General features: G+C 67.6%; 47 protein-coding genes and 9 pseudogenes (1 of these 56 running past the window's edge). 25 read left to right on the top strand and 31 right to left on the bottom strand.

Translation table 11 applies throughout. The features are described from left to right. Positions 1 to 385: 385 nt before the first annotated feature. The 4 genes and pseudogenes from ABD932_RS43455 to ABD932_RS43470 all read right to left on the bottom strand — a co-directional run bounded on the left by ABD932_RS43455 (position 386) and on the right by ABD932_RS43470 (position 3,233). Positions 386 to 829 (bottom strand): HIT family protein, encoded by a 444-nt coding sequence (locus tag ABD932_RS43455; protein ID WP_345022062.1) that lies wholly within the window; start codon positions 827 to 829, stop codon positions 386 to 388. A 130-nt stretch (positions 830 to 959) separates the two neighbouring features. After that, positions 960 to 1,109: pseudogene (locus tag ABD932_RS43460) on the bottom strand (ATP-binding protein); the annotation flags it as partial. A 191-nt stretch (positions 1,110 to 1,300) separates the two neighbouring features. After that, the gene (locus tag ABD932_RS43465; RefSeq protein WP_345022064.1) at positions 1,301 to 2,392 is read right to left on the bottom strand and encodes a DUF5919 domain-containing protein; all 1,092 of its coding nucleotides are present in this window, start codon (positions 2,390 to 2,392) and stop codon (positions 1,301 to 1,303) included. After that, positions 2,370 to 3,233, bottom strand: coding sequence for an RNA polymerase sigma factor (locus ABD932_RS43470; protein WP_345022066.1), 864 nt, complete (start codon positions 3,231 to 3,233; stop codon positions 2,370 to 2,372). The genes ABD932_RS43465 and ABD932_RS43470 overlap by 23 nt, the downstream gene beginning before the upstream one ends. Before the next feature lie 212 nt (positions 3,234 to 3,445). On the opposite strand from ABD932_RS43470, the gene ABD932_RS43475 reads away from it, so the two are divergent. Continuing rightward, on the top strand, positions 3,446 to 3,667 hold the full coding sequence (locus ABD932_RS43475; protein ID WP_345022068.1) for a hypothetical protein: 222 nt from the start codon (positions 3,446 to 3,448) through the stop codon (positions 3,665 to 3,667). A 442-nt stretch (positions 3,668 to 4,109) separates the two neighbouring features. Here the strand turns inward: ABD932_RS43475 and ABD932_RS43480 are convergent, their stop codons facing one another. Together ABD932_RS43480 and ABD932_RS43485 are read right to left on the bottom strand one after the other, a co-directional pair. Continuing rightward, positions 4,110 to 4,439, bottom strand: coding sequence for a hypothetical protein (locus tag ABD932_RS43480; RefSeq protein ID WP_345022069.1), 330 nt, complete (start codon positions 4,437 to 4,439; stop codon positions 4,110 to 4,112). A gap of 387 nt (positions 4,440 to 4,826) precedes the next feature. Further along, positions 4,827 to 5,450, bottom strand: coding sequence for a hypothetical protein (locus ABD932_RS43485; RefSeq protein ID WP_345022071.1), 624 nt, complete (start codon positions 5,448 to 5,450; stop codon positions 4,827 to 4,829). Positions 5,451 to 6,047: 597 nt separating this feature from the next. Between ABD932_RS43485 and ABD932_RS43490 the strand changes: the two are divergent. Both ABD932_RS43490 and ABD932_RS43495 read left to right on the top strand, forming a co-directional pair. Then, positions 6,048 to 6,583, top strand: a pseudogene (locus ABD932_RS43490) (hypothetical protein). A 490-nt stretch (positions 6,584 to 7,073) separates the two neighbouring features. Then, positions 7,074 to 7,598 carry an NUDIX domain-containing protein gene (locus ABD932_RS43495; RefSeq protein ID WP_345022073.1) on the top strand — a complete coding sequence of 175 codons (525 nt, stop codon included), beginning with the start codon at positions 7,074 to 7,076 and terminating at the stop codon, positions 7,596 to 7,598. A 426-nt stretch (positions 7,599 to 8,024) separates the two neighbouring features. Here the strand turns inward: ABD932_RS43495 and ABD932_RS43500 are convergent, their stop codons facing one another. Together ABD932_RS43500 and ABD932_RS43505 are read right to left on the bottom strand one after the other, a co-directional pair. Next, the gene (locus ABD932_RS43500; protein WP_345022074.1) at positions 8,025 to 8,603 is read right to left on the bottom strand and encodes a hypothetical protein; all 579 of its coding nucleotides are present in this window, start codon (positions 8,601 to 8,603) and stop codon (positions 8,025 to 8,027) included. A gap of 555 nt (positions 8,604 to 9,158) precedes the next feature. Further along, positions 9,159 to 9,824, bottom strand: coding sequence for a TetR/AcrR family transcriptional regulator (locus ABD932_RS43505; protein ID WP_345022076.1), 666 nt, complete (start codon positions 9,822 to 9,824; stop codon positions 9,159 to 9,161). Positions 9,825 to 9,953: 129 nt separating this feature from the next. Here ABD932_RS43505 and ABD932_RS43510 point away from each other — a divergent pair, with 129 nt between their 5' ends. From ABD932_RS43510 to ABD932_RS43520, 3 genes and pseudogenes are all read left to right on the top strand, one after another. Beyond that, positions 9,954 to 11,030 carry an NAD(P)-dependent alcohol dehydrogenase gene (locus ABD932_RS43510; protein WP_345022078.1) on the top strand — a complete coding sequence of 359 codons (1,077 nt, stop codon included), beginning with the start codon at positions 9,954 to 9,956 and terminating at the stop codon, positions 11,028 to 11,030. Positions 11,031 to 11,474: 444 nt separating this feature from the next. Further along, positions 11,475 to 12,092, top strand: a complete 618-nt coding sequence (locus tag ABD932_RS43515; protein WP_345022080.1) for a DnaB-like helicase N-terminal domain-containing protein — start codon at positions 11,475 to 11,477, stop codon at positions 12,090 to 12,092. A gap of 294 nt (positions 12,093 to 12,386) precedes the next feature. Beyond that, positions 12,387 to 13,115, top strand: a pseudogene (locus tag ABD932_RS43520) (DUF5655 domain-containing protein); the annotation flags it as partial. Positions 13,116 to 13,143: 28 nt separating this feature from the next. On the opposite strand, the gene ABD932_RS43525 reads toward ABD932_RS43520, so the two are convergent. Continuing rightward, positions 13,144 to 13,491 (bottom strand): hypothetical protein, encoded by a 348-nt coding sequence (locus tag ABD932_RS43525; RefSeq protein WP_345022081.1) that lies wholly within the window; start codon positions 13,489 to 13,491, stop codon positions 13,144 to 13,146. Positions 13,492 to 13,673: 182 nt separating this feature from the next. On the opposite strand from ABD932_RS43525, the gene ABD932_RS43530 reads away from it, so the two are divergent. After that, complete coding sequence (locus tag ABD932_RS43530; RefSeq protein WP_345022083.1) at positions 13,674 to 16,682, top strand: caspase, EACC1-associated type; 3,009 nt, start codon at positions 13,674 to 13,676, stop codon at positions 16,680 to 16,682. On the opposite strand, the gene ABD932_RS43535 is transcribed toward ABD932_RS43530, so the two are convergent. From ABD932_RS43535 to ABD932_RS43560, 6 genes are all read right to left on the bottom strand, one after another. After that, entirely contained in the window at positions 16,666 to 17,061 is a 396-nt protein-coding gene (locus tag ABD932_RS43535) for a cupin domain-containing protein (RefSeq protein ID WP_345022085.1), read from the bottom strand. The two genes, ABD932_RS43530 and ABD932_RS43535, sit on opposite strands and share 17 nt — an antisense overlap. 248 nt (positions 17,062 to 17,309) lie before the next feature. After that, positions 17,310 to 18,629 (bottom strand): M20/M25/M40 family metallo-hydrolase, encoded by a 1,320-nt coding sequence (locus ABD932_RS43540; RefSeq protein ID WP_345022087.1) that lies wholly within the window; start codon positions 18,627 to 18,629, stop codon positions 17,310 to 17,312. Positions 18,630 to 18,934: 305 nt separating this feature from the next. After that, positions 18,935 to 19,429 (bottom strand): hypothetical protein, encoded by a 495-nt coding sequence (locus ABD932_RS43545; protein WP_345022089.1) that lies wholly within the window; start codon positions 19,427 to 19,429, stop codon positions 18,935 to 18,937. A gap of 431 nt (positions 19,430 to 19,860) precedes the next feature. Beyond that, on the bottom strand, positions 19,861 to 20,361 hold the full coding sequence (locus ABD932_RS43550) for an ATP-binding protein (protein WP_345022090.1): 501 nt from the start codon (positions 20,359 to 20,361) through the stop codon (positions 19,861 to 19,863). 78 nt (positions 20,362 to 20,439) lie between these two features. Further along, positions 20,440 to 20,859: a hypothetical protein gene (locus ABD932_RS43555; protein ID WP_345022092.1), complete on the bottom strand. Its 420-nt coding sequence runs from the start codon at positions 20,857 to 20,859 to the stop codon at positions 20,440 to 20,442. 2,291 nt (positions 20,860 to 23,150) lie between these two features. Beyond that, on the bottom strand, positions 23,151 to 23,615 hold the full coding sequence (locus ABD932_RS43560; RefSeq protein ID WP_345022094.1) for a hypothetical protein: 465 nt from the start codon (positions 23,613 to 23,615) through the stop codon (positions 23,151 to 23,153). 1,776 nt (positions 23,616 to 25,391) lie between these two features. Between ABD932_RS43560 and ABD932_RS43565 the strand changes: the two genes are divergently transcribed. Further along, a complete protein-coding gene (locus ABD932_RS43565) occupies positions 25,392 to 25,790 on the top strand; it encodes an ACT domain-containing protein (RefSeq protein WP_345022096.1) in 399 nt (132 codons plus the stop codon). A gap of 689 nt (positions 25,791 to 26,479) precedes the next feature. Here ABD932_RS43565 and ABD932_RS43570 read toward each other — a convergent pair. Then, complete coding sequence (locus ABD932_RS43570; RefSeq protein WP_345022098.1) at positions 26,480 to 27,106, bottom strand: histidine phosphatase family protein; 627 nt, start codon at positions 27,104 to 27,106, stop codon at positions 26,480 to 26,482. A gap of 46 nt (positions 27,107 to 27,152) precedes the next feature. Next, entirely contained in the window at positions 27,153 to 27,329 is a 177-nt protein-coding gene (locus tag ABD932_RS43575; protein WP_345022100.1) for a hypothetical protein, read from the bottom strand. 638 nt (positions 27,330 to 27,967) lie between these two features. Here ABD932_RS43575 and ABD932_RS43580 point away from each other — a divergent pair. Together ABD932_RS43580 and ABD932_RS43585 are read left to right on the top strand one after the other, a co-directional pair. Then, positions 27,968 to 28,177: pseudogene (locus ABD932_RS43580) on the top strand (cation transporter); the annotation flags it as partial. Between the two features lie 76 nt (positions 28,178 to 28,253). Then, the gene (locus ABD932_RS43585; RefSeq protein ID WP_345022102.1) at positions 28,254 to 29,039 is read left to right on the top strand and encodes a TSUP family transporter; all 786 of its coding nucleotides are present in this window, start codon (positions 28,254 to 28,256) and stop codon (positions 29,037 to 29,039) included. A gap of 283 nt (positions 29,040 to 29,322) precedes the next feature. On the opposite strand, the gene ABD932_RS43590 is transcribed toward ABD932_RS43585, so the two are convergent. Together ABD932_RS43590 and ABD932_RS43595 are read right to left on the bottom strand one after the other, a co-directional pair. Then, positions 29,323 to 30,441 (bottom strand): fatty acid desaturase family protein, encoded by a 1,119-nt coding sequence (locus ABD932_RS43590; protein ID WP_345022104.1) that lies wholly within the window; start codon positions 30,439 to 30,441, stop codon positions 29,323 to 29,325. A gap of 7 nt (positions 30,442 to 30,448) precedes the next feature. Further along, the gene (locus ABD932_RS43595; protein ID WP_345022106.1) at positions 30,449 to 31,504 is read right to left on the bottom strand and encodes a ferredoxin reductase; all 1,056 of its coding nucleotides are present in this window, start codon (positions 31,502 to 31,504) and stop codon (positions 30,449 to 30,451) included. An 86-nt stretch (positions 31,505 to 31,590) separates the two neighbouring features. On the opposite strand from ABD932_RS43595, the gene ABD932_RS43600 reads away from it, so the two are divergent. The 8 genes and pseudogenes from ABD932_RS43600 to ABD932_RS43635 all read left to right on the top strand — a co-directional run. Beyond that, positions 31,591 to 32,730, top strand: coding sequence for a PucR family transcriptional regulator (locus ABD932_RS43600; protein WP_345022108.1), 1,140 nt, complete (start codon positions 31,591 to 31,593; stop codon positions 32,728 to 32,730). 561 nt (positions 32,731 to 33,291) lie between these two features. Beyond that, positions 33,292 to 33,630 (top strand): thioredoxin family protein, encoded by a 339-nt coding sequence (locus tag ABD932_RS43605; protein WP_345022110.1) that lies wholly within the window; start codon positions 33,292 to 33,294, stop codon positions 33,628 to 33,630. Positions 33,631 to 33,779: 149 nt separating this feature from the next. Then, positions 33,780 to 34,112: pseudogene (locus ABD932_RS43610) on the top strand (transposase); the annotation flags it as partial. An 801-nt stretch (positions 34,113 to 34,913) separates the two neighbouring features. Next, positions 34,914 to 35,690, top strand: a complete 777-nt coding sequence (locus ABD932_RS43615) for a calcium-binding protein (RefSeq protein WP_345022112.1) — start codon at positions 34,914 to 34,916, stop codon at positions 35,688 to 35,690. Between the two features lie 68 nt (positions 35,691 to 35,758). Beyond that, a pseudogene (locus ABD932_RS43620) lies at positions 35,759 to 35,914 on the top strand (response regulator transcription factor); the annotation flags it as partial. A 501-nt stretch (positions 35,915 to 36,415) separates the two neighbouring features. Beyond that, positions 36,416 to 37,228 (top strand): methyltransferase, encoded by an 813-nt coding sequence (locus tag ABD932_RS43625; RefSeq protein ID WP_345022114.1) that lies wholly within the window; start codon positions 36,416 to 36,418, stop codon positions 37,226 to 37,228. Continuing rightward, on the top strand, positions 37,225 to 38,505 hold the full coding sequence (locus tag ABD932_RS43630) for a salicylate synthase (protein ID WP_345022116.1): 1,281 nt from the start codon (positions 37,225 to 37,227) through the stop codon (positions 38,503 to 38,505). The genes ABD932_RS43625 and ABD932_RS43630 overlap by 4 nt, the downstream gene beginning before the upstream one ends. 91 nt (positions 38,506 to 38,596) lie before the next feature. Further along, positions 38,597 to 38,758, top strand: a pseudogene (locus ABD932_RS43635) (transposase); the annotation flags it as partial. A 146-nt stretch (positions 38,759 to 38,904) separates the two neighbouring features. On the opposite strand, the gene ABD932_RS43640 reads toward ABD932_RS43635, so the two are convergent. After that, complete coding sequence (locus ABD932_RS43640; protein WP_345022118.1) at positions 38,905 to 39,459, bottom strand: SMI1/KNR4 family protein; 555 nt, start codon at positions 39,457 to 39,459, stop codon at positions 38,905 to 38,907. Positions 39,460 to 39,631: 172 nt separating this feature from the next. Then, positions 39,632 to 40,288 carry a TetR/AcrR family transcriptional regulator gene (locus tag ABD932_RS43645; RefSeq protein ID WP_345022120.1) on the bottom strand — a complete coding sequence of 219 codons (657 nt, stop codon included), beginning with the start codon at positions 40,286 to 40,288 and terminating at the stop codon, positions 39,632 to 39,634. Positions 40,289 to 40,420: 132 nt separating this feature from the next. On the opposite strand from ABD932_RS43645, the gene ABD932_RS43650 reads away from it, so the two are divergent. The 3 genes from ABD932_RS43650 (at position 40,421) to ABD932_RS43660 (ending at position 43,446) form a co-directional block, all read left to right on the top strand. Continuing rightward, the gene (locus ABD932_RS43650) at positions 40,421 to 41,431 is read left to right on the top strand and encodes a glycoside hydrolase family 113 protein (protein ID WP_345022154.1); all 1,011 of its coding nucleotides are present in this window, start codon (positions 40,421 to 40,423) and stop codon (positions 41,429 to 41,431) included. 189 nt (positions 41,432 to 41,620) lie between these two features. Then, entirely contained in the window at positions 41,621 to 42,313 is a 693-nt protein-coding gene (locus tag ABD932_RS43655) for a hypothetical protein (protein ID WP_345022122.1), read from the top strand. Between the two features lie 149 nt (positions 42,314 to 42,462). After that, positions 42,463 to 43,446 carry a hypothetical protein gene (locus tag ABD932_RS43660; protein ID WP_345022123.1) on the top strand — a complete coding sequence of 328 codons (984 nt, stop codon included), beginning with the start codon at positions 42,463 to 42,465 and terminating at the stop codon, positions 43,444 to 43,446. 88 nt (positions 43,447 to 43,534) lie between these two features. On the opposite strand, the pseudogene ABD932_RS43665 reads toward ABD932_RS43660, so the two are convergent. Further along, positions 43,535 to 44,447: pseudogene (locus tag ABD932_RS43665) on the bottom strand (IS5 family transposase). A gap of 651 nt (positions 44,448 to 45,098) precedes the next feature. Here ABD932_RS43665 and ABD932_RS43670 point away from each other — a divergent pair. Beyond that, the gene (locus ABD932_RS43670) at positions 45,099 to 45,428 is read left to right on the top strand and encodes a hypothetical protein (RefSeq protein ID WP_345022126.1); all 330 of its coding nucleotides are present in this window, start codon (positions 45,099 to 45,101) and stop codon (positions 45,426 to 45,428) included. Positions 45,429 to 46,061: 633 nt separating this feature from the next. Here ABD932_RS43670 and ABD932_RS43675 read toward each other — a convergent pair. Together ABD932_RS43675 and ABD932_RS43680 are read right to left on the bottom strand one after the other, a co-directional pair. Next, positions 46,062 to 46,826, bottom strand: coding sequence for an HD domain-containing protein (locus ABD932_RS43675; protein WP_345022128.1), 765 nt, complete (start codon positions 46,824 to 46,826; stop codon positions 46,062 to 46,064). A 71-nt stretch (positions 46,827 to 46,897) separates the two neighbouring features. Further along, entirely contained in the window at positions 46,898 to 47,242 is a 345-nt protein-coding gene (locus ABD932_RS43680; RefSeq protein WP_345022130.1) for a PadR family transcriptional regulator, read from the bottom strand. A gap of 680 nt (positions 47,243 to 47,922) precedes the next feature. Here ABD932_RS43680 and ABD932_RS43685 point away from each other — a divergent pair. Both ABD932_RS43685 and ABD932_RS43690 read left to right on the top strand, forming a co-directional pair. Beyond that, positions 47,923 to 48,045, top strand: a complete 123-nt coding sequence (locus ABD932_RS43685; protein ID WP_345022132.1) for a hypothetical protein — start codon at positions 47,923 to 47,925, stop codon at positions 48,043 to 48,045. 277 nt (positions 48,046 to 48,322) lie between these two features. Continuing rightward, complete coding sequence (locus ABD932_RS43690) at positions 48,323 to 50,347, top strand: hypothetical protein (protein WP_345022134.1); 2,025 nt, start codon at positions 48,323 to 48,325, stop codon at positions 50,345 to 50,347. 376 nt (positions 50,348 to 50,723) lie between these two features. Here ABD932_RS43690 and ABD932_RS43695 read toward each other — a convergent pair whose 3' ends face one another. Beyond that, a complete protein-coding gene (locus tag ABD932_RS43695) occupies positions 50,724 to 51,842 on the bottom strand; it encodes an AI-2E family transporter (protein ID WP_345022136.1) in 1,119 nt (372 codons plus the stop codon). A 431-nt stretch (positions 51,843 to 52,273) separates the two neighbouring features. Between ABD932_RS43695 and ABD932_RS43700 the strand changes: the two genes are divergently transcribed. Next, positions 52,274 to 53,917, top strand: coding sequence for a serine/threonine-protein kinase (locus tag ABD932_RS43700; RefSeq protein WP_345022138.1), 1,644 nt, complete (start codon positions 52,274 to 52,276; stop codon positions 53,915 to 53,917). 170 nt (positions 53,918 to 54,087) lie between these two features. On the opposite strand, the gene ABD932_RS43705 is transcribed toward ABD932_RS43700, so the two are convergent. From ABD932_RS43705 to ABD932_RS43730, 6 genes and pseudogenes are all read right to left on the bottom strand, one after another. Next, positions 54,088 to 54,627: a GNAT family N-acetyltransferase gene (locus ABD932_RS43705; protein WP_345022140.1), complete on the bottom strand. Its 540-nt coding sequence runs from the start codon at positions 54,625 to 54,627 to the stop codon at positions 54,088 to 54,090. Positions 54,628 to 54,647: 20 nt separating this feature from the next. Further along, positions 54,648 to 54,884: pseudogene (locus ABD932_RS43710) on the bottom strand (ATP-binding protein); the annotation flags it as partial. Positions 54,885 to 55,334: 450 nt separating this feature from the next. Beyond that, positions 55,335 to 56,102 carry a class I SAM-dependent methyltransferase gene (locus ABD932_RS43715; RefSeq protein WP_345022142.1) on the bottom strand — a complete coding sequence of 256 codons (768 nt, stop codon included), beginning with the start codon at positions 56,100 to 56,102 and terminating at the stop codon, positions 55,335 to 55,337. A 185-nt stretch (positions 56,103 to 56,287) separates the two neighbouring features. Further along, positions 56,288 to 56,425 (bottom strand): hypothetical protein, encoded by a 138-nt coding sequence (locus tag ABD932_RS43720; protein ID WP_345022144.1) that lies wholly within the window; start codon positions 56,423 to 56,425, stop codon positions 56,288 to 56,290. Between the two features lie 132 nt (positions 56,426 to 56,557). Beyond that, positions 56,558 to 57,394 (bottom strand): alpha/beta fold hydrolase, encoded by an 837-nt coding sequence (locus ABD932_RS43725; protein ID WP_345022146.1) that lies wholly within the window; start codon positions 57,392 to 57,394, stop codon positions 56,558 to 56,560. A 161-nt stretch (positions 57,395 to 57,555) separates the two neighbouring features. Beyond that, positions 57,556 to 57,671, bottom strand: the 3' portion of a protein-coding gene (locus tag ABD932_RS43730) for a DUF4097 family beta strand repeat-containing protein (protein ID WP_345022148.1). Its footprint extends 550 nt past the window's final position; the window shows 116 of its 666 coding nt (coding positions 551–666); the start codon falls outside the window, past its right edge; its stop codon occupies positions 57,556 to 57,558.

Here is a 57,671-nt window from a genome sequence, read left to right on the forward strand (position 1 = left end):
TCCCGCTGCTGAAGACCACGGACGCGGTCGCCGAGAACACCGGACGCCACAACGGGCACCGACGGTGGACCCGCCGACGCATCCTCCAGCACGCCACCCCACAGTCGAAGAAGTAGTACCCGGCGGGGCGGCTTCCTGTGGTGAGTGCGAGACGCAGGGCGGGAAGCCCGGCCGGCCAGCGCAGGGCGAGGAACTGCGGACACGCTGGCTGTGACGTCGTTCGGCGGCCCCGGCATGTTGGCTCCAAACGGCCCCGGGTTGGTGAAGATCCTTTGTCGTCGGGACGTCTTGAAGTGGCCCCGGGAATTGGTGTCTGTAGGGGCCACTCGATAAACTTCCTTGACCTCAGGCCGAAGACCGTGTCCGGCCCGGAGAGCGATGGTCGTCAGCGCTGCCCGGCGCCGAGGGCGGCGAGGCCGCCACGGACGGCAGCAGCCGTCTTGTCGAGTTGGTCCCGTTCCTGGATGCGCCAGTCCGCGTCAATGCGAAATGGGTCACCTGTGAAGCGGGGAAAGACATGCAGGTGAACGTGGAAAACCTCTTGGAAGGCTGCTTCGCCGTCAGCAAGGAACAAGTTGACGCCCTCACATCGCAAGCCTGATCGGCGCAGTGCGCGTCCGAGCTGATGCGCAACTTTCCAGACCTGGACGCCGGCGTCCTCCTGGAAATCTTCCAGTCCCACCGCGTGTGCCTTGGGGATGACCAGCAAGTGGCCCGGGGTGACGGGCTGGAGATCCATAAAGGCGATCACCGACTCGTCTTCGTGGACGATGCTGGCGTCCGCCTGACCTCTCGCTATTGCACAAAAGATGCATCCGTCGTCCGTCACAGCCTGTCCCCTCAAGACCCGATTACCTCGTGCCGATCACAACATCAGAAGCGGCGCCCAAGCGCGAGCGACTTTCACCCTGCATCTGGCAACTCCCCTGGGACCACTTGGGGCATCGTGCCGCGGTGGTCTACCTCGCCTTGCCGTTCTGCTTGGCTTTGGAGCGGGCCAGGCGATATGACTCGGTGCCGGTTTCGATGAGGGTGGCGTTGAAGGTGAGCCGGCCCACGATCGCCGCGCAAAGTCGGGGATCGGTGAAGGTCCGGCTCCAGCCCGTGAAAAGCCTCACGGCCGGGCAAGCATCGGCGGCCGCGCCGTGTGTTCACGGCCGGTGGCCGAGGACTGGGCGGAGGCCCGCCCGCCGCCTGGTCCCTATCCATCGAGCACGCCGACCTTCCTCGCCCTCCGTCACGGCGGCTGGTCTGTTCACGCGAGCCCGCGCCGGTCCAGGCTGCCGGCCCACAACTGCGCTCAGGTCACCGGTCGCGATTCCGCCCACATGAGATCGAACTCCTCGCGGTACGCGGGGAAGAGCCCGCTTTCGCCGACCTCGTTTCCCCGGGCCGTGCCGGTGTCGTTCCGCAGCACCAGGACCGGTGTCTGCGGTCCCCTGGTCCGCCGCAGATAGGTCTGCACGATCGCCAAGCTGTCTGAGCCGCCTCCGTTCACGAGGTAGGCGGTGATGCGGGGGGTCTCGTCGAAGAGCCGGATCTCGAACACGCCCGGATCGCACAGCCGGGACCGGACCCGGCGCATGTGCAGGATGTTCATCTCGACGGCGCGGCTCAGCTCGCCGCGCTTGATGCCCAGTTCGCGTTCGCGCCGCTTGACCGCGCTGGAGGCCGGGTTCAGGAACAGCAGCCGCACCCGGCAGCCGGACTCGGCGAGGCGCACCAGGCGGCGGCCGGAGAAGTTCTGCACGAGCAGATTGAGGCCGATGCCGATGGCGTCGAGCCGGCGGGCGCCGCCGAAGATGTCGGCGACCGGAAACTGGTGCAGCAGTTGCGTGCGGGTGGGATATGCGGCCACCGTATCGGCGTACCGGTCGTCCCCCATGTCCTCCACGGCGTTCATGGTGCGTACTAGCGCAGATTCCACCGCAGGTTCCACCGTGGTTTGGTGGATCTGGCTGCTGGAGCCGGTGAGAGCAGCCACGAGGTCTTCACGGGATTCGGCAAGGGTCGCGGTGTTCTGGAGTACTGGGTGGGTTTGGCGCGCTGCTGCTGGCTGAGAACGGGCAGGGCTTGTGCCTGCACGGCTGCTGTGCGCCTCGGCATCGGCCACGACTTCGGCGAGGCGCGCGGCGATGCGCAACTCGTCGGGGACCTCTCCCTGGGTGCCGTAACCCAGGTCGTTGAGCAAGCGGAGAAGATCGCGAGCCGCTTGAACGGCGTTGTCCGGCTCATCGCCGGGGTGGGCGATCTGATGGCGCAGCTCGTTGATCCTGCGCACGGTGCGGGCCCGGCTGAGCGGGGTGCGTTCGCGCAGCCGACTGGCGGCCGGGCCGCCCAAAGACGACTTCTCCAGCAGTGCCTCGAAGTCATCGTCCTGGTGGCTGGCCATGTCGGTCACCTCCTTCCCGGTCCCGCTTCTCCTTCATTCGCCACCGGTAGAGCCTTCCTTCGACGGCGCGGACCGACGTCGCGTTCAGGATCTGCCGGATCTCCTCCTGGGAGTAGCCATCGATGGTCAAGGCGACGATCGCCCGTGTCCGCTCGTCCTCGATGCCGTCCAGGAGCTCCAGCACTTCCAGATTGCCCAGGACTTCGGCAGCCACGCCGAGCGGGCCGACCGGATCCTCGTAGAGCTCCTGCTGGCGCTGCACGGCACGCCGGTGTCGTTCTTCGCCGGCCCGATAGCGGCGGAATTCGTTGGGGAAGTCGTAGGCGCAGGAGCCCATGAAAAAGGTGGTGATGCTCGCACCGCCCTCGAAGGTCCAGCCGCCTTCGATGAGCGCTTGCTGCCGGAAGCGGGGCAGCGTGCGGGCCACAGTCATGGTCGCCAGCTCCTCCCGCAGATCGCTGTTCGAAGACAGTTCTTCCAGCTCGAGTTCGTGGGCGTGAAGGCCGAAGCCGCGCTCGGCGACCAACTGAAAGATGAACCCCGAGTGCATCCATCCGCGCAGTACCGAGATGCCGTAGCGGACGAGTTCGTCCACGAACTGCTCATACCGCGGTCCCCGAAATCCGTCCCGAGCCAGTACCTCCAGGATCCGCTCGTCGTTCGACCTGCGGTCGATGCTCTCCTGCAGACGCCTGGCCTCGCGGCGGTCATGGTGGTTCATCTGCCGCAGGTCGTCGCCGGACACGGGCGCACCCAAATCGTGCTCCCCGAGCCGACCTAAAGGTTGTAGGTCCCGGGCGCGCGCGGCTGCGGACTGCCCGCCCGCGTCGTCGCCCTGCATTCCCTCTTCTTCCTTCCGGTCGTCGCCCAGTCCGCCCTCACGTTCGTGGGGTCGCCTTCGCCGACCCCTTGTAAGTGCGCCGCCACGGGTTACCCCACGGGCTCTCTCAAGATTCTTTTTGAGGCGTGCGGACACCGAACTGATCCGTGGGGTACAGGCCCGGACACAACGTAAGAGCGGTGTCCGACGCATCAACACCCCTGGAGCAGTACGTGAGTTCCACACCCGGCCCGCCGCCGCCTCAGCCTCCCGAGTTCTCCCACGGCCCGTTCATCACACTGCACACTGCCATCGTCCTGCTGACAGCGGTTGTCATAGGCGTGATCGTCGGAGGCCTCACTTTCCTCAGCGGCACACCGGCCGCCGGGGCAGTCCTCGCCGGCCTGCTCACCGCCGGCGGCAGTGTCCCGGTACTGCGCACCCACATCGGATGACACCGGACACGCGCCTGATGCCGCCGCTGCCGCCCGGGAGCGAGAGGAGCACTGGCGGCCCTCAGCCGCGGAGGCGTGTCAACCCGCGCGCGTGGCAAGGCATTCTTCCGGGCATCGTGAGCGCCGTGATCACAGGGCTGGGCATGGCCGGGATGTTCTTCATCCCGGCCACGCGCTCCCGCCGGCTGCCGGACGTGGTACGTCAGGTGCTTCGGCAGCCGAGTTGGCGGACCAGCCAGGCTGAACCGCTGCGCTTTGCGGTCCTGACCGCGCTCGGCCTGTACCCGCATGGCCAGGACCGGGCCAGTTGCGCCAGATGCTGCGGCCGGACGGCTCCCGCCAGCTGTCCGCCAGAGCGACGGCCGGTGTTGATCAGTCTGCCGCCCAAGGGCCGAAGCCCTGCAACAGCAGCCGTTTGCGTCGTTCAGGCTTCTGCCGCTCGTTACGTTCGGCGCTCAGCCCAGGCCTGTGCCGCTGCGTGCACCTTGTGCGTCCACGCGCCGGGTGGGTCAGCCTGAGCGATCGACTCCCAGAGCCGTTGCTGGGCGCGCGCGAAGGCGTCGATGTGGGCCACCGGTATCTTGTCCCAGGCAGGATGCAGCGCAGCCAGGCTCTCCGCCCCGGCTGCGCTGTGACCGCAGGCGATGAGCCAGATCACCCACAGGGCGGGATCGATCCAAGCTGCTCCGCCGGCAGCCCACGCCCAGTCGACGAGCCGGGCCCGCCCGTCGACGACAAGGACAGCGGCGGGCTTCCAGCCGGTGTGCAGCACGGCACAACCCCCCAAGAACCGCACGTCCGCCGGGGTTCGAACGTGGGCACTCATGCGCTGCCCCACGGTCTTCAACTCGACACCGGTGGGGGGCATGGCGCCAGCAAGGGTCCGCATGGCCCGAAGGACCAGTTCGAGGTCAGCAGAGCCGGGAGAATCGTCGGCGGGCGTGCCGGCGGGCGTAACGGCTGAGACCGGGAACACGGCCCGATGCGATGGTCTGCTCGGCGATGTGTCGGGCCAGGCAGTGGAGGCGGTCCCCCCGGAGGGTGCCAGGGGGACCTGCCCGACGTACGACGGTCCCCGCCCCGCGGCATGACTGGTACGGGGCTGTCCTTCCGCCCCCTGGCGGGAGGACAGCCCCGTACCTTTCCGGTGGCCGCCCGGTCAGTACAGCTTGTTGACGGCTGTGATCGTGGTCTTCTTGAAGGCGGTCACGGGCGCGTTCACGAAGTCGCCCATCTCGCCCCACTTGACGACGGTGACGGTCCTGTCGTCCCGTCCGACCGACAGCAGGGCGATGTCGGTGGCACCCCCCGGCGTCTCGGTGTTCAGGCCGCGGACGTGGGCGCCCTCCTCGACCGGCAGCGTGCCGTAGTCCCGGCCCTCGGCGTTGACGTCGGGCGAGGACTCCTCGATGCGGTCGGCGCAGGTGCGGATCAGGTCGTCGTAGTGCTTCGCCAGGGCCTTGGCCTGGGCGGCTGTACCCGTCACGACGGTCAACTGCACGGCGCTGGTGTCCAGGTCGGTGCGGAACTCCCGGTGCCGGTAGTCGTAGTCGAGCACGCCCTCCGTGCTCACGCAGAGGCCGAGTGCCTCCGGGAACCCCTCGGTGACCCGCCCGGCGGTCCAGGACGACGTCGGGTGCGGCGGCAGCTGGGACGCCGACAGGAACTTGGGCGCGGCGGCCTTCGGTGCGGCGCCCGCGGCCGGTGTCGTCAGGACCGAGCCCGCCGCAAAGGCGGCGACGGCAAGTGCGGTGAGAGCGCTCGTTCGGACACGCATGGACATGGGTGTTCCCCCTGGATGAGTATGTGGACGTGGATGCCCCGGCCCGGTCGCGGGGACACACAGGAGACTCACAGCGGTCCATGACCGCTCCGTCCGGCGAATGTGACCGGACCATGACCGTTCCTCACCAGTCACCGTCACACAGCCCCATGGCGGCTGACCTGGTGTTTGCGGCTCTACAGATCGACTCACCCACCCCGTTCCCGTCCTTCCCGAAGGTCCTGCTGTCGCGTACCCGTGTACTCGCCCACGCCCGCGTCCGGGCCGCCGTCGTGCCGCACTGCCGGCGCCGCCCCGGTTCGTGATCACGTGAGGCCGAGTAAGGCGAGCGGACGTTTCTGGTCGCGGGAGTTGGCCCGGAGTGCGGCAGCGACGTTCTGGGTGCCGGCGATGCGCAGGGGGCGCCGATGGCAAGGTTGCGCCAGGTCGCCATGGCGCGGGGTGCATCGCCGGTTCGAAGCTGCGAGGCATCCTCGGCGAAGGTGGTGTCCCGTAAGGGGCACAACAACGTGCGAGGAGCGCGTGGCGTCGCGTTCACTGACGTGGCGCGGGTGAGCAGGTGCGGATCCAGCCCTCTTCTCGCACCGAGGCGATGTGATGCCCGACCGCGCCGACCATGTCCGCCCCGAGAGCACCGCACCAACGAGGATCTTGCGGCACCGGCCCCCGGAACAGTCGCTGTTCAGCGGCATCTACGGCCTGGTGCTGGCCAGCGCCCTGGTGGCCGCGCTGGACGCGACGGGCGAGAAGGCCGATCCGGTCCGGACGCGCTGTGGGTAGTGCTCACCGCACTGGCGTCGGCCGCCGCCCAGGGATATGCGCACGCCATCGCCCACCGTGCGTCCGTCGACAGGGCAGCCACCACGAACAGACTACGGTTGGTGCTCGCCGAGTGGCCACTGATCGCCGCCGTGCTACCCACAGTGGGGATACTGCTTGCCGCGGTAGCCGAATGGTGGGCAGAGGCCACGGCTGTGGACGCGGCCCTGCTGTTCAACACCGTCGCCTTGTTCGGCCGGGGCGCCTGGGCCGCCCACACCGCCGGCCACGGATGGCTGTCCTCGTGCCGCGCAGGGAGCCTGGACATGCTGATCGGCCTGGTGATCATTCTCGCGAATGCCCTGATCAAGTAGCCAGGCCGTCGGGTGCCTTCGACTCCTCGGCCACCGAAACCGGCTGACGGCGCAACACCTCCGCGTGACCTGCAGCGCGACGCGGCTCAGGCCGCCGCCGGCCGGACGATGGCGGTCAGTAGGCCGTTTCGTTTCTCCGGTATGACCTTTCCAATCACACGGGCGGCGCCCCGGGCAACCGCTGATCACGCCCCCTACAGGGCGGCTATCAACGGCACGTGATCAAAGCTGTCCTGCGCGGCCTCGCCGTCCTGCCCGCCACCGTCTCCACCCCCGCCCACGCGGCGGAGACCCTCCCCCCCCCCGGCCCCGCACCGAGCCCGATCGGCACAGCGGCGCCGACAAGGCAGGAGCGCCCGGCGGAACGCGGCCGCCTGCCGCTCGGTGATCCCACCGCACTGGCCAAAGCCCCCACCGCCCCCGCCCCGAAACCCACGGTGGCCGGCGTGAAGGGCTTGGTTTGTCAGTGGTGCGTCCTACTCTCCGGCAGGTGAGAGAACATCACATAGAGGCACTGGCTCTTGAAGCTGCGAAGCTAGATGCACACCAAGCACTCGCCGTCTACGACGGAGCGTTGGACTGGCTGCGCCGACCCGACGCTGCCATGGAGGGGCCCCTCGCAACCGAGGTGTGGGCCTTCGACCGCACCTTGACCCATGTGCTGCTCGTCAATCACCGATGGCGAGGATGGGTGGCGCCAGGCGGCAAAGTCGATCCCGGCGAAACGCCACGCGAGGCGGCGCGCCGAGAACTGTTCGAAGAGACCGGGGTGCAGGCAGAACTGAACGCGACCCCGGCAGCCGCCACAGTGCGTTCCTATCACCCCAACTGGTCGGCAACCGCGGGCATTTCCTATCTGGCAGTCGTCGACCAACGGACGCAGCTGAAGCCTGAAAGCGGTCAGCCAGCTGCCTGGCATCGCCTGGATGAGCCCTGGCAAGGGTGGTTCTCCAACGATCGTCTCCGCATGAAGCAATGCGCCCTCTGGCTCGGAGAAAGCATCAAGCACCGCTAATTCCATCCACAGTTCAGAGATAGCGCCCCGCTCGCCCAGCGCCACAAATCAACGGGATCGCTCCCGCCATCCTGGCCGCGCTCCAGGGGCATTGAGCGGCCAGCCGACCCGGCCGCCACCAGCAGAGCCCAACCTGAGGCCAGCCGACGGAAATTCGCTGACCTGCTGAAACCTGGTCTCGGCGCCGTAGGCTTCCCGCAAGGGAGTGTGGGGTTTGCCGGTGAAACGCAGTACGCCGACCTCGGTGGTCTGGCTGGTCACGGCGGGTTCCCCGGAAAGCAAGACGGTCTGATCGCGAACCTGGCTGCGCAAGCCTCACGAGCTTGCCGGCGGCGCTCCGGTATTGGGAGCGGCCCGTACAACGGCAGCAGCCGCAGGTCACGCCGGAGGCGACGTGCCCCGGACGCAGAACTTCTAGGGCGGCTGCTACTTCAAAGTCACGGCGTCTCCGGCCGACACGACTCGCGCGGTCGTCGTGGTGCCGGGGAAGTACCAGCGCCAGCTTCCCGCCAAGGTGACGGTGACCTTGGTGCTCAGCTGCCCGACATAGCCCGTCTTCACTGTCCTGACCGTGCTGTAGTGGGCGGTACCGGCCTGCTTGAACTGAAGCTTCACGTCCTGCCCGGCGTACCCGTGGTACTTCAGGTCCTCCCAGTTGGCCCGGGAGAGCTTGCCGGAGACGGTGAGCGTGGCGCCCTTGGCCACGGGCTCGGGCGCGGCGTCTGCCGTGAGCTTGGACGCGCGCTTCATCTTGAACTCGGCGATGTGGTCGGAGATCCAGTAGTCACCGTCGTTGGCCTTGACGGTGGCATTGACCTGCCAGACACCCGCGGTGCGGTTGACATCCCCGGGCACGCTGCCCGGGAGCCAGCCCGGGGCGATCGTCATCGTGGCCGTGCACACCGACGTGGTGGAACTCTTCTTCTCGCACCGGGTGTCCGCCCAGTCGCTGAAGCCCCACCCGTTCGTCTTGTTGAACACGCTGACGTCCGACAGGCCCTTCACCCCGGAGTCATCCCGGATCGTGATGGCGATCGGATAGGTGACGCGCGCCGATGTGCCAATGATGACGTTGTTCCCGCCAAGCCAGGGTCCGAATCGTGATCAACGAAACCGCCGCCGTCTGTGACGTCAATGAGACCGGCAACACCGGTCTCCACGGCGGCCGGGGACGGTGGGCGCCCCGGCTACCAGGGGCTTCCCTCCTGGGTCGGACCCTTCCGTTCCATCAAGACGCGTCTACAACAGGGAGTGGCAGTGCGTCATCGAGGACGAAGAACTCAAACTCAGACGTGACCGTGTGAGCGGTCCAAGGAGCTACAGGCAGCCGCAGAGAGGATCGCCACTCAGCCTCCCAGGTGGTCCTCGAAGCGGGTGGTGGGGTCGAGCAGGTTGCCGTCCATCATTTGGCAACCACGTGATCGCGCTCACGCTCGGGCCTGGCTGACCGCGTCCTGGCTTGCATGGAGTGCTCATGGTGCGCCGGCCCCTGGGCTCGCCTGCCCTCACCAGTTCGACACGACAGCGCACGGATTACGCGGCGGGCACTCCGCCGACTCGTCAGCCCGCCGCTTGCTGGAGGCCGTCGAGGATGAGGTCCAGTCCGAATTCGAACTCGTCGCCGTAGACGTACCCGGGACGCAGAACGTGAGCAGTCGCGATCTCGGTCAAGTGCGGGTACTCGCCGTCGCCGAAACGGCTCATGATGGACTCCGCCAGTTCGGCAGTCTCCTCCGGGGTGTCGAACGGCAGGGTCTTCTCCTGCAGGGCGAACCCGTAGATATAGCTGTCGAGAATCGAGACGGCGTGGGCGGTCAGGGTGAGGGAGAACCCGCCCTGACGCAGGCAGCCGAGGACGGCGTCGTGGTGACGCAGGGTGGCTGGGCCCGGAGTGGAGCGTGACTCCATCAGCCCGATTGCCCAGCGGTGGTGGGACAGCACAAGGCGCATGGAGATTGCCCGCTGCCGCATCGCCTGTCGCCAGTTGTCGCCCGGCGTGGGCAGTTCGACCTCGCCGAAGACCAGGTCAACCATGCCGTCGAGCAGATCCTCCTTGTTGGCCACGTGGTTGTACAGAGACATCGCCTCGACTCCGACGGCCTCGCCGAGCTTGCGCATGCTGAGCGTCTCCAGGCCGCCGGTGTCGGCGAGCTCGACGGCGGCCTGCAGCACCCGCTGCCGAGTGAGCGTCTCGCGGGTCGGCTGCGGGGTGGTTCGTCGGGTCACGGTGGACGGTCGCTTCCTCTCACGGTCTTCCAGCGTTGACGAGCTTACGCCGTAAGTGCTGTACTTACGGCGTAAGTACTTACACCGTAAGTACAGTGGAATCGGAACCCGGAAGTGACGATGCGGAACATGAGCGAGCCGATCGCAACCACCGGTGGGACCAGGACGATGATGGCCATCGTGCAGGAGCGCTACGGCGCCGAGCCGGAAGCCGTGCTTCGCACCGTGCGGCTCGCCAGGCCCGGCGTCCGGCCGGGCGGGGTGCTCGTGCGGGTGCGCGCCTCGAGCGTGGACCGGGGCACCTGGCACATGATGGCCGGTTTGCCGTACGCGGTCCGGCCCGTGAGCGGGCTGCGCAGGCCCAAGCTCCCCAACCCCGGCCGCAACATCGCCGGTGTCGTCGAGGCGGTCGGCTCCGACGTGACCGGGTTCGCGCCCGGCGACGAGGTCTACGGCACGGCAGTCGCCGCATTCGCCGAATACGCCGTCGCCAGTCCCGAGAGGATCGCTCCCAAGCCGACCGGGCTCACCTTCGAGGAGGCAGCGACGGTACCCGTCAGCGCGCTCACGGCACTCCAGGCAGTTCGCGACAAGGGCAAGGTCCAGCAAGGCCAGCACGTCCTGATCACCGGTGCCGCCGGCGGCGTGGGCACCTTCGCCGTCCAACTCGCCCACGCCTTCGGTGCCCGGGTCACGGCCGTCGCCAGCACACCCAAGCTCGACGCCGTACGGGCGCTGGGCGCCGACCACGTGATCGACTACACCCGCGAGGACTTCCTCGCCGGCCCGCGACGCTACGACACCATCATCGACATCGCGGGCAACCGCAGGCTGCGGGATCTGCGCCGCGCCCTCACGCGCCACGGCAGGCTGGTCATCACCGGCGGCGAGACGAACGGCCTCTGGCTCGGTGGTACTGACCGGCAGCTCCGCGCCCAGGTGCTGTCCCCGTTCACCGGACAGCACCTGGGCACCTTCATTTCCTCCGAACACGCTGATGGGCTGCGCGACCTGACCGCTCTCATCGACGCGGGCACGCTCAGCCCTGCCGTGGACTGCGTCTACCCGCTCGCTGAGACCGCCGCAGCCGTCCGACACCTTCTCGACGGCCGCGTCACGGGCAAGCTGGCGCTCACCATGCCCGGCGAGATGTCCACTTCTGACGCGACAGCCCGCAGGGGCCGCCCCGACGGTTGGGACACGTGACCAGCGCGTGACCAGTAGAGGTCAGGAACAGCCAGAAACACCCAGATGAGGGCCGATCCAGACGGGAAGCGAGAACCCGCGCCCGGACAACAAATTGCCTGGTCAGAGTCCCTTCATGCTTCTGTCGGGCCAGGGGTGGTGGCCCTGGCCGTCTCGTGCGAATCCCCGCTCTGACCAGGTGTTATCCAGGGCGCGGGACGTCTCCCATAACCAACGTGCTCAGAGGCTCATCCGATCGTCCCGAGGCCGATGAACTGGGCCGTTCCCGATACGAGCTTCATCGTGGTCGGCTTTCATCGTGTGGGCTCACAGTCTTCAGCCGGTCGATCGGCAGTGGGTTGGCGACGTCGCCATGAATCGCGTGCCACACCGCCGCGCCGAACGGAGAAGGGTAGCGGGCAATCGCCGGTTACCCAGCCGAAGCACGCTGCGGCGTGCGCCAGGATGATCCGCGCCGACAACGCCCACCGGATCCTGCGCGCCCACGCCGAGCGACTCGCATCCACAGCGACCGACCCGGGCCTGCCCAACCCGACAGCCTCGACGCTCGGCCTGGCCGATGACATCGGCCGGGTCCTGGACGCCCTCGCCGAACAGTTCGCGCCGCACCCCGGCTCCTTGCCCCGTACGGCAGTCCCCGCGGAGGTCCCGCATGAGACCGGCGAGGGGGACCTCGACGAAGAACGCCTCCTCCTGGCGACCGCCACCGCCTATCCGGCGGAGGTCCGGCAGATGCGGTGGCTGACCGAGGCGGACTTCTTGCTCCCGCTGCCCGCCGCGCTCTTGCAGTCCATCACGGCGCTGATCCACCGCGGCGACATGGCCGACCCGGTCACCGTCCTCGGCGAGGCCCAGCACCGCGGCCTGCTCACCGACTCCCTCACGCCCAGAAACCTGATGGCCCTGGTCTCCACGCCCGCCGGCTCCCCGGAGTACTGGGGCGAGAAGATCCTCAAGCGCGCCCTCCTCGCCCGCGCCCATACGGTCGCCGCGCGGATCACCGCCTACACCGACGACCTCGCCCCCCCCGCTCATCACCGGCAGCCGCCGCGCCCTCGCTGAGCTCAATTCCGTGCGCACCCACCCCCGCCCGCCCGCCGGGCCCCGCCCAACCCGCGCCGGTCCCCCGGGCGGTCGGCCCGCCGCACCGGCCCGCACCCCCCGTTGCCCGAGTCCACCGCTGACCCGACCTGCGAGCCAGGCTGTCCGCGCAGCCGGGCCCGACGCGATACGAGCCCAACTGCCATGCCCGATAGTCCCCTTGACTCCCACATCTGCTTCGACGTCCACCCCGCCCACTCCAGCGCCGTCACTGCACGCCTCACCGGCACCCAGCACCAGGTCGCCCAAGCCCTCCTGACCTCGTTGCAGTTCAGAACCGCCATCCGAGCCTCTGCGGTCGGTAAAGTCGAGTACAAGCGCGGAACCGATGCTGGCGTGATCCATCAGGGCCGCTACTACCTGTCGTGACCGATGGATCACAAGGCGGAGTTCCGGCACCTGGTCCGCGACCGGCTCGGGGCCACGGCTGCGGCCCAGGTGCTCTGGGAGCGCATCCAGGCTGATCTGCGTGACCGGCGACTTCACCCGATACGGCGTGCACGCTGTACGCGAGCACCGGCGCAGCATCGACCTGCTCCGCTACCGCTTCTTCGGCACCGGTCACATCGGCCTTGAGACAGTCGCTTCGGTCACCGGCCAGCCGGCCGGCCCTGGTGCAGGCCGGCGTCGCCGCGCGGCCGTGGCACTTGGCGTCCGCCTGGCGGAGATGGACAAGGCCATGACGGAGCTGGCTGCGGCGGTCACGAGGTTCTGCTCGGACTCGGTGACGACATCACCAAGGTTGAGAACAGGACCCATCTGGCCTACCAGCGCCTGCGGAACTTCGTCTGCGTCTGCCCGCCCCGACAGACCAAGCTCCTCGTTTCCCTCAAGGCTGTCCCTAAGGAGGTCGACCTCGTCCCCGGGTTCACTCGGGACGAGACAGGGCTCGGCCACCACGGCACCGGCGACCTGGAAGTGCAGCTGCGCACGGAGCGGGACTTGGAGCGAGCCCAGGACCTGTTCCGCCTCAGCTACGGCTCCGGGCCGGGTGAGGTATCCACGACGGTTCTTACCGCACCGTGTCCCCTGGAGCGTTCCCGCCCGGATCCTGAACTGGGGGCAAGGAGGTCCCTGTGAGGCCAGGCGGGGGGCCGAAGCGGCAGTTCTGCCGGAGGAGCCACGCCTCGACCAACCGTTGGCGCTCCTCATCCCCCACGCCCTGCAGGTCGATCACGTCGCCGTCGATCTCCAGGTGAACCGTGCTGCCGTTGGCACGCGTGACGAAGGCTTGCACCGACTGCACCACGGCGACCAGGACACTGGAGGACGCCAGGGCGACGAGCAGCTCAGTGAGGGCTGCTCCACCGCTCTTGGCGTCGGCGGGCAGGTCCGCGTCTACGGGCCTGGCTGCGATCACGCCGACACCTTTGAACTCCTGGTTCAGTTGCTCGGTCCACCGTGCCAGGATAGAGATGTCAGCTCCTCGGTGGGAGGCCACGGCGACCCGCAGCGTGGCAGATCCGTGATCCATCGGACGTCCTCTCGTTGGTTTCCGGACCGGCAGCACTAGATTGTTCCCTAGAACACCCGGAGTGTTGAATGCGTCGGGCGCTCCTGATCGGTTGTGCGAACTACAACGATGCTGGCCTGCATGCCCTCCGAGCCCCGACCCAGGATGTCACCGAGCTGGCGGTCGTCTTGGGGGACCAGAGCATCGGTGACTTCGATGTGGAGATGCTTTCCGATGCACCTGAGTATGTCGTGCGGCGTCGCATCGAGCGGTTTTTCACCGAGTCCGGGCCCGATGACATGCTGCTGCTCTACCTGTCCGGTCACGGGCTCCGGGACGAGGCGGGGCGGCTCTTCTTCGCAGCAAGCGACACCGAGTTGGGCCTCTTAGACAGCACTGCCGTCTCCGCCGAGTACATCAGCCGCCGGATGGAGCAGTCCTTCAGCCAGCGGATCGTCGTGGTTCTTGACTGCTGCTTCTCGGGTGCCTTTCCAGTCGGCCGGGCCCACAAGTCGGTGGAGCAGGTCGAGGTCTCCGCTGCACTCAACGGTCAAGGGCGCGTTGTGCTGGCGTCGTCGAAGGCAACCGAGTATTCGTTCGAGGGTGGGACTCTGGTCAAGGAGGAACCCGCAGCCTCGATCTTCACCCAAGTACTGGTGGGTGGGCTCAGGAGCGGGGCCGCCGACGTAGACCGCGACGGCTGGATCACCGTCGACGACCTCTACACCTACGTTCATCGGGAAGTCCGCAGCGCCACCAAGAGCCAGACCCCGACCCGATCGCTGAGCGAGGTCACCGGCACGCTGTGGATCGCCAAGGCGCCTGAGCGTCCTGCGCCGGTTCCCATGGTGACGGGTCTTCCATTACTGCCGACCACCGCGAAGTCAGCCGCGGTGGTCAACTGCCTGCCGCGCGCCGTGCCCGACTTCACCGGGCGCGACGAAGCACTGGAGCAACTGGCCCGCCCTCCCCGCACGATGGCCGGCACTGTGACTATCCAGGCGATCAGCGGGATCGCTGGAGTGGGTAAGACTCAACTCGCGGTCCAGGCCGCCCATCTGCTCACGGACCGCTACCCGGACGCTCAGCTCTACCTCGACCTCCAGGGGTTCACCCCTGGCCGTCCCCCGGTCGACCCCACGGCAGCCCTTGAATCACTCCTGCGGGAATTAGAAGTCCCGGCCGACCGAGTCCCTCCCGACCTCGACCAGCGAGCAGCACTCTGGCGGGCCCAAGTCGCCCACCGCAGGATTCTGCTTGTGCTCGACAACGCCGTGGACGAAGCTCAGGTCCAGCCGCTGCTCCCGGGGGCGGCCCACTGCCTGGTCCTGGTCACCAGCCGTCACACCATGGTCGAACTGGCCGGCGCGGAGCTCCTCGTCTTGGACGTACTCAGCGACGAGAGCTCCACCGCTCTGTTCCGCAGTCTCGTTCGGCTCCCGATCAAGACTGCGGATGACCCAGCCGTGCGTCAGGTGGTCTCCATCTGTGGCGGGTTGCCCCTGGCGATTCGCATGGCCGCCGGGCGGCTGCGCCGTCGTCCACAGCTCGGCGTCGCGGGACTTGCTGCCGAACTGACGGATGCTCAGAGCGAGCCAAAGGTGCTGCGCAGCTTTGAACTCCCCTACGGTGGGGGCCCTGGGATCCGCGGCGCGTTTGCCATGTCCTACGCGGCGCTGGCTCCTGAACAACAGCTGCTTTTCCGCAGGTTGGGCCTCCATCCCGGACCTGAGATCTCGGTGGCGGCTGCCGCGGCCCTCGGCGACGTACCCTCCGCCGCAGTGGAGCCCAGTCTCGAGGACCTTATGGGCCGGTGTCTCGTACAGGAACCGGTCGCAGGCAGGTTCATCCTGCACGACCTGCTGCGTGCGTATGCGCGGGAACGCAGCGTAGACGATGACACAGACGAGAGCAGGCTCGAGGCTGAGCGCCGGCTGCTCGCTCTTCACCTCCGTGAGGCAAAGACCGCAGCGGAGGCTCTGGCCCAGCCCTCTGCCGAAGCGTCGTCACGACGCGAAGCTCGTGCGTGGCTGGAATTGGAGCGCGGAAATCTGGCAGCCCTCGCCCAGCTGGCCCAGGCCCGTTCGGAAGCACACGCGGTCGGTCTGGCGGCTGCCTCGGCCGAACATCTCCTCGCGCTCGGCTACCTGGACGACGCGGAGACTCTCTACCGTGCGGCCGCAGCCGTCGCCGAAGCACTCGACGCCCCGTCAGACCTAGCCGCAGCACACCTCGGTCTGGCTGAGGTCGAGCGTTTCACCGGCCGTTACGAGGACGCCGGTAACGACTACCGCATCGCGCAGGGAATCTACACCCGGACCGAACAGGGCGCAGATCAGAGCAGGGTGCTCTACGGCCTCGGCGAGTTGGCCAGAGTGACCGGTGACTACGGGACAGCACGGGAGTGCTTTCTGACGGGAATTGAGCTGTGCACGATGGCGAGCGTCCGGCGTCTGGAGGCCGACGCGTGGCGCGGCCTGGGCGAAGTCAGCCAGGCCGTCGGCGACCTTACGGCCGCCAGGCGGAGCTACCAGCAGTCGGTGGACCTGAGCAGCGCCGAGAACTACCGTCTGGGTCAGCTCTTCGGCCTGACTGGTCTGGGCGAAGCGGAGCGAGCGCTGCAACTGTACGACACCTCTCGTCAGCACTACGAGACCGCCCTTGAGATCGCGGTCGAGGAGGGGCACCGAAGGGGCCAGGTAAATGCCCTATATGGGTTGGGTGAGGTCGCCAGACTCATGGCGCAACCCCGAGTCGCCCAGGGCTTCTACACCCGGGTGCTCGATGGATCGCGAGAGTTGGACAATCGAAGGGGACAAGCCTATTCCTTGATCGGGCTGGGCCAGGTGGCCGTGGCTCTGGGCGAGCTCACCAGCGCCGTCGATCACTTCACGGCCGCTGCGGAGATCTGCTCCGAACTGGGTGACAGGCGTGGCCGCGCCACGGCGTTGACCGGGCTCGGCGACGCCTGCACCAACGATCGGGATGCTGCACTCAACGCATGGCATGGGGCGGCCATCGACTATGCCGCGCTTGGGCTGATCGACAGCGCCGAGGAGATTCGCGAACGCATCGAGAATCTCACTGGGGCGGACTGATCGCCTTGGCCCAGTGGCCCGAGGGAGTGTCCGCGATGCGCTCTATTGTCGACCCTGATCGAAGTTGGAGGGAATCGGAGGGGCGCGGGTCACCATTTACCGCCGCGTAGCAGTCGATCTCATTGGGAGCACCGAACACCGCCAGACTCGCCGGCTGTTGCGTAGGGTTGCAGAAGTCGTGAGGCATCCCGGCCGGGATACTGATGAAGGTACCCTCGCCGACCCGCACGGTCTTTTCTCCGACGAAGAAGTCGAACTCACCACTGAGGATGTAGAAGAACTCCTCGTGCTCGCGGTGGGCATGTGGCCCAGGCCCGGCGAAGCCCGCCTCGGCGTGGAGCACTCCGAACAAGTGGTCCACTGACTCTCCGCTGCTCACGCCCTTGACCGTTAGACTGGCGAGCGGGAGAGGTAACCGTTGGCCCTCTCCGCCAGGAACAATCCTTACTTGATCCATTGCTGCTCCTCTCAGGTACTCGAACTCCACCACGGGGAACCGCCACTGGTGGCCGCGTCATACCCTCCCCGCTCCGCCTCCAACCCCCAACTTCCAAGAAAAGATGCCCTGTTGGAGCAACAGAACCCTGCTGGTGTCTCACTGAGTAACTCTAGCGATGCAGGTGACGATCAACAGGTCCGCAGCAGGCGGTCGAGTACACGAGTACCGAACTCCAAAGCGTCGACGGGAACCCTCTCGTCGACACCGTGGAACAGAGAGCTGAAGTCCAACTCGGCCGGAAGTCTGAGCGGGGCGAAGCCAAAATGGCGGATCCCCAGCCGTTGGAAAGACTTCGCGTCCGTACCGGCCGAAAGCATGTACGGCAGTACCCGTGCGCCGGGGTCCTCTGCCCCGATCGCGCTTGCCATCGCGTCGACGAGAGCACCGTCGAAGGTCGTCTGCACGGACGGCATGCCCTGCCACTCACATTCGGTGTCCGACCCCAAAACCTCGGCGACTTCGGCCTTGAACGCTTGCTCGCGCCCCGGCAGGACCCGGCCGTCGACGGTCGCCTGGGCAAGCGAGGGAACAACGTTCCCTTTGTAGCCGGCGTTGAACATGGTGACGTTGGCGGTGTCGCGCAGCGTCGCGCCGATCATCCGTGACAAGTTCCCGAGGCGCGCGACTGCCGCCTCCGGATCGCGCTCGTCAAAAGGGACGCCTGTTAGATCGGCGACGCCTTCAAGGAACTCGCGGACGGGGTCAGTCAGGATCACCGGAAAGCGGTGGGTGTCCAGGCGTGTGATCGCGGCGGCCAGCTTGGCGACGGCATTGTCGTGATGCAGCATCGACCCGTGTCCCGCGGTTCCCGAAACTTTGAGCCGCAGCCACATCACTCCCTTCTCCGCTGTCTCCACCAGGTAGGCGCGAGTGCGGCCGTCGAAGGTCACAGAGAAGCCACCGACCTCGCTGATCGCTTCGCTTGAGCCCTCGAACAGCTCGGGGCGATGGTCCACCAGCCAGCGTGCCCCGCAAAAGCCTCCGGCCTCCTCATCGGCAAGGAACGCGAAGATCAGGTCCCGTGGCGGCACCACGTGATCGCGTTTGAACTGCCGGGCCACAGCCAGCATCATCGCAACCATGCCCTTCATGTCGACTGCGCCCCGTCCCCACACATAGCCGTTCTGGACCTCCCCCGAGAACGGGTGGACGGACCAATCGCCTGGGTCCGCTGGAACGACGTCGAGGTGCCCGTGCACCAGCAGCGCTCCACGTAACGGATCCGCGCCTGCGAGACGTGCCACCACGTTCCCGCGCCCAGGTGCGCCTGACTCGACATAGGCCGTCTCGTAACCGACCTCAACCAGCTTGGCGGCGACATACTCGGCCGCGAGGCGTTCCTTGCCCGGTCTGGTTGGGTCGCTGACATTGCTGGTGTCGATCGCAATCAACTCGCTGGCCAGAGTTACTACCTCCCGCTCGGCAGCGGACTGTGCGACGGCGATCACGTGGTGGACTCGATCGCGTGAATCCACGCAGCCGGAGAAGCGGGGCGGTGCACCGGCTGGTTTCCAGAACCGTTCATGAAGCTCCCAGGGTGAAGGGATCCGCAGACTACATCTGGCACTGGGCCTGCTCGGGCTTGCTTGCCCGAGAGGACGGCGGGCTTTCCGTGTCTTGCACCCTTGCAGTCAAGCCGTGTCGAGTATGGCTCGGAAGATGACCTCACCGCGAGAGGCTGGAAAGCCCGAGCGGGTCAACCGGATTGGGCTCGTATCACGTTGGGTGATTCCTTTTATTGAACGACACCAGGCTACCAGGCAGCCACTATTTCTCGCACTAGAGCTAATTCTTCACGGGTGGGAATTTTAACAAGGAAAGTGCTGATACTCATAGCCAGTTCTAGCACATCAGAAGCATCGAAGTCCGGTCGAGAGAATTTCGATGCGCACGTCATTCCAAGTCGGAGCGTGAATAGCCCATTGAGTGTGGCATTAACGGCGATTGCGGCGGGAACTCCTGCTACTGGAAATGCCAGGATGAGTGGCGTGGCCGCCCATGTCAGCAGCTTGGAGCCGAAGATGTAGCCAGAAACCGCCGCCACTCCAGCAGCGACGAGCTTAGCCGCAGCTGCGGGGGTCAGGTCGAGGCCGGCCTTATCGGCTATACCCGCCACCATGGCAGTCCATGCCACACCCACGCCTGCCATGTCAAGGGCGGGCACGAAGAGGCCGGGAATTGCTATCCCGGTCGCCGCCGCGACACCAGCGTAAATGGGGTCTCGAAACTTCGGCTCAATGGCTGGCATGGGGCGGAGCTTAGCAGCGTGATAGCGTCCTGAGAATGGGTAACCTTCTATCAACGCCGCCCTGAGGGATTGTGTTTACTTGGCGAGCCGAGAGGATCAAGTTGTAGCGATTGGATAATCGCCACCGACCAGAAAAGACCATTTTTGAACAATTGGCGTCTCCGTAGCGTTGAGAGTGGAATCCTGCACTACGGAATAACGGCTGAGATTACTCGAGTCTCGCAATTGGCATCAAGGTAACTTGAGCCCCTCCGGTACCAAATATCGCTAAAGGTGCGACTGCATCAGAACCGTTTTGATGCGGCCATCCGCACGCAGGAGCCATCCACCACAGCTCTGGTGACGGCGCCGTCGTCTTCGATCTTGACGGTGCCGCCAGCCAGCATGGCAATGTGCCGCAGAATTGGCCTGGCCAGGTCCTACTTCGGCGTTCAGGGCGCGTTCGCGCCAGGTCGTCTCGCGCTCGTCGTGCTGCTCGGCGAGCATACGGGACCGGCGTTCACCGCCACTGCAGCCACAGGATCGCCCACGCCGCCCGTTCCTGCACGCCCGTGGTTGCAGCCCACTGCGGGCACAGCCGCATGGCCAGGGTGGCCAGACTGGTGACGACCTGGTCTGCTTGCCGCGTTGATCCACCACACCAGCATGTACGTACGCATGTGCGTATGGGCGTAGTGCAGGGCGAGCGTGCTCTTGCCGATCCCGCCCATCCCATGGATCGCCCACGTCCTGGACACCTGGGTGACAGCGGCCTCCCCCTCGTCGTCCAGGAGCCGCCGCAACTCGGCCAGTTCGCCTTCACGTCCGACGAAAACGCCGGATGCAGACCCAGGGAGATTACCGGCCCCCGACGGCGCCTCCACCTCCCTGGCCCAGCGCACTGCTTCGGCCAGCAGCATCACCACCTGGGCACCGTCACCGGTGATCGCCACACCGACGCCGCCACCCACCGCCCATGGACCGCGGACCCGTCGCCTGCGGACCGCCGTCCCCGGGCACAACGCTGTCGTTCATGGCCTGATCGTCGTGTTGTCCACGGTGACGGCCGTGCCGATGGTCTTCGCGGCGATGGACCGCTCACCCGACGCCGTCACGTGCACCGTCTCACCGGCAGCGGGCAGCATCCGGGCCAACTCGGCCAGCAACTCGGCGTCCTCGCGCAGCGCCCGCTTGATCTGCTGGCGCAGGGTGGCAGCCGCGTCCGCATCGTCCGGCCCTTCGGCCGCGTCCTGGACCGCGGCCTCCAACTCGGCCCGGCTCTGCTCGTCGCGACGGCGCCACACGGCCTGCAGGATCCGCCGCCCCAGGTTCGCTGTAGCGTCCACGGCGGTGCTCTCGGCCCGGGTGAACACCGCCACCCCATACGCACTCGCCGCGGTCGTCAGATACAGTCCCGCCTGCTCCACCAACTGCACGATCTCAGCGCTCACTTGAGCCCCCGATACACGGCTACGAAAGACCCAGCGTTTCGTGGCGTCGGTTGCTGTGCTGAACTGCGGCGGAGTGGTGCTGGAGCCTGGCAGCCTCCGTGGCGAGTCCTCGCTGCTCCCCGTGGTTCCCTGCAGGATCTGGCACGTGAATGGCACGGTCCCGTCGCCTCGAACGTCCCTTGGCGGAGCTGGGCCCGGAGCGTCTGAGCCTCAGCCGACGACAGTCAGCCACGATGGCTGGTCGGCCGACCGGGCAGGCGCACGTGTGCCTTGCTATACCCCCGCTGGCCTGTGCCACGCTGTCGGACATCGACCAGAGCCAGTCCCGACGGCGGAAGCGTGCGGGTGCACTTTGCGCGATGACCTCTTCGTCCCGAAGCAACTGGGGCGGGGGCTCTGCCTTGGACTGGAGTACAACTCACCTGCGCTGAGGGTCCGCAGACGTTCGCGCTCGTCCGCCGGTGTTCGTCGGCTCTGTCACGCAGCTAGACACTCACCTGCCCATCTCGGAACCGACCGTGAGGTGTTTCCGGCTGAACCCAGAGTTACGGCAGCTGATCCGCCAGCCAGTCAAGAGCAGCGTCGCACCCGGCACCTACGTACGCGCCACCCAGACTCCCAAGCGTCCACGTGCTAGTCGCGACGTTCTTCAGGAGAGCGCCACGGGCTTTCTCTCCGACCTGCTCCCCGACCTTGAAGGCTGCTTTCTGTGCGAGCAACCCCGCAGACGGCGCGGCCACGGCCATTGCGGCTTGCTGACCGGCTGCCCAACCCCCGACGCTGGCCACAGCTGCTGTCGTGCCAAGGTACGCGACACCAGCGCCGGCTGCGGCAGTGAGTACGACTCCGCCTGTGACTTTGCCGACCTTGGCCGCGGTCTCGTGCTCATTGAGGAAGACGGACTCTTCGAGATGCCGTTCGACTGCCTGCACCCATTTCCATTCGCCCACTTGTATCCCTTTCTTTCTCTGTTTTGGCGGCGCTAATCGCCACTATCGCGATTCGCTGAATTGTTCGAGATTGGCGGTTCTGGAGTTCCATGCCATGAGCGTTTAGCCTTGTTCCAGGCTTCGAATAGTTCCGGCAATTGGCGGAGCAATGAGATCGCGAGCATTACGCACAGGGCTACGAAGCCAAAAATGGCCAAAGCGAGCAGAGTGGCGGAGTTCCAGTCCACGAGGCGGGTGTCTTTTCCCGCGAATTTCTTCAGGGGATTACTTGTCCCGAACTAGAGGCGGCTATCGACGAATGCATGTTCAGTCTGAAACCCCAGGAGGAACTCCCGCACCTGATTCACCGCTTTTCACGTCGCTCGGCAGGTGGCTGCCTCGCCTGCTTGAAGGTTACGCCGACGGCTGTATTGAGTACAAGCACTGGAGACAGAACAGTTCAACGAGATTTGTCAAGTAGGATCACAGTGGCATTTCCATGAACAGGAGTCACACGGCTTGAGCTGGAGAAACGGTTCTGCGAGTGGTGGTAGTCGGTCAGTGCCGATTCGATGATAGGGGTACGGGTTTCAGACACACCTTCAGAAATCAAACGGAAACATGTGCCAGTTGCTCGACTTCCTACATCGCTTGTAGCAACGGTCCCTACGCGGACCTCGATCCTTCTGGCGTCGTGTAGTCCCCACAGCAGCCCCACATGCAGCGCCCGCACGTTTAGTGGGTTTAGAGAACGAGGGACTGCCATGAGAGGCGTCGAGTCCAGGACATCGAAGGGCTCGATCAGGCGCCGTTCTGTCTTGCCTTGGGGCTCGTCGGGGATCTTGGTGAGCTGGGTTTTTGCGGGTCAGGTGCGGTGGCTCGTGCTCATAGTGGTCGTCGTTGGTCGTCATTGGCTGCTGTCGGGTGGCCTCGGACGGCCCAGGGAGGCCCAGCTTTGCCGCACTCGGCTGATGGCGGGCGCCCTCCAAGCGGCCCCATTTGAACCTCAGCCGACGACAGTCAGCCACGATGGCGCGGGCGCCGACGATCACGCACGCGTATGCCTCGCTGCACCCCCCACCGGCCTCGGCCACGCTGTCAGTGCCGTCGGCCAGAGCGAGCGGCGACGGCCGGTCTGCAAAGGCGACTTGAGGCATCCGCCCCGCCGAGGCTCTCAGCTTGGGAAGCTGCGTGCATTTGCGGGTCACTTGGGGCCTGACCTGGGAAAATAGCCGAGGAGGGCCTCGGGGGGTTCAGGTGCCTTCACCGTAGGACCCCGCTGTTCCCCGCGCGACCTGGTGCGCCTGTGGTGCGGGCGAGGCTCGTGGCGACGACGGCTGTCCATCACTGTGGTTCGGATCTTCAGAGGTGCTGCTTGGAGTTGCTGATCAAGCGACCGATGCTGTTTCCTGTTTCGCTCCTACGGTGATCGAATTCTTCGCGGCTATCCGCCCTGTAGAGACATGCGATGTCGTCGAGGATGGTCCTCGCTGCCTCACTCAGCGACTCATCATCTGTAAGTAGCACGACACGCAGCATGGCCTCTTGAGCCCTAGCGCGAAGATCGTAGGCTCGGTCCCGCACTTCCTCGGCATAATCCGGAGGGGGCTGCTCGTTCAAGCAGAACCACAGGAGTATCAGACAACGGCGGTAGTTGATGAGTGCGCCAGCGTAGGCAGAGAAGGTGTCTAGGCGTTCCTGCCTCAGCCTCTCGTTCAGCGTGAAGTCGTGGTTCCTGTCGGCCGCACGTTGCTGAAAAGCGAGTGTGATGCCGGAGCCGAGTAGGGTCCCCAGGACGGCTATGGCACTGGCAATGATGGCTTCCACTGCACAAGCTCACCACGTTGCCGTGCAGGCTGATGAGACGGAAACTGAGACGGCCCGAACCGCACGGCCTCACTCGATGACCTCGACCCCCTCTCGAACCTGGTCGTCCAACTTGCCTTCCTCCAGGTCGCCCAGCGCGGCCGCGTATCAACCCGGGTTCATGGGTGGCCCGATCAAGGCCTGCGTCTGGGTCCTGGTCTCGTCTGAACGGCCGTGAACGGAGCTGGTTCGGGAGTCACGCTGCGCGCATTTTCATGATCAATATTGGTGCGAATTGATGTCACTGGCGAGCGGCGACGAACTGGCCGGCCCGGACCGGGGCATGGGCGCCACGAGAGGGCATCGAAGGGATGTGAGCAGCGGGATGCGGTCCACCAGCTACGTGTACAGCTCGTTCACACGCTGTACGACAACAGCCAGTTGTCCCATCCCTTCGAGGTGCTCCCTAGCGTTGGGGTACCGAGTCTCGTCGGTCAGGCGGGCGAGGTATTCACGGACGTGGCGGGACCACAGCGCTGGGACCCATTCGGTGCCGACTTCGAGGGCGCGGGGGCGGAGGTCATTGTCGAGGACCTCCCATTGAGCTTGGATCTTGCGGGACCATACGTCCCAAAGCTGCTCGAACACTTCCCCCTCAGCCTCTCGTCCGTGTTCATCTCTGATCATGATGAGTTCGTTGTAGCCGTCAGAAAATACTGCTGAGGCGTCGGCGAGGAGGCATGACCAAGCTCGCGCAAGAGCCCGTGGCCCCGCTGCTGTAGTTCACTGACGCTGCCTGGGCTTCGCCGAGGCTCCCGAGGACGAACAAGGCGGTGGGGACGCCGAATAGAAGACTGCTGAGGCTGGAGATGAGGTTTGTGAGGAAGCCCCGGTTATCCCACCAGTGGTGGCTGTCCCCGTAGATGCCAAGGCCGAGAGCCCCGAGGGGCAGGCAGACATAGGACGACCACGTCTGGCTCCTCCCGCACAACTCCGCGTAGCCCTGGAGGTCGCGTTCGGGCATGCGGCTGGGGTGGGTGAGTCGGCCGGTCGCCGCCTGGCCGCTGCTCGCGGGCTTGTTTTGCCGACGCCGCCGGTGCCTCGTAGCACCTGGCACAGCACCGCGGTGCCGCTGTTGGTCACCGCGGCCCGCAGCCGGTCGATCTCGTCTCGTCCCCGGAAGGCCGCAGCTTCGCGGGGAAGGACACCGACCTGGTGCGGCCACGGGACCGGTTCCCGCCCATGCACGTGCACGGTCGTGATGGCGCCGCTGTGGTATCCGCTGATCGACACTCCTGCTGGCCCGGAAGTCGCTTGCCCAGAACAGCGGGGTCAGGCCACGCCGGTCAGCAGGGGTGAGGAGGTCGGCCCACTCCGGTTCGCAGAGGATGTCCTGGAGCATCAGGGTGTTCACGTAGACCAGGGCGGATTACAGGATGCGCAGGCACGGAGTTGTCGCCGTTGGAAGACTCCATGACGTTCAGGCCCTCCTCGATCTCCCGCTCGATGCCGAGGCAGATGAGCCAACCCGCCGTGCGGCGGGGGTGTCAGGGGCGGCGGTCGCGGGACCGGCGTGAGAGACAGCGGCCAGAGCGAGCACGGGCACGGCGCGCAGCAGGTTCTTGATCACAGACTGGGTGTAGCGGGAGCGGACTGCCCCTTGTGCCAGGACCGACCGAGTCCTCACCCGTGTGGGCTGCAAGTTTCACCGCAGTAACGATCGATCAACTCAGTTGGTCCTCCACGTGCGTGTATCGAAAGTGCTGGTCGTGACGCATAGCGCGTAGTGTGGTGATCATGACTGGCGAGACTGACCTGCGGAAACTGCTGAGCGGCATGCGTCCGCAGCTGAATGCGGACCGCTACGTATTCACCACGGTCAAGGACGGTGTGCCCTCCGGCGTCACCCCGGTCGTCACGGTCGCCGAGGACGAGGGCCTGACCCTGGTCGTACGGCGGGAAGAGGCGGATGCGGCGGGGCTGGCCTACGACTACGTGGCTGGCTGGATCACGTTGCGCATCCACTCCGCGCTTGAGGCGGTTGGGCTGACCGCCGTGGTCGCGCGAGAACTCGCCGAAGCGGGCCTGAGCTGCAACGTTGTCGCCGGGTTCCACCACGACCACCTGTTCGTCCCGTACGAGCACGCTCACCGGGCGGTGGCCGTCCTGGAGGACCTGGCACGGAGCTCCGAATGAGCCGACGGGACAGTGTGCCGAGCAGGGCTTCGGCCGCATCCGTGTCCTGTGCCCGTGCAAGGCCTGCGGGTGTCCGCAGGGCCCTCGACCCGCACGCAGCCGGTCGGCGGACAGCGGCGCGGGCCGCGTTCCCCTCCTGGCCGAAACGCTTGCCCATGGATGAAACCCTGGCAGTCGATGAGAGCGACGCCCGTGTGCCGAGTATGGAGGCGGTCGTCCGGCTGTGCGGCCACCAGCAGCCAGGCCGGAGTGTGGTCGACCGGCTCGCCGCCCACCGCGTCGGACCACCAGGCCGATGACGCCGAGCCGCCGTCCGCGGTCGCGGCGCTCGCGTGCGGGACGAGGCGTAGGGCAAGCCCGGATCCGCCGTAGCCGAGCACGGCCAGGGCGGTGCCTGTCAGGGCCAGCCGACTACGGATACGGGCGCACGTGAGGTCGAGGCGGGCGACCGCCATTCATCGCGTCTTTCATCGCCTGGAAGAGGCGACGGACGACCGCATAGGCCGCTTCGAAGCCTTGGTCGTGGTCGCCGTACTCGGGGGTGTCCAGCCTGTCGCGCAGTGGTGGGAGGTGCGGAAGTAGCGGCTCGCGCTCACCGGTCCGCCCTTCCATTCCGACACCAACCCCATCCCCTTCGTCACGTACGAGGAGGGGAACGACGCGATCCGGCGGTTCGCCGCCGCCTGCACCTACGGCACCGTAGTGGGTGCCGCCCTCTTGTCCGTACGTCTCACAATGCCGGGTCGTCGGCCCGCCATGGCCACGCGGCCGAGCCGGGCATTCCAGCAGCCGTCGCGCATCGTCAGCGTGACCGCGGACAGGGGCGGGTCACCGAGATGCCAGAAGGCGTGGGCAGGTGCGGACAGGACATAGACCAGTGAGGCTCGGATAATGGCGGCCTCGGTGATTGTGAGTATGCCCTCCGTGTCGGCGGGCAGAGAACTCAGCCATGCCGCTGTCCGACGGCAGAGCCGAGCGACAGACTCGCCCCCGTGCGGTGCGGCGTCGGGATCCGTGAGCCAAGCTGAGAAGCCGTAGGGGTTCTCGGCCACGATGTCCTTGCGCGGGCGGCCGTACCAGCTCCCGTAATCCAGGTCACGCAGGGCATTCTCGGGCGTGGCTGCGATCGCGAGGGCCTCAGCGGCCCGCGCGCAGCGGGCGGAGGGCGCTCGGAGCGCCAGTGAGTACGGCGGAAGGACGGCTTCCGTCGCTGTGTCCTCACGCCGTCCGCGGTCACTCAAGGCGCCGTCCCCGAAGACCAGGTCATCGCTGACTTCCGTGCCGGTTGCACACAGCATCGTCACTCGCAGAGCCATCCTGCGACCTCCTTCTCCTATCGGGACGGGGACGCTGCCGGCCCGGTCATGTGATCAAGCGGGCGCGCTTGGCGACCCGCTGCGACAGGCCCTCCAGCGGGCCGGGCCGGAAGAGACGGGTCCGCGAGATGGCCGGCGCCATGGCTGCGACGGCGGACCTGAGGAGGACCAGCAGCCCGGCCCGATCCTTCAAGCCATCGGTGCCCAGCAGTCGGATGTCCACGATGTGGACCGCGGAGGCCGTCAGAGATCGAGCCGACCGCAGCAGTAATCACAAGACTTCAGGAACCGTGCCGGTACAGCCATCCGGCAGTTGGCCGGACTGCCCCCGCCGACCGGCGGGTCCTCATCCGCCGGTGGTCGGGCCGTTGGCCGCGAGACGGGTCTCATCGGCGCGACCGAGTGGGGAACAGACAGGGCAGCAGCGACTCGGGCCCCAGCGAGAGGGGTGCGGGAGGAGAGGGCTGTCCACATCACTGTCAACAACGAGGCCCCCACAAGGCCGGCCCTACCCTGCCCGGCGCGCATCAGGGTCTGGTCGGCCTACGCCAGCGCGCCGAGCTTTCGGTGACACCCTCAGCCACGGCCCCACGGCCGAAGGCGGCTACGAACTCCGCCTGGCAATCCCGACCCCGGGCACGTGGGACACGGGATAAGCCCGCCGCACTCCGGCGGGCGGAGCCACCCGCAACCGCAGGGGGTCTAGCGGACGCCGAGCCGGGCTCGGCGCGAAGGCCGCGCGGCGTGCGGGATACCGCTCAGTGGCCGCCGCTCGGCGCGACGGCCAGGCGCTTCGTGAACGTCTTGCCGCCGTCCTTTTCCTGGCCACCGCCCGCAGCCTCGCGGACTTCGCGGTGGGCGCTGGTCGGCCTGATCCTCAACGCCACCCTCGGCTGGTCCTGGGCCGACCCCATCGCCGCCCTGGTCATCGCCGCCATCGCCGTCAAGGAAGGACGCGACGCCTGGCAGGGCAAGGGCTGCTGCGCCCCGACTGCCACCCCCGCGCCCGCCTCCTCGTACGACGACACGGACGCATGCGGCTGCCAGCCCGGCTGCGCTTGCTGCCCATGAACTTCGTGTTACAGGAGGGGCTTGTGGCCGCCCGACGTGCTGATACTGACCAGGCGAGCGACGGGCGGGGGCAACGGTGGACTGGGCAGTGCCGGGAGGGCTGGCCGCCGGCCTGCTGATCGCGACCGTGACCGCCCCCGTCGGCGTGTCCGGCGCGGTGTTCCTGCTCCCGGTCCAGTTGAGCGTCTTCGGCGTGCCCAACCCGGCCATCACGCCGACGAACCTGCTGTTCAACGTCGTTGCCGGACCGGGCGCCCTGTGGCGCTACCGCTACGACGGCGCCCTGCGCGGCGACCTCGCCCGACGGCTGGTGCTGGGCACCCTGCCCGGCGTCGTCGTCGGCGCCGCCATCCGCGTCTTCGCCCTCCCCGGCCCGGACGTCTTCCGGCTCCTGATCGCCACCCTGCTGCTGCCGCTCGGCCTGTGGCTGTGCCTGCGCACCCTCACCCCGGCACGCCACCGCCCGCCGCACGCGGGCGAGTTGCCCCCACGCACCCTCACCGGCCTCGCCCTGGCAATCGGAGTAGTCGGCGGCATCTACGGCATCGGCGGCGGTTCCCTGCTCGGCCCCATCCTCGTCGGACGGGGGCTGCCCGTTGCCCGCGTCGCCCCGGCCGCGCTCGCCGCCACCTTCGCCACCTCCCTCGTCGGCGCCGCCGCCTACACCCTGCTGTCCCTCGCGACCACCGGGGACGTCGCCCCCGACTGGTGGCTCGGCCTCGCCTGCGGCACCGGTGGACTGATCGGCGGCTACCTCGGCGCCCGCCTCCAACCCCGCCTGCCCGAACGCGCCCTGCGCCTCCTGCTCGGTACCCTCGCCGCAGCCCTCGGCGCCGAGTACGCCGGGCAGACTCTGAACTGAACCATGCCGGTTGGGGATCCACGACGGAGGTCTCAACGAGCAAACCGAGTGCGCGTACGCACCCGACTACCGGCCCGACCACGGCAGGTCAGCGCACTACAACACCTCGCCGGGGGCTGTGTGCTGAGCTCCTGGCGCACGTCCAGGCAGCGCAGCCGGACACCGGGCTGCCCGGATCCCTGTCGTACGGTCTGGTGTCGCGGCCGCCCACCGTCCGCAACGGATCTCACCGAAACCTGCGGTGCCGCCGGTACGGCCGAAAGATCTGAACCAATAGCGGGAATCAGGCCGCGACGAGCTCCTGCTCGCGGTCCGGCGTCTTGACCTTGGGCTTCTTGTTCGGCAGCGAGAGCCGGAAGACCTTGCGCCACGCGGAGAACACCTGCTTGGGCAGCGGCCCGGTGACGTACTCCAGCTCGTACTTCTCGAACAGCGCGCGCACCTTCACCGCGACCTCGGCGTACCGGTTGCTCGGCAGGTCCGGGAAGAGGTGGTGCTCGATCTGGTGCGACAGGTTGCCGGTCATGAAGTGCATGGCCTTGCTGCCGCTGATGTTCGCCGAGCCCATCATCTGGCGCAGGTACCACTGGCCGCGCGTCTCGCCCTTGATCGACCGGCGCTCGAAGACCTGCACGCCCTCGGGGAAGTGCCCGCACATGATCACCGAGTGGGACCAGATGTTGCGGACCAGGTTCGCGGTGAACGTGGCGGCGAGTGTGGGGAGGAACGACGGGCCGGACAGCAGCGGGTGGATCACGTAGTCCTTGAGCACCTGCTTGCGGATCTTGCGGCCCACGGCCTTGGCTCGCGCGCGGAACTCCGGGTTCTTGCGGCGGCGCTTGTGCAGGTTCTTGCCGAGCTCCAGGTCGTACGCTGCGATGCCGTACTCGAAGAAGCAGGCGTTGATGAAGTTCCACAGCGGCTGGCCGAGGTGGAACGGGTGCCATTTCTGGTCCTCGTCGACGCGCATGATGCCGTAGCCGAGGTCGTTGTCCTTGCCGATCACGTTGGTGTACGTGTGGTGCAGCTCGTTGTGCGAGTGCTTCCACTGGTCGGCCGGCGAGACGTGATCCCACTCCCAGGTGGTGGAGTGGATCTTCGGGTCTCGCATCCAGTCCCACTGGCCGTGCAGGATGTTGTGGCCGATCTCCATGTTGTCCATGATCTTCGCCACGGACAGACCGGCGGTGCCGAGCAGCCACGCGGGCGGGAAGATCGAGAACAGCAGCACGCCCCTGCTGACCAGCTCGAGCTTGCGCTGCGCCGAGATGACCTTGCGGATGTAGGCGGCGTCTTGCTCGCCGCGACTGGCGATCACCTCGTCGCGGATCGCGTCCAGCTCGCGGCCGAGCTCCTCGATCTGCTCCGCGGTCAGGTGGGCGGTGGGGTCGATGGCGGTCAAGGTGCTCCTACCGTTCGATGTCGCAGGGGCCCGCCGCGGCGGACACGCAGGTCTGGATGAGGACGCCCGGCTCGGCCTCGGTGATCTCGCCGGTGCGCAGGTCGCGGACGGCGCCCGCCTTGAGCGGCGTGATGCAGCCGAAGCAGATGCCCATGCGGCACCCGGAGGGCATGAGCACGCCGGCCTCCTCGCCGACGTCCAGCAACGGCGTGGCGCCGTCCGCGTCGACGGTCTTGCCGGTGGCGCTGAACGTGACCTCGCCGCCGTCGCCGGCGACGACGATGCTGGGGCGGAAGCGTTCGGTGTGCAGGCGCTCTTGTACGCCGTACTCGCTCCAGTGCTTTTCGGCGGCGTCGAGCAGGCCCGCGGGCCCGCAGGCCCAGGTCTCGCGCTCGGCCCAGTCGGGCACGAGTTCGTCGAGACGGGCGATGTCGAGCATGCCGTCTGTGTCGGTGTGCACCTCGGTGAGCCGCAGCTTTTTGTCCGCGACCAGGTCGTGCAGTTCGTTGCGGAAGATCACGTCGTGCGGCTGTGGCGCGCAGTGGACCATGACGACGTCGTCGAATTCGGTGTCGCGCAGCATGCCCATCACGGGGGTGATGCCGCTGCCGGCCGTCAGGTAGAGCACCTTGGCGGGCGTGGCCTGCGGCAGCACGAAGTCACCGGTCGGCTGGTCGAGCTGGATCAGCGTGCCCGGTTTCGCTCTGCGGACCAGGTGGTTGCTGACCTTGCCGTCCGGGATCGCCTTCACGGTGATCGTGACGCGGCCGTCTGGGCGGTTTGTCGGCGAGGTGAGGGAGTAGGCACGCCAAAGGCGCACCCCGTCGACGTCGACCCCGATCCGCACGTACTGACCGGCTGTGTGGCCGCGCCAGCCCCGTCCCGGCCTGATCACGATGGTCGCGGCGTCACCCGTCTCGGGGTGCACGGCCTCGATGCGCCCCCGCAGGTCAGCGCCCGCACGCAGCGGGCTGACCAGGTCGAGGTAGTCAGACGGCAGCAGCGGCGTCGTGACCATCTCCAGTAGTTTCCACGCCCTGCTGCGGAGGGCTGTACTCGTCATGGCTCCAGCTTGCTGCGCCTCAGGGCGTAAAGTCCTGACCGCAGGACGTAAATCTGGCCTGCTGAATTATTCGCAGGGAATAAAACATGAGCCATGTAATCCGGAGGGCCAGTGAACTGGCCCTGGATGAGACGACGGTCACAGTACTTCGGGCTGCACTGAAGGCCACCGCCGACGAGGTCGTCCAGGCGATCATCGACGAGGTCCCTCCCTATGCCAACGCCCTCTCGGGCCACATGGGCGCCACTATCCGCCGAGCCGTCCGCACCGCCCTGGGGCACTACCTGGACCTCGCGAGCGGGAACGCCACGAGCGGCGATGGCGGCGACGCGGCCTACGAGCTGGGCCGCGGCGAGGTCCGCGACGGCCGTTCGATGGACGCCCTGCTCAGCGCCTACCGCGTCGGTGCCCGCGTGGCCTGGCGATGCCTGGCAGCAGGGGCCGTACCCGCAGGTCTGCCCGCCGCCGAGGTCGCCAAGTTCGCCGAGCTGACCTTCGCCTACATCGACGAGCTCTCCGCCGCGAGCGCCGCGGGCCACGCCGACGAACTGGCCGCCCGGGGCAGGGATCACGAGCGCCACCTGGAGCACCTGGCTCGCGACCTCCTCGCCAGTGCGAGCCCGGACATGCTGCTGGTCTCTGCTCAAAGGGCCGGGTGGCAGCCTCCGGTCTCGCTGACCGCGGTCCTGCTGCCCGCCGCCCAGGCCCGGCCTGCCTACCGCACGCTCGACCCGAGCACCCTCGTCCTCGACGATCTGCCGGACGCCACCGGTGTGCTACTCGTCCCCGATGCCGACCGAGCACATCTCTTGCGGCAGCTGACCGACCGCACCGCCGTGGTCGGCCCGGCCCGGCCATGGACTCGAGCGTCCGCCTCGTACGCACGAGCCGTACGCGCCCGCTCCCTCTCCTCTGAGATTCGCGACACCGAGGACCACCTGCCCGAGCTGGTGCTGAGCGCCGACGTGGACGCGTTCGCAGACCTGCGTGCACGAGCCCTCGCACCGTTGCGGACCTTGCCTGTCGCGACCGCACATCGGCTGGAGGAGACGTTGCGGGAGTGGCTGCTGCACCAGGGCAGACGGGACGAGGTGGCGGCGGCGTTGTTCGTCCATCCCCAGACAGTCCGGTACCGGATGTCGCAGCTGCGGGAGCTGTTTCCGGATCTCGCATCGCCACAGCGGGTCCTTGAACTGACGCTGGCGGTCGGTCTTGGGGTCAGCTGACGCGTACTTCGACCGTCCACGACCGCGTCCGCGAGCGGTCCAGGAATCGTGCCTCGTTCTCGGTGCCATCAGCTGGCTCATGCGGCCGGGGAAGAGCGATATTGCCAGCTGAGACCGGGGTTGACGTGAAGACCAGACATGGCATCGGGAAGCCCGTCGGGGGCGCTGTCTCTGAGAAGCGCGGTGACGGATACGGCTCGACTGGATCCGGTGAACGATGCGGCCCGGCCCGCTCGTCGACGCGCTCATCGAGCATCTGGTCGATGATCTGGGCCGCTATGCCCTGGAAAACAGCTTTCATGGCGTCGTAGAGGGCGCTGTCCTGGCACGAGCTGACCCACGGGCGCGCGACGGGCTGCAGCTGGGTGACCGCCAGGGTCAGCCAGGCCGGGTCACCAAGGGCGGGGGGGCCGGGCCGCTCGCGCCGGGGACCACCGTGGTTCCGCGACAGCCCCGTGCCTCCCTTCCGACAGGTCAACCGGACGACCGACCGGGCCGGCCTGGCACACCGCGCGAGGGATGATGGGGATGGAATGACGGAACGTGAGGTCAGGAGCTTCCATGACGAAGCGGGTTCACCGACCCCGTGAGGACGCGGAGTTCAATTTCATCCTCGGGATGAGCGGAGTTCCGGTCCTCGCATACTTCACCGGGACATGGCCCAAGGCAATCGAGCCCTGCCGGGTGATGGACCTCGTCGTGGGTGGCATCGCCGACGACTACACGGGCCGCCTGACGGTCGTCCGCGCCGACATCACGCGTTGTCCGGCCGCAACCGAGCGATACGGGATCACCGGAGCCCCGTCCTACGTCCTGCTGAAGGAGGGAGAGGCGGTGGCGCACGGCACGGGGCCTATGACCATCGCCGAGGTACGGGAGTTCCTGGACGGCCACCTCTGAGCGGCCGCTGCGGAACGTGGCCGCGACGCCCGTCACGTCTCGTCTATGGGAGCCGCGCCGCCTGAACCTTGGGGCTGAGACGCCCCCACAGGTCACATAACGCAGTCGATCGCGGTCGCGTCCGGCAGCTGCCCGGTTGCGGCCACGATCTCGGCATCCCGCTGCCCGGCAGCCGCAACGACTGCCGGGCGTTGACGGAGTCCGGCGTCGACCGGGCCTGCCGCGGACCCCCGGTCATCGCCGACGGCGGCTACCAGGGCACCAGCCTTCTCATCCCGCACCGCAGACGACGTGGCCAGACGCACCTCAGCCCGTAGCAGGAGGCGGAGAACCCCATCCACCACCGGGCTCGAGCTCGGGTGGAACACGCGCTCTCCCGGTCGAAGAACTGGAGGATCCTGCGCGACTGCCGCCTCAAGGGCAACGGCGTTCACCAGGCCATGCTCGGCATCGCCCGACTACACAACCTGGCCCTCACCTGATAACTCACTCCCCATACGGGACAACCTCTAGATGAAGCGCCCGCGAGATTGTGGCGCCACTCCGGGCCGTAGCGGCACGCCCCGGATGGAGGCGCCCGAAGTCAAACACCACGAGACTCGGACGCGCCCGCACGTTTGGCGAGCCGCTGGAACAGTTCGTAGGTGTTGCGGTACTTCATCGACTCACCCAGCGGGGCACGGAACAGGTCGACGAACACCATGTCGCAGCTGGCCGCCTCCGGTATGTCGTCGCTCGTAGCGGTAGTCCGCGTACAGGGCAACGGTGTCGGTCTCGACTGGAACCCAACGCGACTGCCGCGACCACCGGCCCACCAACGCGCGAGATTTATCCAACTCCCGTGCCACCTTCGTGACACTCCGCGCCGTACCCAGGTTGCGATACACAGCGGACGCCTTAAACGCCGCAAGAGACACAGGGTAGACATCGGTAGCTGATCCCTTCCCGGCGGAGCCGCGGTCCAGCCCCTCCCTGGAAAGGAACCGAAGAAAATGCCACACGCCAGTGCCCTGCAGGTTAATAGCAGGGAAAGCCAGGATGCCTGCCAGAACTGATTGAAATGCCGGTGCAACCCCCGCCCGGGGTGCGGTGTCTAAACGTGTGATCGGGTGTAGCAGCCCCGCACGTAGGTGCGGCCTCACGAGTCGATCGCTGACCGTCGTGACGACGGCGGCAGCGGTGACGACGAACTTTCCAATGATTCCGCGAAGGGTTATTTCTGTATGCGCACGTTAAGGACCATTGCCGCCACCGCCGCCCTCGCTGTCGCTCTCGGTGGAGGCATGTTCGCGCCGTCCACCGCCCAGGCGGCCACAGCGAGTTCGGCTTCTCTCGTCCACGCCGACGGCGAGCTCTGGTACAAGGCCGGCGCCGAACAGGCCAACAACCTGACGGTCACCGCGAAGGTCGTCGACGTCGACCCCTCGCAGTTCGGTGAGGACTACCTCCTCACCTTCCGCGACAAGTTCGACATCACCATCTCCACGAACGCGTGCAGCTACCCTTCGCCGACCGACCACAAAGTCGCCCAGTGCACGGTGGCCATCCCCCTGGGCTCCGACGACTCGGACGACTACGACGTCGACCTCGGTGACGGCAACGACACCGCGACGGTCACCGGCTCCGCGTACACCTCGATACACGGCGGCAAAGGCAACGACGTCCTCAAGGGCAGCGCCGCCGCCGTGTTCTACGGCGACGACGGCAACGACCGCCTCGACGGCGGCGGAGGCGTCTGGTCCATGGGCCCGTTCGGCGGTGCGGGCAACGACACGATCACCAACTGCGACGCCGAGTGCCACGGCGGCCCCGGCAACGACAGCCTCACGGGCACCACCTCGGGGCAGGATTTCGGCCTGTACGGGGACGACGGCAACGACGTCATCCACGGCGGCTCCGGTGCTGACCTCGTCTACGGCGGCAAGGGCCACGACAAGCTGTACGGCGACAACGGCAACGACAAGATCTACGGCAACAGCGGCAACGACCTGCTGCACGGAGGAACGGGCACGGACACACTCTCCGGCGGCCCGGGCACCGACAAGGTCTACCAGGACTAGAACAATCAGAGCTCAGGGGCCATCAGGAGCGTGAGGGGGCGACCGCGGCGCGGCGCCTCACTCCGCAGGAGCTCAAGGTCGTGACCCTGGTGGCCCGCGGCCGTACGAACAACGAGATCGCCGAGCAGCTGACCCTCTCCCTCAGCACCCTCAAGAGCCACCTCAGCCGGATCCAGGACAAGCTGGCGACCCGCAACCGCGTGGAGATCGCGTCCTGGGCCTGAGCGCACGGCGTCGTCGGCTGAACACCCGCCGGGGGCACGGCAGATGGCACGTGACCACCGTGATCACGTGCCATCTCGGGTGCCGCGGTCGAGCGGACCACCAGGGTCAGGCCGTCCGGACCGGCAGCGGGTAGGCGTCGCGCACCCGGCGGACAGCCCAGCCGGCCGCTGGTGGCGATCAGCAGGACTGCGGCCGCGGCGGTGGAGCTGAGCAGGAAAGCGTGGGCGGCGTATCCGTCGGGCAGGGACGGGAACATGTCGGACCAGGCCAGGGAAAAGTAGTTGTTGACGCCGCAGTTCAGCGGCATAGCCAGCGGCGGGCTCTCGCCGGTGTGGTTGAACACCCAGGTCATGACGACACTCTCGGTGGGGCAGGTCCTGCTCTCGTGGGTGCGCCGGGCGTGCGCTCCGCGACCGCTTGGCATCGGCGCGCCCTGCATTCCTCTCGTTCACTACGTGAACATGTGAAGCGGGGGCACCGCGCATCCATCGGGAGACCTCATGTCCCGCTACTTGTTCGACAACGCCGCTGAGCAAACGCAGGCTCGCATCACCGCCCTGGAGTCGTGCTACGACCCCTTCTCGCGCAGCCAACTGAAACTCGCCGGCCTTGCTGAGGGCTGGAAATGCCTGGAAGTCGGCGCCGGCGGAGGCTCGTTGGGAGACTGGCTCGGTCAACAGGTCGGTGCGGATGGCGAGGTGACCGTCACTGACATCGAGCCATGCTGGGCACAGGAGGTGGCGAGGCCACGCCCCGCGAACCTGCGGCTGCTGCGCCACGACATCGTCCACGATCCACTGCCAGGCCAGGACTACGACCTGGTGCACGCCCGGCTGGTGCTGCTGCACCTGCCCCAGCGGCTGCGTGTGCTGCAGCGGCTGGTGACGGCGCTGCGGCCGGGCGGCTGGCTGGTGCTGGAGGAGTTCGACTGCTCCTGGATCCCCCTCCTCGCGGTGCCCGACGACGTTGCGGCAGATCTGTTCGAGCGCGTTCTGGCCGCTCTGTGGGCGCAGTTGGAGAAGGCCGGGGCCGATCCACGGTGGGGTCGTCGGGTGTACGGAGCCATGCGAGAGGCCGGGCTGGAGGATGTCACCGCTGCCACCTATGCCGAGTCGTGGCGAGGGGGCAGCACAGGCGCCGGCCTGCACCGCGCCAACATCGAGCAGGTGGAAGGGCTGCTGGCCGCCGACGGGATCACGGCCGGCGAACTGGCCCGGTTCTACGCGCTGATCCAGGACCCGGTGTTCGCGGTCAACTCCTACCCGCTGATCAGTGTGCGCGGTCGCCGGCCGGAGTCGGAGGTCGCGCGATGACCGCCTCGCGCCGCTACCGGGAGGTGCACCTGCCCCCGGCCGAGGACCCGCTCGCTCTGATGGTGCGGCTGGCCCGCAGCGGCTTGTTCGACCCCTACGTGGTGTACGAGGGTCTGGACGAATGGTCCTTTGCCGGTGGCGCGCTGGTATCCGTCCGGCTCGATGCGGGGGCCCGGAGCCTGTCCGTGGTGGAGCAACGGCTCGCCGACCTTACGGTGGAGGGTTGGCGGGCCTACGGCTGGGCGGCGTTCGAGCTCGGCGCTGCGCTCGCCGGATGCGACCCCGACACCGGCACGGACCTGCTGCACCTCATGGTGCCCTGCGACGAGGTTCGGGCCGGCCGTCACGGGGTGCTGGTGCGGTCCGTTCGCGCCGAGGGCCTCGACCGCCTGGTCAGCCTCGTCACCGCGGGCGGCGAGTCCGCGTCCGAGCCGGCCGAGCGGATCGGCCTGGCCGTCGCCGACATGGGCAACTACCGTGCCGCCGTGGCGACTGCCCTGGTCGACCTGCACAACGGCAGCCCGCTGCAGAAGCTCATCCTCTCCCGCCGACTGCCCGTCCCCGTGCCGGTTGACCTGCCCGCCACCTACGCCGCGGGCAGGCGCGCCAACACCCCTGCCCGCTCGTTCCTGTTGAGCCTCGGCGGCATCCGGGCCGCCGGGTTCAGCCCGGAGACCGTGGCCGAGGTCACCGGCGACGGGCGGGTCACCACCCGTCCCCTGGCCGGCACCCGCGCCCGTACGGGATCGGTGGCCGACAACGCCCGGCTCCGTGCCGACCTGCTCAGCGACCCGAAGGAGATCCACGAGCACGCCATCTCCGTCAAGCTGGCTGTGGAAGACCTCGCCGCCGTCTGCGACGACACCTGTGTCAGTGAGTACATGACAGTCCAGGACCGCGGTACCGTCCAGCACCTGGCCTCGACCGTCATGGGCCGCCTGCGCGAGGGCTGCGGCCCGTGGCAGGCGTTCGCCGCCCTATTCCCCGCGGTCACCGCGACCGGCGTCCCCAAAGCCGCCGCCTATCCGCTCATCCGGGCCCTCGAAGGCGGGCCCCGAGGGCTGTACGCCGGAGCCGTCCTTGTCTGCGACGCCGACGGCACCCTGGATGCCGCACTCGTCCTGCGCAGCATCTTCCAACGCGATGGCAGCTGCTGGCTTCAGGCCGGTGCTGGCGTCGTACAGCAGTCCCGGCCCGAACGTGAACACGAGGAAACCTGCGAGAAGCTGCGCAGCATCGCCGATCACCTGGTCCCCGACACGCCTCAGGCCCCGTAATACTCCAGCAAGATCACGATTACCAGCTGGACTACTAGGGCCCGTCCGATGGGTCGCATGACCACCTCTCTGGCACCTCGTTCCGCTCGGTATGGGAAGGGGTGACCTTACGGACAGGGAGTGGGCTCAGCTGGAGCCGCACCTACCGAAGACCGTGGGCCGGGGCGGGCGTTGGAAGGACCATCGCATGGTCGTCAACGGCATCCTCTTCCGGCAGCGGACCGGAATCCCGCGGCGGGATCTGCCCCTGCGGCGGCCTGGAACGCCTCCTCGATCACCCAGCCGTCCCGCGATCCGCACCAGCTCGGCGGTGCCGGTGCCGGCCGTACGGTCCACTGGGCCGACAGCACCGGCGGCTCCCCCTCTGAAGAAGGGCACATGAGCCCGGCGCAGGGCGGCTCATCGTCCCTTGCGCCAGTGCTCGAAGCGCGGCTCGGGCGTGAACTCCGTGCTGCACGAGGGCAGTTCCTCGGCGAGCAGTCTGCGCAGGAACTCGACCATGCCGCAGGGGACGACCTCGCAGGTCTCCGAGCCATGACGGGCGAAGAGCAGGACGGGCCACTTGTCGGGGTCCGGATCGCTGGTCAGCCAGCACAGCATGTCGGCGTGGGAGGTGTAACCCCAGGCGAGGATGTGCTCCGGGTCCAGGTCGAGACCCTCCTGGTCGGCGCCCTCCTCCTCCCAGGTCAGACGGGCGTTCCCCGTCTCGTCCTCGAAGTCGTCTGGGGAGTGCTCGTAGGCTCCGGTGGGAAACGGCCCGAGGATTCCGAGCTCGCCGATCCCCTCCTGCGAGCCGATCCCGCCGACGCCGTACACGGCCATGAAGTCCATGTAGTCCCGGGGGAACCCGGTCCCCCACCGCGCCTCGGCCGCCTCCCAGTCGATGTCCTCGCCCGCGCCGGGAGGCGGAGGCAGCAGCTGCCGCAACGCGGTCATCCCCGTTGGTTCTTCCATGCCGGTCCCACCCTTCGACCAGGTCTGCGAGAGTCTAGTACTCCAGCCCTAGTTCGCGATCTGGCGCTGCGTCATCTACGTTGCATCGGCTGACGAGGATGATGACGGGCCGGGTGCATCGGCATGTTCCGGATCTACCGTTTGCCTAGCAGATGGCCCAGCCGGGTCGACTTCACGGCTGGGTGCGCCGTTCTGCGGCGTCGAACGCGGGCGCGAGCGGGGCCAGCGCCGCGCGGAGCTGGTCGGGCAGTGAGCCGGAGGGCACGACCAGTCCTCCGGCGCCGAAACTCCCGATGGTCCCTGCGTTCCCGGCCGGCCGGAGCCAGCCTTCCAATGCGATGCGCACCGCCGCTGCCACGCTCGCCGCGAGAACGCGGGCTGTGTGCGCTCCGGCGTCACCAATGCGTTCGGCGATCACCGCCGCGAGAGGGTCCTCGATGCCGGCAGTGGAATCGAGGAACGCATCGCGCAGCGCAGTCCGGGCGGTGATCAGCAGCAGCACCTCCTGCTCGCGCTCGCTGGTGCTCGTGTACTGCTCGACCACTGCTTCGGTGACGGCGTCGGACAGGCGCATTCCTGCGGGCCGGGCCGCGACCGCCGCCGCGATCCGCGCCTCCCGGTCCGCAGTAACAGCGGAGACGATCGCCTGCTCGCGGCTGGCGAAATAGTTGTTGTAGGTGCGCGGCGAGACTCCGGCCGCCTCGGCGATGTCCTCGACCCGCACCTGGTCCGGCCCGCGCTCCACGGCCAGACGCAGCGCCGCCTCGCGTAGCGCCTCGCGCGTGGCCTGCTTCTTCCGCTCCCGCAACCCTGGTGGTGATGTCGTCACGGCGTCAGCGTTCCACACAAGGCTGCGCGCCCGCAAACTTTCGTGGCCGCAAACTTGCGTGCACGCACTTTGCCTGTCAGCCTCGACCCGACCGAGACCGGCAGAGAGGACGTCACCATGCGAGCAAGAGGAATGACCTACGACACCGGATTCGTCGTGCACGGCCGGATATCCCGCGAGCACTTCGACCCTGCGATGGTCCGGCGCGAGCTCGCCATCATCCGTGACGACCTGCACTGCAACGCGGTCCAGATCATCGGCGGCGCCCCGGACCGACTGGAACTGGCCGCCGGTGCCGCCGCCGAGCTCGGCCTGGAGGTCTGGTTCTCGCCCTATCCGCTGGAGCTGGATCCGGAGCAGATCCTCACGCTCTTCCGCGACTGCGCCGAGCGAGCGGAACGGCTCCGGCAGCAGGGGGCCACAGTGGTGTTCGTCGCAGGGGTCGAGCTGAGCGTGATGAACCGCGGGTTCGTGCCCGGAGAGAGCCCCGAGGAGCGGGTCGAGCAGCTGGTGAGCCAACCCGAGCGGCGGGCCGAAGCGATGCGTGAGCTCGGCGTGCGCATCAACGCATTCCTCCGCGACGCCGCGGCCACGGTCCGCGAGCTCTTCCAGGGCAAGCTCACCTACGCATCCATCCAGTTCGAGCAGGTCGACTGGAACCCCTTCGACATTGTGACGTTCGAGCTGATCCGCTCCGCCGAGGTCGCCGACCGGTTCCGGGACGCGGTGCGCACCCTGGCCCACGGCCCGAAGCCGCTCGCCATCACCGGGTTCGGCACCGCGGCCTACCGTGGCGCGGGAGACCGCGGTGGTCGGGTGCTGGAAGTGGTCGAGTACGACCCGGAGACCAAGGCACCAGTACGGCTGAACGGCATATACGAGCGTGACGAGGCCGGCCAGGCCGCATATTTGAGCGAACTGCTGGACATCTTCGAGACCGAGGGCGTGGACAGCGCGTTCGTGTTCCTGTTCGCCTTGCCCGGGTACCCGCACCGCCCCGACGGCGACCCTCGGGACGACTTGGACCGGGCCTGCCTGGGCATCGTCAAACTCCTCGAAGGGCGCCGAGGGCAGACCTACCCCGACATGGAATGGGAACCCAAGGCCGCCTTCGCGGCAGTGGCGCAGCGGTATCGGAGGTGACAGGTGGTTGTGTCGGTGCCGGAGGTCAAGGAACAAGCTCAGTGTGGGCTTGCCGAGCGGTGATGGCTCTGTCTTGAAGACGTCGTCCGGCACGGGCTGCAGGAGCTGCTTTCCATGCGCGGGCTGGCTCCCTCACTCCATCGCCGTCACCATGGCAGCACGGTGGACCGATTAGAGGGGCCCATGCGGGTGAGGAAGATTGTCGCCAACGGGTCTGCCCCTGTCTCCGACCCACAGGTCAAACAACTGGACCGTGTTGCATTGGATTTGCTGCGCGTGGCCCGGGAAGCGGACGCTGAGAGCATGCAGGACCTGGGCGAGGTGGTCGAGAAGTTCCAGAAGGTCCAAAGCATGTTCGGCTTTCGCCAGCAGCTCGCTCCTGCACCCGGCCAAGGGCATGAACTCATCCGCAATTGCCAGGCTTTGGCGGTCGATCTGCGCGCCAAGGCCTGGAACATGGTCGGCCTGGAGAAAGTCTTCGCGGGAGACAGAAAGAGGGAAGCACACAATGTGCAGGAGCCCTTCTCCCTTCAGGAGCGTGCGGAAGCCGAACGCGCGCTGGCTTGCTACCGAGGCGAAACGTTCTTCGAAACAGCTGTCTGGTACCTGCTTCAGCTCGACCCCATCGACAAGGTGGTCCTGGGAGGCCTGGCGAGCGTACTCGGCCGGGCCGTTGCGGTCCGGAACAGCGAGAAGCTGAGGGAACGGCTGCAGGACGTGCAAAAGCACACCATCGCTCCGGGTCGCGACCAGCTCGCCGGCGTTGAGAACCTGCCCGTCGAAGAGCCGGATGCCTGTCAAGCAGAGCGGCAGTTACCCAATCTCGACAGAGAGATCAAGCCCCGCCCGCGCGGCCCGGAGGCCGGCGGGGGCCTGTTCTGAGAAGCTGTGAACGAACCCTTGCCGTCCGCCGCGGCTGCGCAGCGAGGGTTCGTTCATGAGCCTGAGCGCGATATTTGGCCTGCGATACCTTGTTCGGCGTGCACGCCCCCGGATACCAGTCGGCCTGACCTGGGGGTTAGCCTCAGCGGATGATTCCTGCGCCGCCACCGAAGGTCATCACGCGCCACCGCGACGGCCAGATCTATGCCTACGTCGTGGACTCCGGTGCCTGCGGGGCGCTGGAGCCCGCCGCGGTTTTCCAGCCGCCGGCTGGCGACGAGGTCGTGGAGTCGGTGGTTCGGCACGATCTGGAGCAGGTCGTGTATACGACGCTGAACGGTGTCGTCTGCCTCACGCGTGCCGGCGACCTGATGTGGGCTTCGGACTTCGAGCCGCACTCTGACGTACGCCATGGCCACCGGCCTGGGTGTGCGATGTCTTTGGACGGTCGAACGGTGTGGGTCTACCGTCCGGACGCGATGGCGGGACGCGGGGGCGGAGACCAGTGGGTCGTACACGACGCCGAGAGCGGTGCGATCCTCGCCCGCCGGGAACTGGAGACGGTCGGGCACGGCGCCAGCCACCACGTGCACCCCGCGGACGGCAGCGTCTACCTCGACATCGGTGAGGGCCAGGACGGCTCCGTCATTCTCCGGGGTACGGCCGGGGTGGGTGGAAAGCCGGAGTTCGTGACGTACCCGTGGTCGGACCGCTGCGTGATCGACCTGGCGCCGTCCGGGCAGCAGTTCATGACCGTCGACCACGATCAGGCAGACGTAGCGTTTCACCACCACCCCAGCGGGGACGTACTCTTCACCCTCCCCGTCGAGGCATTCGGGTACGACCCGGAGGAGTCGTTCGTGGAATGGAGCGGCGGCTACCTGACCGACGACACGGCCGTCGTCACCTTGGGCGGTGAGAGTCAGGACGAGGAGGAGTGGTTCCGCTACCACCTGGTCGACGTGCGCACAGGCACGCTCGGCGGTGAATTCACCGTCGAGGTGAGCAACCCGTACGAGCTGGTGCCCCTGGGCGATGGTTCCTGGCTCACCGACGGCCCCGACGGTCTCCCCGTCCGTTGGTCTCGCGCTCCGCAGCCGCAGCCGCCCATACCACCGCACCCGGCAGGTTGAAGGGCGGTCAACGCCCTGGGGCCGGCATGTCATGCCGACGGGCGGGCCTTCCTGCGCAGCGGGTCATGCGGTCAGGCGTACGGTTCGCTCAGCGCAACGGCGCCGGGGCCAGCCGAATCGCGTCTGAGCTGGCACGGATCCGTACGGGTCGGGGTGCCGGAGATGTGGCTGTGGGTGGGGCGATGTCCCGCTTTTTGACTGGTTTGGTCAACCGCCGTGTCATCAAGGTGATCAGGGTCCACGAGATGTGTGCCTCGCTGTGTTGGGGAAGGCGCTCGTAGTCCCTGACGTTCCGGCGGGCCCCTCATGATCCAGCTGATGGCCCTCTCGACGACCCAGCGCTTCGGTAGTACCACGAAGCCCTTCTGTCCTCTGGGTCTTGACACGGTCTGGAGGGTGAGCCCGAGGAAGGTGTTGGCCCAGTCCACGAGCGGCAGGTAGGCCGAGGCGGCCCAGGCCAGGGTCACTTCGGGGTGGGCGAGGCGGAGTCGGAGGAGCATGTCACGGCCGAGGGGGCCGTCGTTGATGCCGGCGGTGGTGACCATGACGAACATGGGAAGCCCGCGGGTGTCGACTGCGAGGTGGCGCTTGCGTCCATTGATCTTCTTTCCCGCGTCGTAACCTCGCGTTGCTGCTCCCACGGTTTCAGCGCCCTTGACGCTCTGGGCGTCGAGGATCACCGTTACCGTCCGCGGGTTCTTGCTCTCGCGCACGCGGACCTGCTGGTGGAGCTGGTCGCGGATATGTGCGACCACCCCAGCCGCTGCCCACCGTTGGAAGTAGGCGTAGAGGCTGCGCCAAGGGATACCGAAGTCGGTGGGAACGGCCCTCCACTTGATCCCGTTGTCGACGAGGTATCGGATCGCGTCGATGACGGTGCGCCGGTCGTACTTCTCGGGCCGCCCGCCGCTCGGCTGGGTGCAGGCCGGAGGCGGAAGCAACGGCTCGATCAGCTCCCACTCCGCGTCGGTCATGTCCGTGGGATAGCAGCGGTCCCGCATCTGACCTGGCCCTTTCTCAACGTTCCATGCGGGTGAGGACTTCGAGCGTCGCCTTGACCCCGCCGAGTTGTTCGAGGACCAGGCGGATCCACTCGTCCTCGGGAGTCTTCTTGGAATGCGGTGCGACGATCCCGGTGATGAAGTTGGTGACCCGGTGCGCCGACCCAGACCACCGCGAATGCCCAGAAGGTCGACAAGTCCGCCAGGAAGCCTGTCATCAGTCATCCCCCGTCCATCCCGTCCGGACCGTCCTTGCCGGCCGCGAAACGGTGTCCCCTGGCCTCCAGGGTCGCAGGAGCAGCTCCCTCCGCACAGCCTTCTGGCAGATCACGGAGCCGCCGTATCCGGGTATGACCACTGCGTCCAAAGCGCGGCTCTGCACGCCAACGACAACGTCGGAACAGAGCCGACCGCTCAGCCATTGCCCGAGTCCACCGCGCTGACACCGACCGCAACCCGCAACTGCCCCCACTGCGACAAAACCAGTCACCATCGTCGCTCTGCTCGCCACCCCCCGAAACCGCCCGTCCCACCATTCCCGCAACAAGCCCCGACGTGATTCCTGTGCGCAGAGGCTGAACTCGCCCGCGGGAAACCCACGCGACATGACCAGTGACCGTTCACTATCGTCGCCTGAGAAGGGACGTGGGCATGGCACTGAGGAAGAAGGGGTCGCGGCACATCACCGTCGACGGCACCACCTACCGATGGAGACTTCGCGGCAGGCCCACCTACAACCAGGGGCTCGTCTCTTCTCCCCTCACCTACGCGGTCGAGCACGCCGACACTCCCGGCACCACGCTGGTGATCACTACCAACCAGCCACACCCAAGCAACTGGCTCGGCGCACAGGCCAACCCTGTCCTGCCCTCCGCCGTCGCCGACAGTATTCGCACTGCTCGCGTCAACGGATGGACACCCGAACGGCCTGGTCCTCCATTCCATCTCGACCAGTCAGAGGGCTTCGTCTCCTCCCACTGACTCGCCCCACCTCGAAGGACCCACCGACCGTGTGATCGGTGAGTCCTTCTGCTTTCCGCTCCCCACATTCCCCACGTGTTCACTCCGTGAACCACCTGGGGCGAAGAGCAGCACCGGGGAAAATTCGAGATCGGCATCAGCGCTACGGCAGTCCAACGGCTGGGCAGTCGGCCTGGGCTCGTGCAGTGCTGCTGCCTACGTACACGGCGAGAACGGCGTGGCCCTCAACTGTGCCTCAAGGAGTCGGATGACACCGGACACGGCACGGTTGCGGCACGCCGGGTTCCCGGCCCGTCTGCGCTTGCCCCGTATGGCTGGGGCCCAGCCGGCTGTGGTCCAGTTACCAGCGGCCGGGCGGCTGTTATCTGCCATCTGGCGAAGGCTGGGGTGGTGTGGCAGGAGGCTGAGCCGACGCAGGCCGCATGGTGGCTTCGGCCGGGTTGCGCCAGGCCTGGATCAGGTGGCCCAGGCGGCGGGCCGGTGTCTCGCTGGGGATGAACAGGACGACCGCGACCAAGGCAAGGGCGCCGGCCGTGAGTGCTCCGGTCGCCCAGGCGGACAAGCCGCCGCGCGCCATGGCGATTGCGAAAGCGGCCGCCGCGCCCAGCACACCGCCGATGCGGGCCGTAGCGCTCACCATCGTCGTTCCCTGCAGGCCGGGCGACGCAGCGTCAGAGACAGGCTGGGTGCGCCGAGCAGGACTCGGAAGGTGAAACGGATGCGAGTGCGGCGGGTGGGGAGAGTGGTGAGTTCGGCGTGCCATTCCTCCTGCCATCGTGCTCGCTGCGGGGCGGGAAGCAGCAGGGTGAGCAGGGTCAGCAGGCGTGAGGTGACAGCGGACGCGGAGGTCGTAGGGCGCAGCACGGCGGCGGAGAGATCGTGCAGTTCACGGCTCACCTCGCTCAGACCTGCTGCCCGGGCCAGGGGCGCCAGTACATCGATGGTTTCGCGCGCTTTGCGGTACTGCTTGGCCGGGGCCAGAAATGCGATGGTGCGCATGTTGTGCAGCCGGTCGGCAAGGCGGATCGCCAGCACGGCCTCCTCACGCGTCGGCTGGACTGCAGGCCTCGCCCGGTCGAAGGTGAGGCTCCCCAGTGGGATCGCGCTGAGTTCGGCGGTGCGGACGGCCCAGATCAGATCGGCTACGTCCTGCCCGAAGCGTTCGGCCACGCGGCCGGGCGGGCAGGGTGTGTCGACGATGTCGTGCAGCAGGGCCGCGCAGATCACGGACGGCGGCATGCCGACATCAGCGACGATGGCGGCGACGGCCAGGCAGTGGGTGAGCAACGGGTCTCCGCTGCGGCGGGTCTGGCCCGCGTGCCAGACGGCGGCCTCGTCGTGGGCGTGCCGGATGGGCGAGGTGTCGGCGTCGGGGTGGTGCGTACGCGCAACGACCAAGAGGCTGCCCAGGGTCGGGGCGGCGGGACGGTGCCTACTCAGCCGGGTCGCTAACCGGCGCCGCGCAGCAGTCATGACACTCCCCCGTCGCTGACCGGACGGGCAGCCCACCCCGGCAGGGGCTGCTTGCGGGAACGGTAGGCGTGCGCGAGGGCGTCACGGGCCTGCTCGGCGCCGTCCTTGGTGAACTGGTAGAAGCGGCGGCGTGGACGGCCGGCTTCCTCGTGTACGGCGGGGTCTTCCCAGGTACTGTCCACCCAGCCGACTTGTTCCAGGCGGGCAAGGATCGGATAGATCGTGCCCGACGGCAGTCCCGCCACTTCGCACAGCTCGAGGCCGTAGCGCTGTTTGGCGGGGTCTTCCAGCAAAGCCCGCAGGACCAGTTGGGTCTGCAGGGTCATACGCAGACTACCCATACTCGTACTCTACATAGCCTATATAAGGCCTGTCTAGAGCTAGTGATGATCTCGGAGGCGTCGGGGTGCTCGTCGGGGTCGTCGATGCCTTCCTCACCGGTTACTTCGACGAGGTAGCCGTAGTCGGTGAACTCACCGGTGATCCTCGCGTCTGTGGTCGGCGGGCGCGGACCGGCACGCAGGTTCGCAGACCCGGCCGCGCGCTACTCCCCCGTGCCCCCCGCCCCCACCGGGGAACCAACCTGCGAGGTCCCCGTGGGCGCGCGCCCGGGCACACCGGTGGTCAGCGAACCGAAAGTCTTTGATGACGCCCCGGGCATCGACTACGCCTGGCTCCACGAGGACCTCCACCGGCTGCACCTCACTGATAGCGCCCCGTGGGCAACGCGCGCCTCTCTGCCATAACTCCTGCCGGCCGGGCGCAGAGACCCGACTTGCTAAAGAACACTGGTTGCAGGGCACGCAGAAGCTGGGTGTTACCCCCCTCGCGCGTTCACGACCGGGTGGTGAGGCCATCAGAACTGGCCGCAAAGACGTCGGTTCGTAGGGAGACCGCGAGCACACTCTGGCGTCGCCGGTAAGCCACCACCTTGGCTGCCGCGCCTACTTCGGCCGGGGCAGACCACGTTGGAATAGCACATTTCGCGGACACCGCCTGCCAATGGCGGTTTGATGAGCCCATGCAGGAGTGGGGGAGATACGCGCGCGTCGCGCACACGGCCGTCTACGGCACGGCGGCCACCTGTCTGGCGGCGGTCGCCATCTTCAAGGGTCTAGTGCCCGCAGATCGGCCCGGCACGTGACGGGGATGATCGCCAGGGCCATGAGCCTGGCTGTCTCATTGTGGGTGCTCGCCAGTTCCGGACGCCTCTCATTCAAGGCGCGTCACAGCGCCCTGGCATCAGGCGCACACACGATCCTCGTCATCGGCCGGCGCAGAAGGACAGTGGCACCTTCAGCAACGTCGCCCCGTCGTACGCCCGCAAGTGCCGGCATGCGCACCTGGAGAACGGACAGCGCTGCTGCCCCGGGAGACACCAGTGAGGTCATCACCACGATTGGCAGCCACAGGTGACCCCTATGCGGGGCCGCCGGGACCGCGGCAGACAGGAGGATGGTGATGGCATATCTCCAGCGCCGGGCGGCCGGGTACAGGCGAGCAAGGAGTCAGTAGCCGCAGGCGGAGACATCGACGCCGTCATCAACGGCGACCACAACACCGTTACCCATGTCTACGTCATCCCTTTCACGCAGCCAGGCACAGGCACGAAGCAGGAAGCTCCCACCGCCCGTCTCATCAGCGAGTGCCACCCACTCGACCTTGAGGTACATCACGCGATCCGTGTCGCCGCAGGGAGCAATGAGTTACCCGCCTATGTGCCGCGCGAGCACGACGTCCATCTCCGACGCGTCGTGGACGCTGCGAGGGGAGGCAGAAGCCAACTGTGTGTGCTGGTGGGCGAATCCTCCACCGGCAAGACCCGTGCGTGCTGGGAAGCCGTCCAACCACTGGCCACCGAGGGCTGGCGGCTGTGGCACCCATTCGACCCCACCCGAGCCGAGGCAGCCCTTGCCGGCCTGGCCGCAGTAGGGCCAAAGACCGTGGTCTGGCTGAACGAAGCGCAGCACTACCTGGCCCCTCCCCAGGTCGGAGACCGTATTGCCGCGGCCCTGCGGACCCTGCTGACCGACACCGAGCGTGCTCCGATTCTGGTGGTGGGCACTCTGTGGCCCGAGCACTGGGACCAGCTGACCTCCCTGCCAGCCAAGTCGGAGCACGATCCGCACGCTCAGAGTCGGCCTTTGCTGACGGGCCGGCAAGTCCACGTGCCGGGTGCCTTCGCCCAACACGATCTCGTCGCTCTGCGCAGTGCTGCCGCGACCGACGAGCGCCTCGCCCAGGCACTGGCTGGAGCGGCTGACGGCCGCATCACCCAATTCCTGGCCGGTGTTCCAGCCCTGTTGGACCGGCACAGGCATGCCGGCCCAGGAGCCCGGGCGATCCTCGACGCCGCCATGGACGCGCGTCGCCTGGGCTGCGGACCTGATCTCCCGGCAACGTTCCTTGAGGAGGCGGCCACCGGCTACCTGTCCCCGTCGGTCTTCCACTCTCTGGACGACGGCTGGTTCGAGGATGCCCTCGCCTACACCGAGCGCCCCGTCCACGGCAACGCAGCACTGCTGCAACGATCACGCCGCACTCCAGGCGGCCGCCGCGACGACCGGCGTTTCCGGCTGGCCGACTACATGGAGCAACACGGCCGCCGGACACGAAGTCTCGTGTGTCCGCCGGCATCCTTCTGGGACGCTGCCCTGCGGCACCTCTCACGACGCACCGATGTCAGCGCTCTGGCGGCAGCAGCCTCAGCCCGGTGGCGGCTGCGCTACGCCAGCCTTCTGGAGGCACGTGCCCGTCAACTGCCCTGGGCCGAGCCCGTCATCGGCCCGGACGTACATGCCCCCGGGTACGACTGGCTTGACGAGGACGCCAACTGGCCAGCCGAACACCTCACCTGCCGGGCACTTACCGACCTCGCCTACACCGCCGCCGAGGCCTTCGACTACGAAGAGGCTGCGACCTTGGCCCTGCAAGCTGCCGAATGCTGCCAGCCGGACGCACTCGCCGAGATCGCGCTGCAGCACGAAGAGGCCGGACGGACCATCGAGGCATCGGACCTGGCCCACCACGCTGCAGCCAACGGAGCCCCCGCCTGCCTGAGCCACCTGGCCATGATGCGAGAAGAGAAAGAACTGTACGACCAGGCGGAGCACTACGCGCGAGAGGCCGCCGAATACGGGCTCACCAGCACACTGGCCGACCTGGCAGAGCGCCGCGAAGCAGCTGGCAACAGAGAGAGCGCCGAAGTCCTCTGGGAAGCCGCCGCCAGGTACGGCCATCCCGAGGCTCTCGCCAACATCGCCCGCTTCCAATACGAAGCCCACGACATCGACGGAGCAGCCCGAACCGCGCGCGAAGCACTCGACCGCGGAGACGCCGCCTCCCCCCACTACCGCTTCGAGCCCCTATGGGCACGGCTATGGCCACACGGCATTGAACCCGACGGCACCCCCACCCTCCCCGACCACCAGGACCACTCCTGGTAAGGGCCGTGTGATGCGGGCAACTCCCATACGCAACCGCATCCTGACTGGTGGTCCCCCCTCTACCGCAACACCGGCACCAAGCCGCCCACCCGGGACCTGTCCGCGGCGGGCGACGCCCCGGACGGTATGTTCGCCGTGTCGCCGGGCCGTGTGACCGTCCCGGCGGGCGGGACCGCCGAAGCCACGGCCACCGCCGAAACCCGGGTCGGCACCAAGAACGCCCCCTTCGGCGCCACGATCACGGCGAAGGCGGCGACCGGTGAGAGCGTCCCTACGAGCGTCCGGCGGCCCCTCAAGGACGGTCCTTCGTGCTCACCAGTCTGCCCCGCAGGCTCACAGCGGCACGGACGGCACCAAGCACGTTCCCGGCCGGGTGTCACACTCCCGGGGCAGCGACACCGGTCTGCGACTTGTCGGGCTCCGGCTCCTGCGGCGGTTCGGTGAGCTGCTCGCGCAGGTAGTTCCAGATCACCGCGATCAGTGCGGTGACCGGCACGGCGAGAAGACTGCCCACGATGCCGGCCAGACTGCCGCCCAACGTCACCGCCAGCAGAATCACCGCCCCGTGCAGGCCGAGCCCACGGCTCTGGATCATGGGCTGGAACACGTTGCCCTCAAGTTGCTGCACCACGAGGATGATCGCCAGCACGATCAGCGCGTCCGTCGGACCGTTCGACACCAACGCGATGAGACATGCGACGAAACCGGCGAACACCGCGCCCACGATCGGCACGAACGCAGAGACGAAGGTCAGCACCGTCAGCGGGAGCACCAGCGGTACGTCCAGGATCCACAGGCCAAGGCCGATGAAGACAGCGTCGAGCAGGCCAACAAGCGCCTGGGACCGCATGAACGCGCCCAAGGTGTCCCAGGCACGCTCGGCCAGGACCGGAACGTCGTGGGCGAGCCGGCCGGGCAACTGGCGGGCGAGCCACGGCAGGAATCGCGGGCCGTCCTTGAGGAAGAAGAACATCAGGAAGACCGCCAGGACGGCCGTGACCAAGCCGCTGAGCGTGGTGGCCACTCCCGTTGCGACGGTATTGACCAAGCTGCCGACGCTGCCCTGGACTCGGGCCGCCGCAGTGTCCAAGGCAGCCGTGATCTGATCGTCGCCGATGTTCAGCGGTGGCCCCGCGGCCCACTCGCGCATCTTCTGGATGCCCTCGACCACGCCGTCGGTCAACTCGCCGGACTGGGATGCCACCGGAACCGCGATCAGCGCCACGATGCCGAGGATGGCCAGGAGAAACAGCAGGGTCACCAGCAACGCTGCGAGCGCCGAAGGCCACCCACGCCGGCGCAGCGCACGGGTCAACGGCCAGGTCAGTGTGGTGAGGAACAGGGCAATGATCACCGGCCACACGACCGACCACATCCGTGCCAGGCCCCACAGAGCCACCGCGACCGTCGCGAACACCAACAACAACTCGACCGATACACGCGCGGACGAGGCAAGCGCGGCGCGGGCTCTCCCGGAACTCAACATGTCAGGCATGCGGTCACACTATTGGTATGTTAGTCACGCTTCGCCATCGCCACCGGTCAGAGACGGCTGGGCTGTTCCCGTCGCCCGGCGCGCAGATCGAGTCCAAGGGGACGGCAGGCTCGTTCGGAGCTGTGGCGTCGGTCAGCTCGGAGGAGAGTCGGAAGCGGGCAGCGTTCGGCATAGGTACCGCATGAACGCGAGGTGCTGGTACGAAGACGTCGGCAATCGTCGCGTCGTGCCGCCCGGTCTCATAGCGCCCCTGCCCGGTTCTCATAGCGCCCCCCCTCGAAACGTACTGTCCCGCCCCGCCATGCACTCAAGATATGAACTGATATGAATGCATCGCGTGCACAACAGGCCCGCGTGTATCACGGGCGGTGTACGTCCCCCGCATCCACGGTGTTCCGCCCCTGCGGCCCGAGCAGCGACCGGAGAGATTCATGAGACGTCTGGATCCCACCGATCCGCCGGCCATCGGCGGCTACCCCTTGTTGGCGAGACTCGGCGCCGGCGGCATGGGGCAGGTGTTCCTCTCCCGTACCGCGTCGGGTCGTCCGCTGGCCCTCAAAACCGTACGCACCGAGTTCGGCCTGGACCCCGGGTTCGAGCAGCGGTTCGCCCGCGAGATCGCCAGTAGTGACCAGGTGCGCTCCCCGTGGACGGTGTCGGTCGTCGATTACAGCCCCGCGGGGCACCGGCCGCAGTGGCTGGCCACGGAGTACATGGCCGCGCCCTCCCTCGCGGACTGGGTGGCGTCGGACGGCCCGCTGCCCGAGTCCGCTGTCCGGGCTCTGGCGGCGGAACTCGCCGAGGGGCTGCGGGCCGTGCACCGGGCGGGGCTCGCGCACCGCGACGTGAAACCGTCCAACGTGCTGCTCGCCCGCCGCCATCCGCTGCTCATCGACTTCGGAATCGCCCGAGCCGTGGACGACACCCGGCACACCCGTACCGGCGGTGTCATCGGCTCCCCCGGTTACATGGCACCTGAGCAGGTCACCGGGGGGATATCGGCCGAGCCCGGCGACATCTTCTCGCTGGGCGCGGTCCTGGTGTATGCCGCCACCGGGACCGGACCCTTCCTGCACCCGGGCGAGGATCCGTCCGCCGCCCAACTCCTCTACCGCATCGCCCACGAGGCGCCCGTGCTGGACGGCGTGCCGCAGCCGCTCGTGCCCTTGCTGACCGCCTGCCTGGAGAAGTCACCGCAGGCCCGTCCCACCGCGGACGCCCTGTTGGAGAGGCTCGAGGTGAGGCCCGGCGTCTGGGCCTCGGTACGGCTGCCGGGCCTGGAGGCGGACATCGCCGCGCGGGAGACCGAACTGGCGGCGCTGCTGGAAAACTCGGCGCCCCTCGCCCCAGAGTCACAACCAGCGCGGAAACCGGCACCGCAGACCGAGTTCGGGCCACCGACCGCGTACGGCTCGCCGATCGCGTACGGCCCTCCCCCCGCCCTCCCGTCGAGTCCCGCTCCCGGCCCAGTGCCCCTCGCCCCGTCGGAGGCCGGTACCGCGCCCGGCCCGCCGTCGGCGCGGGCATGGACGGTCGCCGTGGCCGCGGGCGCGGTGGTCACCGCGGCCGTCGTCACGGCGCTGGTCTGGCCCGACGGCGCTGATGACGCGGCGGGTGGGAACGGTCGTACGACCCCGCCCGCCTCCGCCTCTCCCTCCCCCACCGCTGCCGGGAATGCCCTGCCCTCGTCCTGGGTGGGCACTTGGAAGGGCACAGGCCCCGGCAGCCCCGCCGGCGACGGCATCGTCAACGCGCGCACGACCGAGGTGGCCGTGACCGTCACCCTCCACGCTGCGGACCGGGGCGAGATCGTGGGCAGACAAGTCAGCCACGTGACCGAGGACGGCACAGGCCGGGACCTCGGGTGCACCGAGACGCTGCGTCTGCAGGAGACGCGTGGAACGTCCATGGTCTTCGAGGCGGTCACCAGCGCACCCACGGATCCGTCGGCCGGGGTGCTGTGCGCGCGAGGCAACCTCTACACCCTGGCGAAGACCGGCGCCGACACCCTGACCCTGGGGAACGAGGGCAGTCAGACGACAGGGTCGCCCTCCCGGCTGACCCGCTCCTCCTGACACCTGACCGGCCGCACATCCCATCGGCTGCACATGAGGGCGAACGACTTGGGGGGCGAACACACAGGCCCGACCCCCGTGGACCGGGCTTGGGTTCTAGTGGTTCATCTCAGAACGTTGAACGGCCATGGACACGGCGTTCGGTGAGGTCTGTCCATGTCCGGGGCTGCTCAGTTCGGCAGCCTTGCCGCATAGATCCAGTCGAGGCCGTCGTATCCGGTTTCGTCGAGGTGCTCTGCTCGGGTCAGGCCAGCGCGCACTGCCACGCGTTGCGAGGCGATGTTGGTCGGCCGGACGCGGGCGATCAGTGGGAGGTCGGGAACTTGGCGGGATGCCCAGGTAGTCACCGTCGCTGCGGCCTCGCTCGCGAAGCCCTGGCCCCAGGCCGAGGTGGCGAAGCGATAGAAGAGGTTGAGGACTTTCATGCCGTGCAGTTCCATGGGCTTGATCCCGCAGAATCCCAGTTGCGTGGCGGACCCGTCGCGCCGGACGACCCAGTACCCGTATCCGCACCGCTGCCACTGGTCGTTCCAGCGGCGGTACAGTTCCCTGGCCTCGTCGAGCCGGGTGAGCGCGTCGGAGGGGTTGTGCAGGCAGGTTTCGGGGTCATGGTGAATCGCGAAGATCGCGTCGATGTCGGCCTCAGTCGGCCGCCGCAGCGACAGTCGGGCGGTCTGAAGTTGTTCGTCTGCCGAACTCAGGTCACTCATACGAAGATCGTAGAAGTGCGTCAGGCGGCCCTGGCAGGGTAGTCGGGCCAGGTGCGGACCGGTGAGTCCGGCGCGAAGTTCGTCTTCGGCTTGGTGTGAGCGAGACGGCAGGAGTCGGGGCCTGTCTGGATGCCCGCGCCGTTGAAGGTGAGACGGTCGACGATGGCCATGCGGAGCCGCGGGTCGGTGAAGGCCTTCGGCCAGCCCGAAAAGGACTCGTTGGAAGCGATGGCGACGCTGGGGCGCCTGTACTGCTCGGCCCAGGTGTCTGCGCAAAGCAGGCCGTTCAAGGTGGGCGGGGTGCAGGGCGCCTCCCTCACCAGTGCGAGCAGCCACGTTCGTGTGGCAGGCCTGAACGACACGACGGCACGCCAAGTTATCGCCAGGCCGGGGGACATCGCCCAGTGGTCTTGGAGCATCACCCCGACCCAGCCGGGGTCTATGCGTTCCGCACACCCCTGACCGAGCTCGCGCGGGCCCGCAGGGAAGCCCGGCATGAGCGGACCGGGGGGCGGGACGGGTACCTGTGAACCGTCACATGATCTGCCGGACAGTGCCAGGCGCGGCTCCGTCATCGCCCGCTTGCAGCCGGGCAGGTCTGCTGTGGTCGGTGTCCCGGAACTGGTTCTGCCATTCGGACGGTGACGGTCCTCTGGTGGCACGATCGCACAGAGCCTCGGCGACAGCCTGGCAGGTGGCGGTCTCAGCTACTCGCGGGCGCGGGCCACGAGCAGCGGCTGGAAGAAGCCTGTTTCCTCCGGCATCCGCCATCCTGGGTCCGCAAAGCCCGCGTCGGCCACGAGGCCGGTCAGCCGGTCCCGGCCGAGCGCCCAGGAGGTGGTGCGGCGGACCCGGACGCGCCATTCTCCGTCTGCCGGCAGGAGCTGGAAGTGCTCCAGGTCGTAGTGCTCGCCGTCGTCGTGCCAGTGCCACAGCTGGAAGGTGACGGTCCGTTCTGCGCCATCGGCATGCCGGTGGACTTGCGGAGGCGTCGACGTGGGGCGCTCGCGCAGCAGTTCGTCGTAGGGGCGGGTGCTGAGCAGCAGTAGGCCGGCCGGGCGCAGCACGCGGCGCATCTCGGTCAGGGCGGCGTGTACGTCCTGCTCCGTCAGAAGGTGGGGCAGTGAGTTGTCGGCGCAGACGACTGTGTCGAACTGGCCGTGGGGAAACGGCAGGTGCCGCATGTCGGCGACGGCCGTGGGCAGCGTCAGGTTCCGGCGAGCGGCTTCACGGGCAGCGCGGGCGGCGGCGCGGGGGCTGAGGTCGGTCCCGGTCACGCGGTGCCCGCGCAGCGCCAGGCCGATGGCCTGTGTGCCGATGCCGCACGAGCAGTCGAGTACCTCTGCGCTGTCCTGGCCGATCAGAGCGTCCAGGGCGTCCCCCTGCCGGCTGACGCTCGCCTCCCAGTCCGCGTAGATCAGGTGGTAGTCGTCGGCCAGTTCATCGTAGAAGCGCGCCACCGATGTCTCGAGCATGGCCGGAGGCTACCGTTGGCCGACTCCCCGGCAACACCTCCAGGCACTGGCCCCTGGTCGCCGTGACCGCACCCACTGACACGACGGCACAGTCACTCCTCGGGTTCCTGCTCGACTTCATGGGCGGCAACTCTGCGCAAGCACGGCGCCATGCACCAGGCGTACCGCGACGCACGCATGAAGGATCAGCTCGGCGCGGCCTGGTCCGGGGCGCCGTCGTGCTCTGGGCCTCCGGCTGTTTCGACGCGGCCGTCGGCCAACTCCGCGCCGAGGACTACGAGATGCGTGACGAGGATGTCGCCCGGCTCTCCCTGCTCATGCACTGCGGCATGCACGTGCTCGGGTGGTGCGGCGTCACCGCGTCCGTCCCGCGCGCAGGATGGTGGCCATTGCGCGGGACGGACGCGGTCGTGCTGGGCGGTGTTGCCGACGGTGGCGTGGATGTGTGGTCGTTGTCAGTTGGCTGGTGGTGTCTTCAGCGCCTTCTCGCGTTCGGGGGCGGCGACCTCGCGTACGGCGTCGGCGATGGCCGGGAAGTCCTTCTTGAGGATCGCGCCGTGGTTGCCGGCGACCTTCGCGCTGATCCGGATGTTGGGGTTGCGGGCGGTCACCGCATCGAGGCCGTTGCGGATCCGTTCCTGCTCGTCGCCGCGGCTTCCGAAGGAGGTCCCCGAGGCGACCACGTACCGCACCGGGACAGTGATGTTGTCCAGTACGGGGCCCAGCTCGCGCTCGCGGGAGAGCCTGCCGAGCTCGATGTTGCTGTCGGCCTGCTGTTCCGCGGTCATCCGCGGGGCCAGGCCCGTCGGGCGCAGCAGCGGCATGAACCAGCTCAGGCGCTTGAAGAGTGTGCGGATGCGATGTTCCATGGCCTCGTCCAGCCAGTCGTAGGGGAACGCGCCGTCGACCAGGACCGCGCCCACCGTACGGTCCGGGTTGCGGTTGGCCCAGTGCGCGGCGACGACCGCGCCGTAGGACCAGCCGACCAGCAGGGCCCGGTCCACCTTCCTGGCCGCGAGCACGGCATCGACGTCCCGGACGGCTGCTTCGAAGGTGTAGTCGGCCGAGCGCTTTGATTTGCCGCGGGCGCGTTCGTCGTAGGTGATGTGCCGCCAGTGCGTCCCGAGTTCGGCGGTGACTCGGCGCCAGTAGCCCTGGGTGGCGAACTGGCCGTTGAGGTAGAGCACGGGGATGCCGGGGCCGCCGGTGTCGGTGACGGCCAGGGCCGTGTCGTCGACCGGCACCATGCCGGTCCATTTCGAACTGGTCGAGGAAGTGCTGTTCTTCTTCATGGTTTTTCCCTGGTCGCGTGTGGCGTCTTGTTTGACTTCTGCGTGCTCGGGGCGTGGCTCGCAGGCCCCTTGAGGACGGGCGGCCTGGTCCTGGGCGGCGGCCGGGAGGATCTCGGTCGCCGCCCATGACCCGGCCAGATGGTCCTGGGTGTCGTGCTCTTTCAGAGGCTGCGGGCGGTGATGTCGCCGTGGGAGGTGGTGGCGCGGATGTCGAGTTCGGCCGCGCCGTCGTTCTTGAGGGCGTTGCTGATGCGGCCGTGGTCGGTGCCGGCGTCCA

This window comes from Streptomyces shaanxiensis, from assembly GCF_039537145.1.
Taxonomy (GTDB): domain Bacteria; phylum Actinomycetota; class Actinomycetes; order Streptomycetales; family Streptomycetaceae; genus Streptomyces; species Streptomyces shaanxiensis.

Bases quoted from the DNA above. Each gene is read 5' to 3' on its own strand.
- ABD932_RS43465 (WP_345022064.1), bottom strand. From the start codon at position 2,392: ATGGCCAGCCACCAGGACGATGACTTCGAGGCACTGCTGGAGAAGTCG.
- ABD932_RS43470 (WP_345022066.1), bottom strand. From the start codon at position 3,233: ATGCAGGGCGACGACGCGGGCGGGCAGTCCGCAGCCGCGCGCGCCCGG.
- ABD932_RS43485 (WP_345022071.1), bottom strand. From the start codon at position 5,450: ATGTCCATGCGTGTCCGAACGAGCGCTCTCACCGCACTTGCCGTCGCC.
- ABD932_RS43510 (WP_345022078.1), top strand. From the start codon at position 9,954: ATGAGCGAGCCGATCGCAACCACCGGTGGGACCAGGACGATGATGGCC.
- ABD932_RS43515 (WP_345022080.1), top strand. From the start codon at position 11,475: ATGATCCGCGCCGACAACGCCCACCGGATCCTGCGCGCCCACGCCGAG.
- ABD932_RS43530 (WP_345022083.1), top strand. From the start codon at position 13,674: ATGCGTCGGGCGCTCCTGATCGGTTGTGCGAACTACAACGATGCTGGC.
- ABD932_RS43545 (WP_345022089.1), bottom strand. From the start codon at position 19,429: ATGCCAGCCATTGAGCCGAAGTTTCGAGACCCCATTTACGCTGGTGTC.
- ABD932_RS43565 (WP_345022096.1), top strand. From the start codon at position 25,392: ATGACTGGCGAGACTGACCTGCGGAAACTGCTGAGCGGCATGCGTCCG.
- ABD932_RS43570 (WP_345022098.1), bottom strand. From the start codon at position 27,106: ATGGCTCTGCGAGTGACGATGCTGTGTGCAACCGGCACGGAAGTCAGC.
- ABD932_RS43595 (WP_345022106.1), bottom strand. From the start codon at position 31,504: ATGACGAGTACAGCCCTCCGCAGCAGGGCGTGGAAACTACTGGAGATG.
- ABD932_RS43600 (WP_345022108.1), top strand. From the start codon at position 31,591: ATGAGCCATGTAATCCGGAGGGCCAGTGAACTGGCCCTGGATGAGACG.
- ABD932_RS43605 (WP_345022110.1), top strand. From the start codon at position 33,292: ATGACGAAGCGGGTTCACCGACCCCGTGAGGACGCGGAGTTCAATTTC.
- ABD932_RS43615 (WP_345022112.1), top strand. From the start codon at position 34,914: ATGTTCGCGCCGTCCACCGCCCAGGCGGCCACAGCGAGTTCGGCTTCT.
- ABD932_RS43625 (WP_345022114.1), top strand. From the start codon at position 36,416: ATGTCCCGCTACTTGTTCGACAACGCCGCTGAGCAAACGCAGGCTCGC.
- ABD932_RS43630 (WP_345022116.1), top strand. From the start codon at position 37,225: ATGACCGCCTCGCGCCGCTACCGGGAGGTGCACCTGCCCCCGGCCGAG.
- ABD932_RS43640 (WP_345022118.1), bottom strand. From the start codon at position 39,459: ATGGAAGAACCAACGGGGATGACCGCGTTGCGGCAGCTGCTGCCTCCG.
- ABD932_RS43650 (WP_345022154.1), top strand. From the start codon at position 40,421: ATGACCTACGACACCGGATTCGTCGTGCACGGCCGGATATCCCGCGAG.
- ABD932_RS43660 (WP_345022123.1), top strand. From the start codon at position 42,463: ATGATTCCTGCGCCGCCACCGAAGGTCATCACGCGCCACCGCGACGGC.
- ABD932_RS43670 (WP_345022126.1), top strand. From the start codon at position 45,099: ATGGCACTGAGGAAGAAGGGGTCGCGGCACATCACCGTCGACGGCACC.
- ABD932_RS43680 (WP_345022130.1), bottom strand. From the start codon at position 47,242: ATGGGTAGTCTGCGTATGACCCTGCAGACCCAACTGGTCCTGCGGGCT.
- ABD932_RS43685 (WP_345022132.1), top strand. From the start codon at position 47,923: ATGCAGGAGTGGGGGAGATACGCGCGCGTCGCGCACACGGCCGTCTAC.
- ABD932_RS43690 (WP_345022134.1), top strand. From the start codon at position 48,323: ATGCGGGGCCGCCGGGACCGCGGCAGACAGGAGGATGGTGATGGCATA.
- ABD932_RS43695 (WP_345022136.1), bottom strand. From the start codon at position 51,842: ATGCCTGACATGTTGAGTTCCGGGAGAGCCCGCGCCGCGCTTGCCTCG.
- ABD932_RS43700 (WP_345022138.1), top strand. From the start codon at position 52,274: ATGAGACGTCTGGATCCCACCGATCCGCCGGCCATCGGCGGCTACCCC.
- ABD932_RS43705 (WP_345022140.1), bottom strand. From the start codon at position 54,627: ATGAGTGACCTGAGTTCGGCAGACGAACAACTTCAGACCGCCCGACTG.
- ABD932_RS43715 (WP_345022142.1), bottom strand. From the start codon at position 56,102: ATGCTCGAGACATCGGTGGCGCGCTTCTACGATGAACTGGCCGACGAC.
- ABD932_RS43725 (WP_345022146.1), bottom strand. From the start codon at position 57,394: ATGAAGAAGAACAGCACTTCCTCGACCAGTTCGAAATGGACCGGCATG.